Annotated in this window: 43 protein-coding genes, 10 tRNA genes, 3 rRNA genes and 2 pseudogenes (2 of these 58 running past the window's edge); 42 read left to right on the top strand and 16 right to left on the bottom strand. The window is 45.1% G+C overall.

The window, feature by feature from the left end:
- The 3 genes in view from dprA to OCV19_RS16050 are tightly spaced (at most 12 nt apart) and all read left to right on the top strand, a layout consistent with a single transcriptional unit that may run on beyond the window.
- Positions 1-107, top strand: the end of a protein-coding gene (gene dprA, locus OCV19_RS16060; protein ID WP_065676891.1) for a DNA-processing protein DprA. 1,006 nt of this gene lie to the left of the window's left edge; the window shows 107 of its 1,113 coding nt (coding positions 1,007-1,113); the start codon falls outside the window, past its left edge; it ends in the stop codon at positions 105-107.
- A gap of 2 nt (positions 108-109) precedes the next feature.
- Complete coding sequence (locus tag OCV19_RS16055; protein ID WP_029235873.1) at positions 110-586, top strand: DUF494 family protein; 477 nt, start codon at positions 110-112, stop codon at positions 584-586.
- A 12-nt stretch (positions 587-598) separates the two neighbouring features.
- Positions 599-1,168, top strand: coding sequence for a DNA topoisomerase family protein (locus OCV19_RS16050; protein ID WP_004735775.1), 570 nt, complete (start codon positions 599-601; stop codon positions 1,166-1,168).
- A 105-nt stretch (positions 1,169-1,273) separates the two neighbouring features.
- Here the strand turns inward: OCV19_RS16050 and OCV19_RS16045 are convergent, their stop codons facing one another.
- Both OCV19_RS16045 and purE read right to left on the bottom strand, forming a co-directional pair.
- Positions 1,274-2,404 carry a 5-(carboxyamino)imidazole ribonucleotide synthase gene (locus OCV19_RS16045; protein ID WP_065676890.1) on the bottom strand — a complete coding sequence of 377 codons (1,131 nt, stop codon included), beginning with the start codon at positions 2,402-2,404 and terminating at the stop codon, positions 1,274-1,276.
- Between the two features lie 5 nt (positions 2,405-2,409).
- Complete coding sequence (purE, locus tag OCV19_RS16040) at positions 2,410-2,895, bottom strand: 5-(carboxyamino)imidazole ribonucleotide mutase (protein ID WP_004735777.1); 486 nt, start codon at positions 2,893-2,895, stop codon at positions 2,410-2,412.
- Between the two features lie 195 nt (positions 2,896-3,090).
- Here purE and OCV19_RS16035 point away from each other — a divergent pair, with 195 nt between their 5' ends.
- The 4 genes from OCV19_RS16035 to OCV19_RS16020 all read left to right on the top strand — a co-directional run bounded on the left by OCV19_RS16035 (position 3,091) and on the right by OCV19_RS16020 (position 5,778).
- On the top strand, positions 3,091-3,648 hold the full coding sequence (locus OCV19_RS16035; protein WP_065676889.1) for an L-threonylcarbamoyladenylate synthase: 558 nt from the start codon (positions 3,091-3,093) through the stop codon (positions 3,646-3,648).
- Positions 3,649-3,667: 19 nt separating this feature from the next.
- Positions 3,668-4,585, top strand: coding sequence for an oxygen-dependent coproporphyrinogen oxidase (hemF, locus tag OCV19_RS16030; RefSeq protein ID WP_065676888.1), 918 nt, complete (start codon positions 3,668-3,670; stop codon positions 4,583-4,585).
- A gap of 75 nt (positions 4,586-4,660) precedes the next feature.
- Positions 4,661-5,491: a shikimate dehydrogenase gene (gene aroE / locus OCV19_RS16025; protein WP_065676887.1), complete on the top strand. Its 831-nt coding sequence runs from the start codon at positions 4,661-4,663 to the stop codon at positions 5,489-5,491.
- A 17-nt stretch (positions 5,492-5,508) separates the two neighbouring features.
- Entirely contained in the window at positions 5,509-5,778 is a 270-nt protein-coding gene (locus OCV19_RS16020) for a DUF1488 family protein (RefSeq protein WP_065676886.1), read from the top strand.
- Here the strand turns inward: OCV19_RS16020 and OCV19_RS16015 are convergent.
- The gene (locus OCV19_RS16015; RefSeq protein WP_065676885.1) at positions 5,775-6,320 is read right to left on the bottom strand and encodes a gamma carbonic anhydrase family protein; all 546 of its coding nucleotides are present in this window, start codon (positions 6,318-6,320) and stop codon (positions 5,775-5,777) included. The two genes, OCV19_RS16020 and OCV19_RS16015, sit on opposite strands and share 4 nt — an antisense overlap.
- Before the next feature lie 567 nt (positions 6,321-6,887).
- Here OCV19_RS16015 and OCV19_RS16010 point away from each other — a divergent pair.
- From OCV19_RS16010 to OCV19_RS15975, 8 genes are all read left to right on the top strand, one after another.
- Positions 6,888-8,439 (top strand): 16S ribosomal RNA (locus OCV19_RS16010).
- Positions 8,440-8,561: 122 nt separating this feature from the next.
- A tRNA-Glu gene (locus OCV19_RS16005) sits at positions 8,562-8,637 on the top strand.
- Between the two features lie 2 nt (positions 8,638-8,639).
- Positions 8,640-8,715: transfer RNA gene (locus tag OCV19_RS16000), tRNA-Lys, on the top strand.
- 25 nt (positions 8,716-8,740) lie between these two features.
- Positions 8,741-8,816 (top strand) — tRNA-Ala (locus OCV19_RS15995).
- A gap of 29 nt (positions 8,817-8,845) precedes the next feature.
- Positions 8,846-8,921, top strand: a tRNA-Val gene (locus OCV19_RS15990).
- A gap of 360 nt (positions 8,922-9,281) precedes the next feature.
- Positions 9,282-12,172: ribosomal RNA gene (locus OCV19_RS15985) — 23S ribosomal RNA — on the top strand.
- Between the two features lie 128 nt (positions 12,173-12,300).
- Positions 12,301-12,416, top strand: a 5S ribosomal RNA gene (rrf, locus tag OCV19_RS15980).
- Together the 16S, 23S and 5S rRNA genes with 5 tRNA genes alongside form the textbook arrangement of a ribosomal RNA operon.
- A gap of 69 nt (positions 12,417-12,485) precedes the next feature.
- Positions 12,486-12,576 (top strand) — tRNA-Ser (locus OCV19_RS15975).
- Positions 12,577-12,683: 107 nt separating this feature from the next.
- On the opposite strand, the gene ilvY is transcribed toward OCV19_RS15975, so the two are convergent.
- The gene (gene ilvY, locus OCV19_RS15970; RefSeq protein WP_065677332.1) at positions 12,684-13,574 is read right to left on the bottom strand and encodes an HTH-type transcriptional activator IlvY; all 891 of its coding nucleotides are present in this window, start codon (positions 13,572-13,574) and stop codon (positions 12,684-12,686) included.
- A 146-nt stretch (positions 13,575-13,720) separates the two neighbouring features.
- Here ilvY and ilvC point away from each other — a divergent pair, with 146 nt between their 5' ends.
- Positions 13,721-15,205, top strand: a complete 1,485-nt coding sequence (gene ilvC, locus OCV19_RS15965) for a ketol-acid reductoisomerase (protein ID WP_065677333.1) — start codon at positions 13,721-13,723, stop codon at positions 15,203-15,205.
- A 274-nt stretch (positions 15,206-15,479) separates the two neighbouring features.
- Here ilvC and ubiK read toward each other — a convergent pair whose 3' ends face one another.
- The 4 genes from ubiK to OCV19_RS15945 form a co-directional block, all read right to left on the bottom strand.
- The gene (gene ubiK, locus OCV19_RS15960) at positions 15,480-15,731 is read right to left on the bottom strand and encodes a ubiquinone biosynthesis accessory factor UbiK (protein ID WP_004735787.1); all 252 of its coding nucleotides are present in this window, start codon (positions 15,729-15,731) and stop codon (positions 15,480-15,482) included.
- A gap of 119 nt (positions 15,732-15,850) precedes the next feature.
- Positions 15,851-18,973, bottom strand: a complete 3,123-nt coding sequence (locus OCV19_RS15955) for a multidrug efflux RND transporter permease subunit (RefSeq protein ID WP_017112133.1) — start codon at positions 18,971-18,973, stop codon at positions 15,851-15,853.
- Positions 18,974-18,984: 11 nt separating this feature from the next.
- Positions 18,985-20,091: an efflux RND transporter periplasmic adaptor subunit gene (locus OCV19_RS15950; RefSeq protein WP_065677334.1), complete on the bottom strand. Its 1,107-nt coding sequence runs from the start codon at positions 20,089-20,091 to the stop codon at positions 18,985-18,987.
- An 18-nt stretch (positions 20,092-20,109) separates the two neighbouring features.
- Positions 20,110-20,691 (bottom strand): TetR/AcrR family transcriptional regulator, encoded by a 582-nt coding sequence (locus tag OCV19_RS15945; RefSeq protein WP_017629442.1) that lies wholly within the window; start codon positions 20,689-20,691, stop codon positions 20,110-20,112.
- Between the two features lie 180 nt (positions 20,692-20,871).
- Between OCV19_RS15945 and rep the strand changes: the two genes are divergently transcribed.
- Positions 20,872-22,890, top strand: a complete 2,019-nt coding sequence (rep, locus tag OCV19_RS15940; protein WP_065677335.1) for a DNA helicase Rep — start codon at positions 20,872-20,874, stop codon at positions 22,888-22,890.
- A gap of 88 nt (positions 22,891-22,978) precedes the next feature.
- On the opposite strand, the gene OCV19_RS15935 is transcribed toward rep, so the two are convergent.
- On the bottom strand, positions 22,979-23,392 hold the full coding sequence (locus tag OCV19_RS15935) for a c-type cytochrome (protein WP_017063036.1): 414 nt from the start codon (positions 23,390-23,392) through the stop codon (positions 22,979-22,981).
- 298 nt (positions 23,393-23,690) lie between these two features.
- On the opposite strand from OCV19_RS15935, the gene OCV19_RS15930 reads away from it, so the two are divergent.
- From OCV19_RS15930 to OCV19_RS15880, 11 genes are all read left to right on the top strand, one after another.
- Positions 23,691-23,767, top strand: a tRNA-Arg gene (locus tag OCV19_RS15930).
- 48 nt (positions 23,768-23,815) lie between these two features.
- Positions 23,816-23,891: transfer RNA gene (locus OCV19_RS15925), tRNA-His, on the top strand.
- A gap of 77 nt (positions 23,892-23,968) precedes the next feature.
- Positions 23,969-24,045: transfer RNA gene (locus OCV19_RS15920), tRNA-Pro, on the top strand.
- A gap of 44 nt (positions 24,046-24,089) precedes the next feature.
- A tRNA-His gene (locus tag OCV19_RS15915) sits at positions 24,090-24,165 on the top strand.
- 55 nt (positions 24,166-24,220) lie between these two features.
- A tRNA-Pro gene (locus OCV19_RS15910) sits at positions 24,221-24,297 on the top strand.
- Between the two features lie 874 nt (positions 24,298-25,171).
- Positions 25,172-26,899: a dipeptide ABC transporter ATP-binding protein gene (locus OCV19_RS15905; protein ID WP_048607507.1), complete on the top strand. Its 1,728-nt coding sequence runs from the start codon at positions 25,172-25,174 to the stop codon at positions 26,897-26,899.
- Between the two features lie 94 nt (positions 26,900-26,993).
- Entirely contained in the window at positions 26,994-28,547 is a 1,554-nt protein-coding gene (locus OCV19_RS15900) for an ABC transporter substrate-binding protein (protein ID WP_065677336.1), read from the top strand.
- A 178-nt stretch (positions 28,548-28,725) separates the two neighbouring features.
- The gene (locus tag OCV19_RS15895) at positions 28,726-29,703 is read left to right on the top strand and encodes an ABC transporter permease (RefSeq protein ID WP_048612413.1); all 978 of its coding nucleotides are present in this window, start codon (positions 28,726-28,728) and stop codon (positions 29,701-29,703) included.
- Between the two features lie 2 nt (positions 29,704-29,705).
- Positions 29,706-30,644 carry an ABC transporter permease gene (locus OCV19_RS15890; protein WP_048607511.1) on the top strand — a complete coding sequence of 313 codons (939 nt, stop codon included), beginning with the start codon at positions 29,706-29,708 and terminating at the stop codon, positions 30,642-30,644.
- 187 nt (positions 30,645-30,831) lie between these two features.
- Positions 30,832-31,800: an SPOR domain-containing protein gene (locus OCV19_RS15885; protein WP_065677337.1), complete on the top strand. Its 969-nt coding sequence runs from the start codon at positions 30,832-30,834 to the stop codon at positions 31,798-31,800.
- A gap of 198 nt (positions 31,801-31,998) precedes the next feature.
- Entirely contained in the window at positions 31,999-33,240 is a 1,242-nt protein-coding gene (locus tag OCV19_RS15880) for an NADH:ubiquinone reductase (Na(+)-transporting) subunit B (protein ID WP_065677338.1), read from the top strand.
- Positions 33,241-33,332: 92 nt separating this feature from the next.
- On the opposite strand, the gene OCV19_RS15875 is transcribed toward OCV19_RS15880, so the two are convergent.
- The 3 genes from OCV19_RS15875 to OCV19_RS15865 all read right to left on the bottom strand — a co-directional run bounded on the left by OCV19_RS15875 (position 33,333) and on the right by OCV19_RS15865 (position 36,100).
- A complete protein-coding gene (locus OCV19_RS15875; protein WP_017067233.1) occupies positions 33,333-33,584 on the bottom strand; it encodes a DUF6482 family protein in 252 nt (83 codons plus the stop codon).
- A 132-nt stretch (positions 33,585-33,716) separates the two neighbouring features.
- Positions 33,717-35,072, bottom strand: coding sequence for a glutathione-disulfide reductase (gene gorA / locus OCV19_RS15870; RefSeq protein WP_048612423.1), 1,356 nt, complete (start codon positions 35,070-35,072; stop codon positions 33,717-33,719).
- A 188-nt stretch (positions 35,073-35,260) separates the two neighbouring features.
- Positions 35,261-36,100 carry a 23S rRNA (adenine(2030)-N(6))-methyltransferase RlmJ gene (locus tag OCV19_RS15865; RefSeq protein ID WP_065677339.1) on the bottom strand — a complete coding sequence of 280 codons (840 nt, stop codon included), beginning with the start codon at positions 36,098-36,100 and terminating at the stop codon, positions 35,261-35,263.
- 280 nt (positions 36,101-36,380) lie between these two features.
- Between OCV19_RS15865 and prlC the strand changes: the two genes are divergently transcribed.
- Positions 36,381-38,423 (top strand): oligopeptidase A, encoded by a 2,043-nt coding sequence (gene prlC, locus OCV19_RS15860; protein ID WP_065677340.1) that lies wholly within the window; start codon positions 36,381-36,383, stop codon positions 38,421-38,423.
- 105 nt (positions 38,424-38,528) lie between these two features.
- A pseudogene (locus OCV19_RS15855) lies at positions 38,529-39,288 on the top strand (IS5 family transposase).
- A gap of 120 nt (positions 39,289-39,408) precedes the next feature.
- On the opposite strand, the gene asnC reads toward OCV19_RS15855, so the two are convergent.
- Positions 39,409-39,873 (bottom strand): transcriptional regulator AsnC, encoded by a 465-nt coding sequence (asnC, locus tag OCV19_RS15850; RefSeq protein ID WP_008218581.1) that lies wholly within the window; start codon positions 39,871-39,873, stop codon positions 39,409-39,411.
- A gap of 126 nt (positions 39,874-39,999) precedes the next feature.
- Between asnC and OCV19_RS15845 the strand changes: the two genes are divergently transcribed.
- The 3 genes from OCV19_RS15845 to OCV19_RS15835 all read left to right on the top strand — a co-directional run bounded on the left by OCV19_RS15845 (position 40,000) and on the right by OCV19_RS15835 (position 44,746).
- Positions 40,000-43,122: an EAL domain-containing protein gene (locus OCV19_RS15845; protein WP_065677342.1), complete on the top strand. Its 3,123-nt coding sequence runs from the start codon at positions 40,000-40,002 to the stop codon at positions 43,120-43,122.
- A 112-nt stretch (positions 43,123-43,234) separates the two neighbouring features.
- A complete protein-coding gene (locus tag OCV19_RS15840) occupies positions 43,235-44,014 on the top strand; it encodes a class I SAM-dependent methyltransferase (RefSeq protein ID WP_065677343.1) in 780 nt (259 codons plus the stop codon).
- Between the two features lie 141 nt (positions 44,015-44,155).
- Positions 44,156-44,746 (top strand): hypothetical protein, encoded by a 591-nt coding sequence (locus OCV19_RS15835; protein WP_065677344.1) that lies wholly within the window; start codon positions 44,156-44,158, stop codon positions 44,744-44,746.
- 112 nt (positions 44,747-44,858) lie between these two features.
- On the opposite strand, the gene OCV19_RS15830 is transcribed toward OCV19_RS15835, so the two are convergent.
- Both OCV19_RS15830 and uspA read right to left on the bottom strand, forming a co-directional pair.
- The gene (locus OCV19_RS15830; protein ID WP_065677345.1) at positions 44,859-45,737 is read right to left on the bottom strand and encodes a carboxylate/amino acid/amine transporter; all 879 of its coding nucleotides are present in this window, start codon (positions 45,735-45,737) and stop codon (positions 44,859-44,861) included.
- A gap of 52 nt (positions 45,738-45,789) precedes the next feature.
- The gene (gene uspA, locus OCV19_RS15825) at positions 45,790-46,224 is read right to left on the bottom strand and encodes a universal stress protein UspA (protein ID WP_017060149.1); all 435 of its coding nucleotides are present in this window, start codon (positions 46,222-46,224) and stop codon (positions 45,790-45,792) included.
- A 189-nt stretch (positions 46,225-46,413) separates the two neighbouring features.
- Between uspA and ftnA the strand changes: the two genes are divergently transcribed.
- The 6 genes from ftnA to OCV19_RS15795 all read left to right on the top strand — a co-directional run bounded on the left by ftnA (position 46,414) and on the right by OCV19_RS15795 (position 52,875).
- The gene (ftnA, locus tag OCV19_RS15820) at positions 46,414-46,941 is read left to right on the top strand and encodes a non-heme ferritin (protein ID WP_017066029.1); all 528 of its coding nucleotides are present in this window, start codon (positions 46,414-46,416) and stop codon (positions 46,939-46,941) included.
- A 68-nt stretch (positions 46,942-47,009) separates the two neighbouring features.
- On the top strand, positions 47,010-47,333 hold the full coding sequence (uspB, locus tag OCV19_RS15815) for a universal stress protein UspB (RefSeq protein ID WP_048661272.1): 324 nt from the start codon (positions 47,010-47,012) through the stop codon (positions 47,331-47,333).
- Between the two features lie 250 nt (positions 47,334-47,583).
- Positions 47,584-48,777: a BaiN/RdsA family NAD(P)/FAD-dependent oxidoreductase gene (locus tag OCV19_RS15810; RefSeq protein WP_065677346.1), complete on the top strand. Its 1,194-nt coding sequence runs from the start codon at positions 47,584-47,586 to the stop codon at positions 48,775-48,777.
- A 132-nt stretch (positions 48,778-48,909) separates the two neighbouring features.
- Complete coding sequence (locus tag OCV19_RS15805; protein ID WP_065677347.1) at positions 48,910-49,737, top strand: TnsA endonuclease N-terminal domain-containing protein; 828 nt, start codon at positions 48,910-48,912, stop codon at positions 49,735-49,737.
- On the top strand, positions 49,724-51,862 hold the full coding sequence (locus OCV19_RS15800; RefSeq protein WP_065677348.1) for a Mu transposase C-terminal domain-containing protein: 2,139 nt from the start codon (positions 49,724-49,726) through the stop codon (positions 51,860-51,862). Before OCV19_RS15805 ends, OCV19_RS15800 begins: the two co-directional genes overlap by 14 nt.
- A complete protein-coding gene (locus OCV19_RS15795) occupies positions 51,859-52,875 on the top strand; it encodes an ATP-binding protein (RefSeq protein ID WP_244499599.1) in 1,017 nt (338 codons plus the stop codon). The genes OCV19_RS15800 and OCV19_RS15795 overlap by 4 nt, the downstream gene beginning before the upstream one ends.
- On the opposite strand, the pseudogene OCV19_RS15790 reads toward OCV19_RS15795, so the two are convergent.
- Positions 52,817-54,349: pseudogene (locus OCV19_RS15790) on the bottom strand (IS3 family transposase). The gene OCV19_RS15795 and the pseudogene OCV19_RS15790 overlap by 59 nt on opposite strands.
- Before the next feature lie 156 nt (positions 54,350-54,505).
- On the opposite strand from OCV19_RS15790, the gene OCV19_RS15785 reads away from it, so the two are divergent.
- The 3 genes from OCV19_RS15785 to OCV19_RS15775 form a co-directional block, all read left to right on the top strand.
- Positions 54,506-54,922, top strand: a complete 417-nt coding sequence (locus OCV19_RS15785) for a hypothetical protein (protein WP_244499604.1) — start codon at positions 54,506-54,508, stop codon at positions 54,920-54,922.
- A 32-nt stretch (positions 54,923-54,954) separates the two neighbouring features.
- Positions 54,955-56,529 (top strand): TnsD family Tn7-like transposition protein, encoded by a 1,575-nt coding sequence (locus OCV19_RS15780; protein ID WP_065677644.1) that lies wholly within the window; start codon positions 54,955-54,957, stop codon positions 56,527-56,529.
- Between the two features lie 89 nt (positions 56,530-56,618).
- Positions 56,619-57,671, top strand: the 5' portion of a protein-coding gene (locus OCV19_RS15775) for a type I restriction-modification system subunit M (protein ID WP_065677643.1). It continues 582 nt past the right edge of the window; only the first 1,053 of its 1,635 coding nucleotides appear in the window; its start codon is at positions 56,619-56,621; its stop codon lies beyond the right edge, outside the window.

Below are 57,671 nucleotides of genomic sequence, written 5' to 3'. Positions count from 1 at the left end.
GAACCCATATACCTGTGCATGAGGTCATGATGCAGCTTTTAGAGCTTGAGCTCTCAGGGCATGTTGTTGCAGTTTCCGGTGGCTATATTCGAAAGGGGAGAGGCTAGCTATGATGATGGACATACTGATGTACTTGTTTGAAACCTACATCCATAGCGATTCTGAATTGCAGGTGGATCAAGACGAACTGGAAGATGAGCTTCTTCGAGCAGGGTTTCACCAAGATGATATTTATAAGGCCCTCCATTGGTTAGAAGATCTTGCTGCACTGCAAGATACCGACAACCAAGCGGCGATTACTATGTGCTCCAATACCTCGATGCGTGTTTATACCAGTCGAGAGATTTCACGTATTAATATGGAGTGTCGAGGTTTCTTACTGTTCCTAGAACAGATCAACGTACTCACGACAGAGATTCGTGAAATGGTGATTGATCGTGTGATGGGGCTTGAGACCAACGAATTTGAATTGGATGATCTGAAATGGATTATCTTAATGGTGCTATTTAATGTGCCGGGTAATGAAAGTGCTTACACGCAAATGGAAGAGCTGTTGTACACCAAAGAGCAAGGTATCTTGCATTAATACAGGCTTGTCATGAGTAGTAAGATTGATAATCAGCTTTTTTCAGCACATGAACATGCATTAGAGCATGAACCATGTCCACAGTGTGGTGGAGAGCTTCAGCTTCGCCATGGTAAGCACGGTCCATTTTTAGGCTGTAAACAGTATCCGAGCTGTGATTACATCAAGCCGTTGCATCAAAACGATGGCCACGTGGTGAAAGAGCTGGGGGTGCCGTGTCCTAAATGCCAAAACGAATTGGTATTAAGGCAAGGCCGCTTTGGGATGTTCATTGGTTGTAGCAGCTACCCAACGTGTAATCACATCGAATCTTTGGATCAACCAAAAGAACAACCTGAAGAGCAGCCACTCGTTGCTTGTCCTGAGTGCGGCAGAGGCCATTTGGTTGAGCGTAAATCTCGCTATGGCAAAACCTTCTATGCGTGTGATAACTACCCTAAGTGTAAGTTCGCAGTTAACCAACCACCAGTTATAGGTCGTTGTGAAGAGTGCCAGTTCCCGTTGTTACTTGAGAAGAAAACAGCCAGTGGTACCAAAAAACAATGTGCTGATCGCAAGTGTCATCACATTCAATCTCAGTAGTCATGTTAATCACAGTAAGTGAATGACCAGAAACAAAAAAACGGCGCTCAATGAGCGCCGTTTCTATATCCAATGAACTTTTTATATCAATAAACCAATGTAGGCTTACTTCATCTGCTCAGCAAACTTATGCACAGCAGGGTAGGCTTGCTTATCAAGAATGTCAGCCAATGAGCACAATGCTCTTTGTAGCTCTGCGTTGTAGTCAGCGCTCACGTTAATGTGGCCCATCTTACGACCTGCACGCTTCTCTTTGCCATACCAATGAACATGACAACCACCTTGAGCAAGAATTGCCTCAGGTAGGGTATCTTCACCAAGAATGTTGATCATTGCGGTTGGACGAATCAGTTTAGTGCTGCCTAGTGGCATACCACATACGGCACGTAGGTGGTTCTCAAACTGACAAGTTTCAGCGCCTTGCTGCGTCCAGTGGCCAGAGTTATGAACACGTGGTGCAATCTCATTCACCAGCAGTGAACCTTGAACATCAAAGAACTCTAGCGCGAGTACGCCAACGTAATCCAAACGCTCTGCAACTGCGGTGAACATGGTTTTTGCTTGCTCTTGCAGTTCAATGTCGTCAATGGCTGTTGATAAGCTCAACACGCCGTCGGTGTGAACATTCTCAGCCAGTGGATACACTTGAATCTCGCCATTGATACCACGGGCACCAACCAGTGATACTTCGCGGTCAAACGGAACAAACTCTTCAGCCACAATGGCTTGGTTGTCTGTTGCGGCAATGCACTCAGCCATTTCTGCCCAAGTCGCGTCAACATTGTCTAATGTCTTTAAGCGCCATTGGCCCTTGCCGTCGTAGCCGCCAAGTGTACTCTTCAACACCATTGGCAAGCCAACGTGAGCAATTGCAGCGTCAAAGTCTTCGCGAGAGTTGATCACGTAGTACTTAGCGTTTTTCACGTTTGCTTCGTCTAACAGAGCTTTTTCAAGGCGACGGTCACCGCCAGCTTTGATTGCTTCTGTTGTCGGTAAGAACTTACCGCTGCGTTCACACAACTCAAGTACATCGTGAGGAATATGTTCGAATTCAGCAGTAATGACGTCCGCACGCTCTATCGCATTTTCTAAGCCGTTACCTAGAATCGCTTGCGTAAATGGGTGAACAATATTTTTGCTGCCAACATCAAAAGCAGAAGTTTCAATATTCAGCGGTGCCCCAGCTAGGGACATCATGCGAGCAAGTTGGCCCGCGCCTAACACAAGAACATGCATGGGAATTAGTCCTCTGCAGGGTTTGGATTAGCAAGTACCGTTTCTGTTTGCTCAGAGCGGAACGCTTCTACTTTCGCCATTACTTCTTCATTGTGTGTACCAATGATTTGAGCCGCTAGGATGCCGGCATTGGCAGCGCCAGCTTCACCGATAGCCAAAGTACCTACCGCAATACCTTTTGGCATCTGCACGATAGAAAGCAGAGAGTCCATGCCTTTCAGTGCTTTAGACTGAACTGGAACACCCAGAACTGGTACGCTTGTGAAAGCAGCCGCCATGCCCGGAAGGTGCGCTGCACCGCCAGCACCAGCAATAATCACTTTAATACCGCGCTCTTTCGCACTGGTTGCGTAGTCTGCAAGCAACTGAGGTGTGCGGTGAGCAGAAACCACTTTTGTTTCGTACGCCACGCCAAACTGATCCAACATTTCTGCAGCTAGCTTCATTGTTGGCCAATCAGATTTAGAACCCATGATAATACCGACAGTCATCTCAAACTCCTTCAGGTACGATTTAATTAGTGATTAGATATTTTGCGCGCATTATACGGGTAAAATTGCTTAAGGAAAACGTTTGCGTCAGTCTAAGTTGTTAATTGATACATTTTATAAACAAATAGCTTTAGTCACAGTGAATGATAATTTGTACACTTAGTGAGTTAGATAACTGAATTAATGAGGCAACCCGTGGATAACTTTCAACATACTTTGCAGGCATTACAACAAGGTGAAGTCATTGCTTACCCGACCGAAGGCGTTTTTGGGGTCGGTTGTGATCCCGATAATCCACAAGCCATCAAGAAATTACTCGACCTAAAACAACGACCGATCGAGAAAGGGTTGATCTTAATTGCTGCGAGTTACGAGCAACTGTTACCTTACATTGATGAAAGCCAATTGACGGAAGAACAGTTGGCAACAGTGAAATCGACATGGCCAGGTCCTGTCACTTGGATCATGCCAACCAGCAGCAAAGTTACTGACTGGGTAAGTGGTCAGTTTGATTCCATCGCGGTACGAGTGACTGATCACCCTTTAGTTCAAAGAATGTGTAGTGAATTCGGTAAGCCGTTAACCTCGACCAGTGCTAACCTGACAGGTGAACCGCCTTGTATGACGACTGAAGAAGTTAAGCAGCAACTTGGCCAACATTTGGTGGCTATTTTAGAAGGCCAAACGGGTGGTCGTGAGAAGCCAAGCGAAATTAGAGATGCAAAAACGTCGAAAATATTAAGACAGGGTTAAACCCTGCAGAGGAAGAAAGATGTCAGCAATTGATAAAGAAGCAGTAAAACAGTTTTTACTGAGCCTACAAGATTCGATTTGCCAGCAGCTTGAGCAAGCTGATGGTACTGCACTGTTTGAAGAAGATGCATGGCAGCGTGAGCCTGGCGAGCGCCTTGGTGGCGGTGGTCGAACTCGTGTGATGACCAACGGTGCGGTATTTGAGCAAGGTGGGGTTAACTTCTCTCACGTAGCGGGTAAGGCTATGCCTGCCTCAGCTACAGCTCATCGCCCTGAATTGGCCGGACGTAAGTTTGAGGCTATGGGGGTTTCGTTAGTTATCCACCCTAAAAACCCATATATCCCAACCTCACACGCGAACGTTCGATTTTTCATAGCAGAAAAAGAAGGGGAAGACCCGATTTGGTGGTTTGGTGGTGGTTTTGACTTAACGCCATTTTATCCTGTCGACGAAGACTGCCAATCTTGGCATCAAACAGCCAAAGATCTTTGTGCGCCATTTGGTGACGATGTTTATCAAGAGCACAAAGAGTGGTGTGATAAGTACTTCTATCTTCCACATAGAGATGAAACACGTGGTGTGGGTGGTTTGTTCTTTGATGACTTAAATGAGTGGGGTTTCGATAAGAGCTTTGCTTACATGCAGGCGGTCGGTGAAGGCTTTGCTGCGGCGTACTTACCAATTGTAGAACGACGCAAAGAGACACCTTATGGCGAACGTGAGCGTGACTTCCAACTATACCGTCGTGGCCGCTATGTTGAATTTAACCTAGTGTATGACCGTGGCACCCTATTTGGTCTACAAAGCGGTGGTCGCACAGAGTCTATATTAATGTCGATGCCGCCATTGGCTCGTTGGGAATACCGCTACGAACCACAAGCGGGTTCACCAGAAGCTCGGCTTTATAGCGACTACCTAAAGCCTCGAGTTTGGTAGTTCTTCCTTCCTTATAGGGATAGTGATAGGGTCATCTATATAGATGACCCTTTTTTATTTCTGTTAGGTAAGGATATGACACAGCAAGTAGATCGTTATGCCGTTTTCGGTAACCCTATTGGGCAAAGCAAATCGCCATTCATTCACACATTATTTGCTCGCCAAACCAGCCAACAACTTACCTATACAGCACTCCAGCCAGAACAAGGTGAATTCATCACTGCTGCTCAAGCATTTTTTAGTGAAGGTGGGAGAGGGTGTAATGTCACTGCGCCATTTAAAGAAGATGCTTATCAGTTCGCTAATCGCCTGACTGAGAGAGCTGAACTAGCAGGTGCCGTAAACACACTTAAGAAGCTAGATGATGGAGAGATCATTGGTGATAACACCGATGGTGAAGGTTTAGTTCAAGACCTTCTTCAACATCAAGTTGCGTTAAAAGGAGCTCGCGTTCTTCTTCTTGGCGCTGGTGGTGCTGCGAGAGGAGTGATTCAACCTCTTCTCGATCAAAAGCCACAACAGCTGGTGGTCGCTAATCGAACCTGCTCCAAGGCTGAACTTCTGGCTGAGATGTTTTCGTCGCATGGAAATATCAAAGGTATAGGGTTAAGTGATGTTAATGAAGGTTTTGATGTCATTATTAACTCGACCTCATCTGGTCTAAGTGGGCAGCTTCCTGAAGTGTCTGATGCTATTTTCAATTCTACTAGCGCCGTTTATGACATGGTTTATGGATCGGGAACCACAGTATTCAATCAATGGGCATTAGATAATGGTGTTCATGCTGCTTATGATGGTTTGGGTATGTTGGTGGGGCAGGCAGCAGAAAGCTTTATGCTTTGGCGTGGTCTTCGTCCGGGAACAAAACAGATTTTAAGAGAATTACGTAAAAACCTAGAGATGTAATGAGGTGTTTATAAAAAATGAATCAATCAATTCTATTTTCTGATATCCAAGATTGGGATGAAGAGAATCAATCAATCACCTTCCCAGCACAGCAGTCGGGCGCACTGATTGAGTGTGTAATGTCTATTGAAGAGTTGTCTCGATTGGCAGGCAAAGATATAGAAGAAGGCGATCAAGCTTTAGTTATCTTTTCAGAGTTACGTTTCGATATTGAAGAGCTAGCTGAAGAGTTAATAGAAGAAGAGGAGTATGACTCCTCTAATCGGATCCAAATCAAAGCGCTTTAGACTGGAAGTACAGAGTCTAGATAGTCGTTTTTATTCTGAACATAGTTGTCAGCTGACTTCTGTAAAAAAGCACGCTCTTTATCGTTTAATGAGCGTGCTTGTTTTACCGGGCTTCCTACATAGAGATAACCGCTTTCAAGTACCTTGTTCGGTGGCACTAAGCTACCAGCACCAATCATCACTTCTTCTTTAATAATCACGCCATCAAGCACAATAGCTCCCATACCCACAAGTACACGATCTTCAATCGTGCAGCCATGCAGCATTACTTTATGACCGATAGTGACATCATTGCCTATTAATAGAGGGTAACCCTCAGGGTTTTCTGCATTCTTATGGGTGACGTGCAAGACACTACCATCTTGGATATTCGTTCTCTCTCCAATATGAATGTGGTTCACATCCCCTCGAGCTGCAACCAAAGGCCACACGCTAGAGTCGTTACCGATTTTGATATCACCAACCAGTACCGAACTTGTATCTATATAGACACCTTGCCCAATCTGAGGGGATATTCCTTTATAACTGCGTATTGAACTCATAAATCCTCCTTTATATAGGCACCTTAAGCTCTTAATTAAGGGGAATACTAGTGAAAATGGAGTGTTTTGAACAAAAAACGCTCGAACAATCAAAAAAGTAAGAAAAACTTCAAAAAGGGCTTGCCAGTGTGATCGAAATCTCTATAATGCCACCTCGCTGACACGGGATGGCTTCGTAAGAAACCAAAACGAATCAGCAGGTCAAATTAGCCAAGCTAAGCGCTTGAAAAAAGTTTTGAAAATAGTGGTTGACACTAAAACTTAAATCGCTAAAATGGCCGTCCGATTTGAGCGAAGCTCAAAAAGGAAAAGCTCTTTAACAATTTAAACCTATCAATCTGTGTGGGCACTCGTTGATGAATATCAAAACGTTTTATCGTTAGATAAAACAGATTCTTCGGAATCAAAATTGATTTCAATGAACTGAGTGACCAATACAAATAACTTCGGTTATTTGGCACAGTCAATTCATTATCATTCTGTTGGAATGGTAATAGCTTTAGAATTACATGTTTACTTCGGTAAATATTAGTTTTGAAGTCAGTATTCGTTGAGTCACAAAATCTTAAATTGAAGAGTTTGATCATGGCTCAGATTGAACGCTGGCGGCAGGCCTAACACATGCAAGTCGAGCGGAAACGACACTAACAATCCTTCGGGTGCGTTAATGGGCGTCGAGCGGCGGACGGGTGAGTAATGCCTAGGAAATTGCCTTGATGTGGGGGATAACCATTGGAAACGATGGCTAATACCGCATAATGCCTACGGGCCAAAGAGGGGGACCTTCGGGCCTCTCGCGTCAAGATATGCCTAGGTGGGATTAGCTAGTTGGTGAGGTAATGGCTCACCAAGGCGACGATCCCTAGCTGGTCTGAGAGGATGATCAGCCACACTGGAACTGAGACACGGTCCAGACTCCTACGGGAGGCAGCAGTGGGGAATATTGCACAATGGGCGAAAGCCTGATGCAGCCATGCCGCGTGTATGAAGAAGGCCTTCGGGTTGTAAAGTACTTTCAGTTGTGAGGAAGGGGGTAGTGTTAATAGCGCTATCTCTTGACGTTAGCAACAGAAGAAGCACCGGCTAACTCCGTGCCAGCAGCCGCGGTAATACGGAGGGTGCGAGCGTTAATCGGAATTACTGGGCGTAAAGCGCATGCAGGTGGTTCATTAAGTCAGATGTGAAAGCCCGGGGCTCAACCTCGGAACTGCATTTGAAACTGGTGAACTAGAGTACTGTAGAGGGGTAGAATTTCAGGTGTAGCGGTGAAATGCGTAGAGATCTGAAGGAATACCAGTGGCGAAGGCGGCCCCCTGGACAGATACTGACACTCAGATGCGAAAGCGTGGGGAGCAAACAGGATTAGATACCCTGGTAGTCCACGCCGTAAACGATGTCTACTTGGAGGTTGTGGCCTTGAGCCGTGGCTTTCGGAGCTAACGCGTTAAGTAGACCGCCTGGGGAGTACGGTCGCAAGATTAAAACTCAAATGAATTGACGGGGGCCCGCACAAGCGGTGGAGCATGTGGTTTAATTCGATGCAACGCGAAGAACCTTACCTACTCTTGACATCCAGAGAAGCCAGCGGAGACGCAGGTGTGCCTTCGGGAACTCTGAGACAGGTGCTGCATGGCTGTCGTCAGCTCGTGTTGTGAAATGTTGGGTTAAGTCCCGCAACGAGCGCAACCCTTATCCTTGTTTGCCAGCGAGTAATGTCGGGAACTCCAGGAGACTGCCGGTGATAAACCGGAGGAAGGTGGGGACGACGTCAAGTCATCATGGCCCTTACGAGTAGGGCTACACACGTGCTACAATGGCGCATACAGAGGGCAGCAAGCTAGCGATAGTGAGCGAATCCCAAAAAGTGCGTCGTAGTCCGGATTGGAGTCTGCAACTCGACTCCATGAAGTCGGAATCGCTAGTAATCGTGAATCAGAATGTCACGGTGAATACGTTCCCGGGCCTTGTACACACCGCCCGTCACACCATGGGAGTGGGCTGCAAAAGAAGTGGGTAGTTTAACCTTTCGGGGAGGACGCTCACCACTTTGTGGTTCATGACTGGGGTGAAGTCGTAACAAGGTAGCCCTAGGGGAACCTGGGGCTGGATCACCTCCTTATACGAAGATATACACGATGAGTACCCACACAGATTGATTAGGTTTAGAAAAGCAAAGAGATGAAGAACTCCCAAGTTCTTCGAAGTTTGTTTCTACTTTTTAAAGTAGAGATGAATTGCAGTGTCCCGTTCGTCTAGAGGCCTAGGACACCGCCCTTTCACGGCGGTAACAGGGGTTCGACTCCCCTACGGGATACCATTGGGTCGTTAGCTCAGTTGGTAGAGCAGTTGACTTTTAATCAATTGGTCGCAGGTTCGAATCCTGCACGACCCACCATTTCCTCCCAAGGAAATAAAAATATGGGGCTATAGCTCAGCTGGGAGAGCGCCTGCCTTGCACGCAGGAGGTCTGCGGTTCGATCCCGCATAGCTCCACCATTCCTTCCATAAGGAATTAAAACTTTTATGGGCGATTAGCTCAGTTGGGAGAGCACCTGCCTTACAAGCAGGGGGTCACTGGTTCGAGCCCGGTATCGCCCACCATCTTTAAGCATTCTCGTAAGAGAGTATTTAAAAATGGGTTTAAAAGTTTAACACTTAAAACTCTTGCTCTTTAACAATTTGGAAAGCTGACTGATTGATTACTTACGAGTAATTCAATCAAATTTAAAAGTTCTCAATGTTTATCTGCTCTTAGTTAATAAGAACGGTATAAACACAACAAACACATTCAAGTGTCTTGTATTCGAATCAATGTTTACATTGATTCACAATTGAGTCCGGCAAACAGTTATCAGGAATTAACCCTTCTTGATGACAACCAAAAACCTTGGTTAGTTGCCATACGCTTATTTGTCTTCACTTTTTAAAGTGAAAGCAAATAGAAACCCTTTCGGGTTGTATGGTTAAGTGACTAAGCGTACACGGTGGATGCCTTGGCAGTCAGAGGCGATGAAAGGCGTAATAACTTGCGATAAGCCCAGATTAGGTAGTAATAACCTTTTGAGTCTGGGATTCCTGAATGGGGAAACCCACTTACATAAGTAAGTATCCTGTTGTGAATACATAGCAACAGGAGGCAAACCGGGGGAACTGAAACATCTAAGTACCCCGAGGAAGAGAAATCAACCGAGATTCCGAAAGTAGCGGCGAGCGAAATTGGATTAGCCCTTAAGCTTTTAATGATGCAGGTGAAGAGTCTGGAAAGTCTCGCAATAAAGGGTGATAGCCCCGTAACCGACACATCATAATCAGTGAAAACGAGTAGGGCGGGACACGTGATATCCTGTCTGAATATGGGGGGACCATCCTCCAAGGCTAAATACTACTGACTGACCGATAGTGAACCAGTACCGTGAGGGAAAGGCGAAAAGAACCCCTGTGAGGGGAGTGAAATAGAACCTGAAACCGTGTACGTACAAGCAGTAGGAGCACCTTCGTGGTGTGACTGCGTACCTTTTGTATAATGGGTCAGCGACTTAATTTTAGTAGCAAGGTTAACCGTTTAGGGAGCCGTAGGAAACCGAGTCTTAACTGGGCGTACAGTTGCTAGGATTAGACCCGAAACCAGGTGATCTAGCCATGGGCAGGTTGAAGGTTGAGTAACATCAACTGGAGGACCGAACCGACTAATGTTGAAAAATTAGCGGATGACTTGTGGCTAGGGTGAAAGGCCAATCAAACCTGGAGATAGCTGGTTCTCCCGAAAGCTATTTAGGTAGCGCCTCGGACGAATACTACTGGGGGTAGAGCACTGTTAAGGCTAGGGGGTCATCCCGACTTACCAACCCTTTGCAAACTCCGAATACCAGTAAGTACTATCCGGGAGACACACGGCGGGTGCTAACGTCCGTCGTGGAGAGGGAAACAACCCAGACCGCCAGCTAAGGTCCCAAAGTATAGCTAAGTGGGAAACGATGTGGGAAGGCTCAGACAGCCAGGATGTTGGCTTAGAAGCAGCCATCATTTAAAGAAAGCGTAATAGCTCACTGGTCGAGTCGGCCTGCGCGGAAGATGTAACGGGGCTAAGCTATACACCGAAGCTGCGGCTACGTACCTTAGGGTATGTGGGGTAGGGGAGCGTTCTGTAAGCCGTTGAAGGTGGTCTGTAAGGGCTGCTGGAGGTATCAGAAGTGCGAATGCTGACATGAGTAACGATAAAGGGAGTGAAAAACTCCCTCGCCGGAAGACCAAGGGTTCCTGTCCAACGTTAATCGGGGGCAGGGTAAGTCGACTCCTAAGGCGAGGCCGAAAGGCGTAGTCGATGGGAAACGGGTTAATATTCCCGTACTTCTTACAATTGCGATGGGGGGGACGGAGAAGGCTAGGTGGGCCTGGCGACGGTTGTCCAGGTTCAAGTACGTAGGCGGGTGGTTTAGGTAAATCCGGACCGCTACTAACGCTGAGATACGATGTCGAGCTACTACGGTAGTGAAGTCATTGATGCCATGCTTCCAGGAAAAGCCTCTAAGCTTCAGATTGTAAGGAATCGTACCCCAAACCGACACAGGTGGTCGGGTAGAGAATACCAAGGCGCTTGAGAGAACTCGGGTGAAGGAACTAGGCAAAATGGTACCGTAACTTCGGGAGAAGGTACGCTCTTATCAGTGAAGTCCCTTGCGGATGGAGCAGACGAGAGTCGCAGATACCAGGTGGCTGCAACTGTTTATTAAAAACACAGCACTGTGCAAAATCGTAAGATGACGTATACGGTGTGACGCCTGCCCGGTGCCGGAAGGTTAATTGATGGGGTTAGACTTCGGTCGAAGCTCTTGATCGAAGCCCCGGTAAACGGCGGCCGTAACTATAACGGTCCTAAGGTAGCGAAATTCCTTGTCGGGTAAGTTCCGACCTGCACGAATGGCGTAATGATGGCCACGCTGTCTCCACCCGAGACTCAGTGAAATTGAAATCGCTGTGAAGATGCAGTGTACCCGCGGCTAGACGGAAAGACCCCGTGAACCTTTACTACAGCTTGGCACTGAACATTGAACCTACATGTGTAGGATAGGTGGGAGACTTTGAAACCGCGTCGCTAGATGTGGTGGAGTCGTCCTTGAAATACCACCCTTGTAGTTTTGATGTTCTAACGTTGGCCCCTGAATCGGGGTTACGGACAGTGCCTGGTGGGTAGTTTGACTGGGGCGGTCTCCTCCCAAAGAGTAACGGAGGAGCACGAAGGTGGGCTAAACACGGTTGGACATCGTGTGGTTAGTGCAATGGCATAAGCCCGCTTGACTGCGAGAATGACAATTCGAGCAGGTGCGAAAGCAGGTCATAGTGATCCGGTGGTTCTGAATGGAAGGGCCATCGCTCAACGGATAAAAGGTACTCCGGGGATAACAGGCTGATACCGCCCAAGAGTTCATATCGACGGCGGTGTTTGGCACCTCGATGTCGGCTCATCACATCCTGGGGCTGAAGTCGGTCCCAAGGGTATGGCTGTTCGCCATTTAAAGTGGTACGCGAGCTGGGTTTAGAACGTCGTGAGACAGTTCGGTCCCTATCTGCCGTGGGCGTTGGAAAATTGAAAGGGCTGCTCCTAGTACGAGAGGACCGGAGTGGACGAACCTCTGGTGTTCGGGTTGTCATGCCAATGGCATTGCCCGGTAGCTAAGTTCGGAATCGATAACCGCTGAAAGCATCTAAGCGGGAAGCGAGCCTTGAGATGAGTTTTCCCTGGCGCTATAAGCGTCCTAAAGGGTTGTCGTAGACTACGACGTTGATAGGCAGGGTGTGTAAGTGCTGCGAGGCATTGAGCTAACCTGTACTAATTGCCCGTGAGGCTTAACCATACAACACCCAAGGGGTTTTGTGGACTCAAAGACAGACCTTGAATGAGTTTGAAGAGAGACTTTTAAATCAGTTTTCCAGATTATTTTGCCTTCAGTTTTTAAAAAACTGAAAGTAAAAGCAAAATTTGCTTGGCGACCATAGCATTGTGGACCCACCTGATTCCATGCCGAACTCAGAAGTGAAACACAATAGCGCCGATGGTAGTGTGGGGCTTCCCCATGTGAGAGTAGGACATCGCCAGGCTTTAATTTCGTTATTTGCATAGCAAGTAACAACCTCAACAGTGCACAAATCTGTTGATGACAATTTGTTGGAGGGATGGCTGAGTGGTCGAAAGCACCGGTCTTGAAAACCGGCAACCGTTAATAGCGGTTCTAGGGTTCAAATCCCTATCCCTCCACCACCATTGAAAAGCCCGCTGAGAAATCAGCGGGCTTTTTCATATACATAAATGAAAAAGGGAAGAGCACTGACGTGCTCTTCCCTTTTTTGTATTGAAACCAAAGACTATTAGTCCGTTAAATACTTCCCTTCTGCAACTTGCCAGAATGCTCGAATTAGAGGGTTATCTAACTGTGCTCTCTTGCAGCAAACACCCAACTCAAAGGGTTTGATGGGTTCTATCTTTAAACGGTCGACTTTATCTCTTACAGGGCTATTGTTAATCACCACGTCAGGTGCAATTCCTACCCCACAACCTAGCGCCACCATACTCACTATCGCCTCATGGCCTGAAACTTGCGCGTATATGTTGGGTTTTATCTTCATCTTTTTGAACCATGCATTGGCACGTTCACGCGCCGTACCTGCTTCAGGGATGATAAAGGGCACTTCATTCCAGTTTGGCTTGTCAGACTGAAGTTGCTGGCTAAAGCTGCTGACACCTGATGGAATTATGACGGATAGTGGAATATCGCTGATGGTCTCGAATTCTAATCTTGAAGGAAGAATGTCTGGCTTTGCTGAAATCGCGATATCCGCCTCATCGTTTAAAATCTTGTCGATGGATTGAGCTGGATCGCCAGTAGAGAGCTTAAATTCAATATACGGATGAATAGCCCTAAATTCGGTTATGAGTTCAGGTAAGTGACTGTAGCTAGCTGTTACTGAACAAAATATACGGATCTCACCTTTAAGCTCTTGCTCTCCACCTTTCAAATGAAGATTGTATTGCTGCCACTCTCCAACGATGCTTAATGCTACAGGCAATAGGTGTTTTCCTGCTGGGGTGAGATCAACACTGCGGTTGTCTCTGATAAGCAGTTCTTGTCCTGTTTCTTCTTCAAGCTTTTGTATCTGACGGCTCAGCGCTGAAGGACTGACATGCATAGCAGCAGCGGTTTTGCTGAAACTCTTGCTATCACATAAATGTATAAATAATTGTAGAGATTTTATGTTCATGTTTTGCGATCGTTTCCATGTTGCATTTATTGCAATAACTAATTGTGAATATATCACTTTCAGCAATGGAGTGTCTGTTTTAGTATGAAGTCATTCGATAGAGAGATATCGACCTTACGGACTTATTTTTAAAGGAGTGCCCTAGAATGGCTAACTATTTCAATACATTAAACCTTCGTGAACAACTAGACCAACTAGGTCGTTGCCGCTTTATGGATCGTGAAGAATTCGCGACAGAAGCTGAATTTCTTGAAGGTAAGAAAATCGTAATTGTTGGTTGTGGTGCTCAAGGCCTAAACCAAGGTCTAAACATGCGTGATTCTGGTCTAGACGTATCTTACGCACTACGCCAAGCAGCAATTGATGAAAAGCGTCAATCATTCAAAAATGCTGATGAAAATGGCTTTGTTGTAGGTAGCTACGAAACGCTAATCCCTCAAGCAGACCTAGTAATCAACCTTACTCCAGACAAGCAACATACAAATGTTGTTGAAACTGTAATGCCTCTAATGAAAGAAGGTGCTGCACTTGGTTATTCTCACGGCTTTAACGTTGTTGAAGAAGGCATGCAGTTACGTTCTGACCTTACGGTTGTAATGGTTGCTCCTAAGTGTCCTGGTTCTGAAGTTCGCGAAGAGTACAAGCGTGGTTTCGGTGTACCAACACTGATTGCTGTTCACCCAGAGAATGACCCTAAAGGTGAAGGCTGGGATATCGCTAAAGCTTGGGCTGCAGGTACTGGTGGTCACCGTGCAGGTTGCCTAGAGTCTTCTTTCGTAGCGGAAGTTAAATCTGACCTTATGGGTGAGCAAACTATCCTTTGTGGCATGCTACAAGCGGGTTCTATCGTATCTTACGAGAAGATGATTGCTGACGGTATCGAACCTGGCTACGCAGGCAAACTTCTACAATACGGTTGGGAAACGATCACTGAAGCACTTAAGTTTGGTGGCGTAACTCACATGATGGATCGTTTATCTAACCCAGCTAAAGTTAAAGCGTTTGAGCTTTCTGAAGAGCTTAAAGATCTAATGCGTCCGCTTTACAACAAGCACATGGATGACATTATCTCTGGTCACTTCTCTAGCACAATGATGGCTGACTGGGCGAACGATGACGTGAACCTACTAGGCTGGCGTGAAGAGACAGGTGAAACTGCATTCGAAAACTACCCAACTTCTGACTTAGAAATCTCAGAGCAAGAGTACTTCGATAACGGTATCCTAATGGTTGCTATGGTTCGTGCCGGTGTTGAGCTAGCATTCGAAGCTATGACTGCATCTGGTATCATCGATGAGTCTGCTTACTACGAATCTCTACATGAGCTTCCACTAATCGCAAACACAGTTGCTCGTAAGCGTCTTTACGAAATGAACGTTGTAATCTCAGATACTGCTGAGTACGGTAACTACCTATTCGCTAACGTAGCCACACCGCTACTACGTGAGAAGTTCATGCCTTCAGTAGCAACTGACGTAATCGGCCGCGGTCTAGGTGAAACATCTAACCAAGTTGATAACGCTAAGCTAATTGAAGTAAACGAAGCTATCCGTAACCACCCTGTAGAGTACATTGGTGAAGAGCTACGTAGCTACATGAGTGACATGAAGCGTATCGCTGTAGGCGGTTAATTAGTCGCTTAGATACTGATAAATTTGCAGAAAAAGCGAAGCAGTATCACTAACTCCTTACAGGTTGGAGTTATAAATAAGCAACACAACATCTAATGAAAAGGCTTGGTCGCCGTTGACCAAGCCTTTTTGCTTTTAGTAACAAAGTCTTAAAAATCAATTAAATGAACATTGTTTGATCAGTCTTTGTCGACTTTCAGTTTTTGATTGATCTTCAGAAATACAAAAGGGTTGGTGCTTTCACACCAACCCTTTCAGTTTTCTTACTTTACGCTTACTTGTCGGCAATCTTTGCTTCTAAGTCCGTTAGCTTTTGTTCCATTTCAGTCAGCTTTTGGCGAGTGCGCAGTAGTACTTGTGTTTGAACATCAAATTCTTCACGGCTTACAACGTCTAGCTTGTTCAGTTGGCCTTGGATAACCTGACGAACTTTTTGATCTACGTCTGAACCAAGCTCTTTTACTGGTTGAGGCATAGAATCGTGGATCTGCTTAGCAATCTGCTCTAGTTTTTTTGGATCAAACATATCAATTAAAACTCCTGAATATTTACCACTATTCTATTTAATCACACTTGAGATGTCGCCTATGGCGTATAAAAAAAGGCCACCGAAGTAGCCTTTTTATTGTTAATACGACTTAGCGATTACTTATTATCAGCTAATTCTCTGTGTGCCGCTTTTGCTTCATCGACGCGAGCTAGCTTTTCTAGGTCTTTGTCTTCTACAAATACAGGTAGAGGTTTGTGTTTTTCAGCCAAGTAGCTGTAAATCACTGGCAGTACAAATAGCGTGAAGATAGTACCAATCGCTAGACCAGCAACGATTACGATACCAATACTAAAGCGCTGAGCTGCACCCGCACCACTTGCGTACATCAGTGGGATTAGACCCGCGATCATCGCAGCTGTTGTCATCAGGATTGGACGAAGACGAACCTTCGCAGCTTCCATTACCGCTTCGATACGAGTCTTGTGATGATGCAACTGTTCTTCTTTTGCAACTTCACAGATCAAGATACCGTGCTTGGTAATTAGGCCGACTAAGGTGATCAAACCCACTTGCGAGTAGATATTCATCGTTGCCGCACCCCAAGCCAGAGCGATTAGGGCACCACAGATCGCCAGTGGAACAGATACCATGATAACCAATGGATCTTTCAGAGATTCGAATTGAATCGCTAGTACCAAGAAGATGATAGCCAGTGCTAGACCAAAGGTCGCGTAAAGTGCGCTACCTTCAGTTACGTATTGACGTGCTTCACCCATGTAATCGTGGTTGTAGCCACTTGGAAGCTTATTCGCCGCCGTGTCTTCAAACCATGCAATTGCATCACCCATTGCAGCGCCTGGAGCAGGTACTGCACCAATCGTAGCTGAGTTCAATTGGTTGAAGTGAGGAAGAGAGCGAGGCTCTGCCACAACATCAATCGTAATCAAACTGCCTAGTGGTACAGCATTACCGTCCGCAGCACGTACGTAGTAGTTATTCATCGATTCTGGGTTCAAACGGAATTTACGTTCAACCTGAGGGATAACCTCGTAAGAACGACCATTCAAGTCGATACGGTTTACGTAGCCATCTGACATCATGGTACCTAGCGTGATACCGATATCTTGCATGGTTACGCCGTATGCGCCCGCTTTATCCTTGTCGATGTGTACTTTCATCGTTGCTGAGTCGTAGTTTAGATCGAGATCCGAGTATACGAATAGTGGGTTTGTCGCTACATCAGTCAAAATGTCAGTGGTGATTTGGAACAAGCTTTCAAAACTGTTTGGCGTTGTAATAACAAACTGAATTGGAAGGCCTGAACCTGCACCTGGTAGTTCTGGCATTTGGAAGGCTGTTACTGCCATTCCTGGAACATCTTTCACCAAACCACCAACGCGGTTTGCTACCTCAGATTGGCTTGCTTCACGCTCACTCCAAGGAACCATAGATGCAATACCAAACGCTTGGTTTGCATTAGGAACTCCTGTGAACACCTGCGCGTAAGCGACTTCTGGCTGGTCAGACAGAATCTTGTTTACGTCGTTCATGGTATTTTGCATGAAGTCTAAGTTCGCATTAGATGGTGCAGTACCCATTAGCATGATTACACCTTTATCTTCTGAAGGTGCTAATTCACTAGGGATGAACTTGAACAACATCGGCAAACTTGCAAATACGATGATAGCAAAGCCAATAAATACTGGACGATGTTGCATTACCGCCCCAAGCATACGCTCGTAACGGTTAGTCATACCATCCAAAACGCTATGAACCTTCTGTTCAAACTTGCTCGGCTCAGCGTGAGCTTTCAGCATTTTTGAACACATCATTGGCGACAGCGTTAGTGCCACGATACCTGATACAAATACAGAACCGGCTAGGGTTAATGCGAACTCTTTAAATAGTGAGCCCGTGATACCGCCCATCATTGCGATTGGAGCGTATACCGCACCTAGCGTGAGTGTCATTGCGATAACAGGGACCGCAATTTCACGAGTACCGATGATCGCAGCGCGGAAAGGGGACTCCCCGAGCTTGATATGCCTGTCGACGTTCTCAAGTACCACGATCGCATCATCTACCACCAGACCGATGGCGAGTACCATTGCCAGTAGTGTCATCAGGTTCCAAGAGAAGCCCATCGCCTGCATTACCATTGCCACACCAATCAGAGATAGTGGGATAGTAACGATAGGGATCAGTACCGCTCGGAATGAACCTAAGAACAAGGTGATTACGATTAATACGATTAATGCCGCTTCAAGAATTGTCTTGATAACTTCTTGAATTGACTCGTTAATCGCAATGGTTGAATCGTACATTACGTTCATTGAGATGTTGCTTGGAAGGTTCTTCTCTAGCTGAGGAAGAAGCTCAAGTACATCTGCAGCGATGTTGATTGGGTTCGCACTTGGTGCCGCATTAATTGCTGCAACAACCGCCTCCTGACCGTTCGCACTTGCACGATAAACGTCGTGGCTTTTTTCTAGAGAAACCTTAGCGATGTCAGACAGACGGATAATCTCACCTTCACCACTTCTAACGACTAAGTTCTCTAACTCTTCAGTGTTTGATACTTGTGTATCGGCACTGCCGTTATAAAGAACGAATTCGCCAGTAGCTTGACCTGTCGCTGACTGGTAGTTGTTGGCATTCAATACCGACATAACATCAGTAGCAGTTAGGTTAACAGCTGCCATTTTTGATGGATCTAGCCATACGCGCAGTGCGTATTTCATACCACCATAAAGGTCGACTTTAGATACACCATTTACCGTGAATAGTTGCGGGTTGATTACACGCTCTAGGTAGTCGGTAATTTGGCTCGACACCAACTCATCACTGGTAAAACCAATGTAGAGTACAGCTGTCGTTGAACCGGTAGACATGGTTACGGTTGGATCTTCGGCTTCTTTAGGAAGCTGAGAACGCACCGAGTTAGTCTTGGCCAGTATGTCAGACAGCGCCGCATTCGGGTCGGTGTTCAACTTCATGTTCACGGTAATAGTAGAACTACCGAGCACAGAAGAAGAAGTCATATAGTCGATGTTATCCGCTTGAGCCACAGCCTGTTCGAGGGGCTGGGTGATAAAGCCTTGGATAAGATCGGCACTTGCACCGTAGTAACTCGTGGTTACGGTTACGACGGTATTCGTCATTTCAGGGTATTCACGCACCTGCATTTTGAAGATTGCTTGTAAGCCAAGCAGCGCAATCAAAAAGCTGATGGATACCGCTAGAACTGGACGTTTAATAAAAACATCAGTAAAGCGCATTGTGCCTCCAGTTACAGCTTAGGTGTTTCAGATGGTGGAGTGATTGCATCACTTTCAACAACCTTAACTTTGGCGCCGTTACTTAGACGTACTTGGCCAGAAGTTACAACCGTATCGCCGGCTTTAACGCCTTCAAGGATGTGTGCAATATCAGCTGTACGTTCACCTACTTTTACAACATGTTGAGCAACACGTTGAACGCCGTCTTCTTCAGTCAGGATGTAAACATTGTCACCGTACAGAGTGAAAGTAATTGCTGTTTGAGGCAGAGTTACTTGGTTCTCTAGTTTAGGCAGAATGATGTTAGCGCGAGCGAACATACCGCTACGAAGCTTGCCATCATTGTTTGGAATGTCTGCTTGAACTTGGATAAGACCACTTTGGATGCTTACTGCGGGTTCAATTGCACTGATAGAGCCTTCAAACGGTGTCTCTGGGTAAGCATCAACAAAGATGTCGATAGCCTGACCAACATTGATACGAGAGATATCAGTTTGAGAAACCGTGAAGCGCAGGCGCATGACACTGGTATCTTCTAAACGAACGATATCGGTACCCGATTGTAGGTATTGGCCTAGATATACATTACGAATACCAACAGTACCGTCGAATGGCGCGCGAATTTCACGGCGTTCGATCGAGGCTTTTAGGCTTTCAATATCAGCAGATAGAGAGAAGTAGTTTGCTTCTGCTTCATCGTACGCTTCTTTAGAGATAGAACCTTTCTTGAATAGACCTTGGTAACGCTTGTATTTTGCTTTCGCAGCCGGCAAACGAGCTTCAGAACTCTTTAGGTTGGCTTTCTCTACGTCAGAATCAAGACGTACCAGTTGCTGACCACTCTTAACATCAGTACCCGATTCGAAAGAAATTTGGTCAATAACACCGCTGGTTTCGTTCGCTAGTGTCACACCTTGGTTAGGTTCGATGAAGCCGATAGCTTCAATCACTGGAACCCAATCGATCGGCTGAACTTCAGTTACCGTTACTGGAAACTCTGGTTCAGGGCGGTTGGCCATATACTCAGCAATTTTTTGTTGTTTGAACATGTTAAACCCAATAACGCTGCCGAAAAGTAGTACAGCGATGAGTAACATGAAGAAAGTCCACTTTTTCATTATGGTCAAAACTCCGATCTAGTGTTTAATTATTGCGTCCCAACTGGCTTCGATTGCAGATTCTAGTTCTGCCTCATCAAGTTGGTAAAATCCTAAAGAATGCTTGCGTGCTAGAGAAACACTAGCCGCCAAGCTCAATCCACCTAATACTTCATTGTTAAGTGGTTTAAACAATCCTTGTTCTTTCCCCTCATTAAATAGCAGCTCAACTTGGGCAAACATTTTACGTTCTAGTTCCCTGAAGTTTAGGCTATTTGTGATGGGTAGAGAGTCATACTGAACCCGATTTTTTATTGCGGCTAAATTCGTTCCTGCTAAGTTCCATATGTTCAACCACATAGTACGGTAGCGTTGTTTAATTGGATCCGAATCATTAACCCCTTCTTGAACAGCATCAGCTACTCTTTGAGTCACGAGCATTCGAACATCTTCTATCAAATGCTCTTTATCATCGAAGTAGCGATAGATAGTGCCTGCAGCCACTCCCGCTTCTTTGGCTAATTTTTGCATTGAAAGGCCTTGGAAACCGACCTCTGCAATTAGCTTTTCAGCTGCAGAAAGTATTTGCTGGCGTTTATCCCGAGGTGCATGAGTTGTCATATTTCAACCACCAATGAATGAACGTTCATTCATTGTAGCCTAATAACCATACATATGTGCAACAAAGTTTTACATATTCAGCGTAAAAATCTTGTATAAGAGAACGTAGCATTCGCGCTGTTGCAGCATTATTATAGGCGCGCAATTGAATTCGCCCCTCTAGACCAAACTGAGAATCAAATGAAACTGAACCCAAGACAAGATGAAGCCGTGAAATATGTTTCGGGCCCCTGCTTAGTATTAGCGGGCGCTGGATCCGGTAAAACACGTGTTATCACGAATAAGATCGCTTACTTGGTTCAAGAGTGTGGCTATAAGGCGCGCAATATTGCAGCGGTAACCTTTACCAATAAAGCGGCACGCGAGATGAAAGAGCGTGTTGGGCAAACTCTGGGTAAGGGCGAATCGAAAGGGCTGATTGTTTCGACCTTTCATACCATGGGTTTAACCATCATTCGTCGTGAATACAAAGCGCTGGGTTTGAAAGCGGGTTTCTCTCTGTTTGATGACCAAGACCAACTAGCTTTGTTAAAAGAGCTAACAGAGAGGCAGATCGATGGTGATAAGGATTTGCTGCGCGCTTTAATGAGCACCATTTCGAATTGGAAGAATGACATGCTGACGCCAGATCAGGCGAAAGCTCGAGCTCAAGGCGAACAAGATCAGTTGTTTGCATTCTGTTTTGAGATGTACCAGAAACAGATGAAGGCATACAACGCGCTTGATTTTGATGATCTGATCGCGATGCCGGTATTGTTACTGAAAACCAATCAAGAAGTGCGTGAGCGCTGGCAGTCGCGTATCCGCTATCTATTAGTGGATGAATACCAAGATACCAACACCAGCCAATATGAGTTGGTTCGTTTACTAGTAGGAGAGCGTGGTCGTTTGACGGTAGTAGGCGACGATGACCAATCTATCTATTCATGGCGTGGTGCAAAACCGCAAAACTTGGTGTTGCTGGGTGAGGACTATCCGAATCTTCGTTTGATCAAACTCGAGCAAAACTATCGTTCAACCAGTCGAATCTTACGTGCGGCGAACATCTTGATCGCCAACAACCCACACGTTTATGAAAAGTCACTGTTCTCAGAGATCCCAGACGGTGAAAAGCTCAAGGTACTGAATGCTAAGAATGAAGAGCATGAAGCAGAGCGTATTACCGGCGAGATCATTGCCCACAAGTTTTTGAACCGTACTGAATACAAAGATTACGCAGTGCTTTACCGTGGTAACCACCAATCGCGCTTGATTGAAAAAGCCTTGATGCAGAACCGTGTGCCTTACAAGATCTCTGGCGGTACCTCTTTCTTTGCGAGAGCCGAGATTAAAGACATCATGGCTTACCTGCGTGTGTTGGTGAACCCAGATGATGACAACGCCTTTCTACGTATTGTAAACACACCGCGTCGTGAGATTGGTCCGGTGACGCTTGAGAAGTTAGGCAGTTACGCCAATATGCGTGGTAAGAGCCTGTTTGAAGCCAGCTTTGAGATGGGCTTAGAGCAGACGCTGACGGGGCGTGGTTTAGAGAACCTGCGCCGTTTCGGTGACTGGATAGTTCGTATCTCAGACAATGCAGAGCGTGGTAATACGGTTGAAGCCGTTCGTTCTTTGGTTCGTGACATCAACTACGAAGATTGGTTGTACGAAACCTCAGCGAGCCCGAAAGCCGCTGAAATGCGAATGAAGAACGTCTCTGATCTCTATAGTTGGATTGTGGCCGATCTAGAGGGTGACAATTACGACAAAGAAGAGAAAACCCTGCGCGAGGTGGTTCAACGTTTAACGCTGCGCGACATGATGGAGCGTGGTGAGGATGATGACGATGCAGATCAAGTCCAATTAATGACATTGCATGCATCGAAAGGCCTAGAGTTCCCGTATGTATTCCTGATGGGAGCAGAAGAGGGCATCTTGCCGCACCAAACCAGTGTTGATGAAGGCAACGTAGAAGAAGAACGTCGTCTTATGTATGTGGGGATTACTCGAGCGCAGAAAGAGCTGACTTTTACGAAGTGTCGTGAACGTCGTCAATATGGTGAATTAATAAAGCCAACACAAAGCCGCTTCCTTGATGAGTTGCCGCACGATGATGTGGAGTGGGAAAGCGTTAAGAAGCCTCAATCTGCTGAAGAAAGAATGGAAAAAGGGCAGGCGCACATTGCGAATATTCGAGCGATGTTCAACAAGAAGTGATGCCCTACTCCCTACTTTAATCGCACTATATAGAAGCCAATAAAAAAGGTGACCAAGAGGTCACCTTTTTTGAATCTGGCATTTTTAATTACAGACCGGCAATCATGTGCTCGATAGCATCTTTGATTTCGTCGTCTGAACAATCCATACATGAACCTTTCGCTGGCATTGCATTGAAGCCGTTGATTGCGTGGTCAGCTAGGATATCGCGACCTTGAGCAATACGAGGACCCCAGTCACCAGCATCACCTGTTTTAGGTGCGCCACTTACGCCAGATGCGTGACAAGCGATACAAAAGGTACCGTAAACTGCTGCGCCATCACGAGGGCCTGTTGGTTCTGCGGCTACTGGCTCGCTGCCGACTAGGTAAACTTGGCCAACTGGTTTGATGCGTTCAGCAATTGCATCGTGCTCTGCTTCGCTTAGGCCAGCAGCCATTGCGCCAGTTGAAAAGGTTAAAACTGCGATGACAACGCTTAAAATTCGACGAGACATATCCATTAAACTCACTTTACATTCCCAAGGTAAGTACATGCTTACCAATTTATAGTGTTGGAAGGGTGTTTTGGCTTTAACCAGCAAAGAGCAACTGTTAAACCAATGTAAATAATGGGTGATTATATCCCGATAAGTTGTTGCAATAAACAACAACTTATAAGCTGTGGCGGGTTGTAGTACTCAAATAAGGGGTTTATCACATATTAACTGTCGAAAAAGAGACCAAACAGAAAAAAAAGTTAAAAAAGTACTAGACGGCATTGGGTGATATACGTATTATTCCACTCCGCCGACAGGGCATGCGCCTGTAGCTCAGCTGGATAGAGCGTTGGCCTCCGGAGCCAAAGGCCGAAGGTTCGAATCCTTTCAGGCGCGCCATCCGGTCTCTTACTTCGGTAAGTGAGAAATTGGCAAAAAGAAATAATGGTGGCTATAGCTCAGTTGGTAGAGCCCTGGATTGTGATTCCGGTGGTCGCGAGTTCGAATCTCGTTAGCCACCCCATTCTTCCTTTACAAAATATCGGTAGCTTCGGCTTCCAGTGTTGATTCATTATTCCCAAGAGTCGATACAAAACTAGTCGGTGAATAGCGCAGCTTGGTAGCGCATCTGGTTTGGGACCAGAGGGTCGGGGGTTCGAATCCCTCTTCACCGACCACTATTTCAATAATCGCTTTTAAGCGGTTATATAAAAAATTAGTGGTGGCTATAGCTCAGTTGGTAGAGCCCTGGATTGTGATTCCGGTGGTCGCGAGTTCGAATCTCGTTAGCCACCCCATTAATTTTGGTAGCTTCTTTGAAGTTCCCAGTTTGAGAAATCAAACGAAACGTCTCGGTGAATAGCGCAGCTTGGTAGCGCATCTGGTTTGGGACCAGAGGGTCGGGGGTTCGAATCCCTCTTCACCGACCACCTTAAGAAGCCCTAGTCGAAAGACTAGGGCTTTTTTACATCTGAAATTTAGATAACTTGAACAGAGTGGGGTTCGCCTGATGTTCAAAGAATGTCTCTTCACCGACCACCTTAAGAAGCCTCAACTAGCCGTCCGCGTCAGAAATGGCGGGGCTTTCTTACATCTGTCTCCCCCCTTCTTATATAAGACAGATTCCTATCGATCTGCTTGATTATGGTGCTGATACGGAGTTGCTTTCTTTATCAAATGTGCAGATCTATATCTAATTTTATATAAATGAAGCGCTCAATAATTCGACATATTGATGGGTTTGGTCTAAAGACTTTTATGAAAAGTGAAATCTAACCCTAAATTTGCTCACTAAGCCCTGAATTTGACAGCTTTCTACGCATTTGGTCGTTCAAAAACTCCTCTGATTTATTAGGCCTTTCGTTTATCTGTTTTGTATTTACCAAAATAATGCAAATGGTTAAATGTATGGTTAATTAACGTGTATCTGGTTGTTTTATTTGTTAAAGTTAACAAAATCAGCGTTTGTTTCTATATTGTTATTTGTTTTTAGTGACTGGCAGTGAGATCTGCTTTGAAGCACGGCTTTAACTCTACAAGTAAGTAGTGGTAAGGAGTTTGTGAGTATTTCTTGCCGATAATATAATGTTGATTTTTCTTACTATATGCTCTTTGGGTGAATAGTTATGTGGCACTTTTGCTTGCTAAGCGTTTAATGTCGACTTTTTATCCTATTTTTGTTGCTTTTCTGTGAATTATTTGCCAAATTGTCAACCGTATAAAATATCAGAACAATATTCTGGTAAGAATGGATTCAATTTTGCAGACAGGGCAGAAAGCTGCCAAAGCAGTAGAGGTCTGGTAATGTCACTTTTAGAAGTAAAAAATCTTCGTATCGAATACCCATCTCGTCATGGAGTTCACGCCGCCGTTAAATCACTTTCGTTCAACATTGAACGTGGTGAGATTGTTGGTGTTGTAGGCGAGTCTGGTGCAGGTAAATCAACAGTAGGTAATGCTGTGATCGATTTGTTGAGCCCTCCTGGCCGTATTGCTAGCGGCGAGGTATTTCTGGACGGCGAAAAAGTCTCTGGTTTATCTCCTGAACAGATGCGTTCTGTTCGCGGCTCAAAGATTGGTTTTATCTTCCAAGACCCAATGACTTCTCTTAACCCTCTATTCACAGTAGAACAGCAGTTAAAAGAGACGATTCATGCCAACATGAAGGTTTCGGATCAAGAAGCCTACCAGCGCTCATTAGACTTGATGAACCAAGTGGGTATCCCACAACCAGAAAACCGTTTAAAGCAATACCCTCACCAATTCTCTGGCGGTATGCGTCAGCGTGTGGTTATCGCGATCGCATTGGCAGGTGAACCTGATCTAATCATCGCAGATGAACCAACAACAGCACTGGATGTTTCTATCCAAGACCAGATCTTGGGGTTGATTCGCGACCTATGTATCAAGAAGAACGTAGGTTGTATGTTGGTCACGCACGACATGGGTGTGGTATCGAATGTTACTGATCGTGTAGCCGTGATGTATCGTGGTGATTTGGTTGAGTTTGGTCCGACGGCGAAAGTCCTTGGTACTCCTGAGCACCCATACACACACAGTCTTATCTCAGCGGTTCCACGTTCAGATCGCAAACTCGATCGCTTCCCTCTTGTTAGCTACATCGAAGAAGCACAAGAGATGGAACCTCTAGATGTGAAAAACCACTGGTTAGGTCAAAGCCAAGATCACCGTGATTACACTGGTCCACTGTTGAACGTTGAGAACGTAAACTTACGCTTTACCACCAAAGATTCTTTCTTTGAGAGCCGTCGTGAGTACGTTCAAGCATCAAACAACGTGAGCTTTGAAGTGCATGAAGGTGAGACGTTTGGTTTAGTAGGTGAATCAGGCTCAGGTAAATCAACGATTGCTCGTGTGATTGCTGGCTTGTACGCACCGAACTCAGGCAAGGTAACGTTTGAAGGCGTTGACCTGACTGGGCTTAAATCTGAAAAAGAGCGTCGCCCAATGCGCCGCCAAATGCAGATGGTTTTCCAAAACCCTTACACATCAATGAACCCTCGAATGAAGATATTCGACATCATTGCTGAGCCTATCCGATTCCATAAACTGACGCGCAACGAGAATGAAACTCGTCAGATCGTGAACGATCTGCTAGAGCACGTTGGTTTGGGCGTAATGGCCGGGGTTAAGTACCCACACGAATTCTCAGGTGGCCAACGTCAGCGTATTTCTATCGCTCGCGCCTTGGCAACTCGCCCTCGTCTTTTGATTTGTGATGAACCTACGTCGGCACTGGATGTGTCGGTACAGGCTCAGATCCTTAACCTACTAAAAGACTTACAAGACGAGCTAAACCTAACCATGCTGTTCATCAGTCACGATTTACCGGTTATTCGCCAAATGTGTGATCGTGTTGGTGTGATGCAAATGGGAGAACTATTGGAAGTAGCGCCAACCGAGCAGCTATTCCAATCGCCTCAGCATGAATACAGCAAACACCTGATTTCTTTAATGCCTGAATTTACAGGTTTAAGAGAAGAAAAAGCAGTGGCACAAGCCGCGGTATAAAAATCAGCAGGCTGGAGTTTAGCTTGCTAAAAACAATAAACAGACGCAAATACAACAACTAGGGATCTGGATTCCCGCATGAAGGAGTTATGCAATGAAAACCATGAAAAGCAAATTAGCAGTAGCTTTAATGGCAGCTGGCCTAAGCTTTAGTGCAGCAGCAGCAGATATTACCGTTGGCTACGCAGCTGACCCTGTATCACTTGACCCGCACGAGCAGCTGTCTGGTGGCACACTGCAAATGTCTCACATGGTGTTTGACCCTCTAGTACGTTTCACAAAAGAGATGGATTTTGAAGGCCGCCTAGCATCGAGCTGGGAGCGTGTTGATGAAACGACTTTCCGCTTCAACCTACGTAAAGGTGTGAAATTCCACTCTGGTAACGAACTGACTGCTGATGATGTTGTGTGGACTTTTGAACGTCTACAAGCTTCTCCAGACTTTAAGTCTATCTTCACGCCATACGAAAAAATGGTAAAAGTGGATGACTACACAGTTGAGCTAGTATCAAAAGCGGCTTACCCACTAGTACTACAAACAGCAACGTACATCTTCCCAATGGACAGCAAGTTCTACTCTGGCCAAACAGCGGAAGGTAAAGACAAGTCTGAGCTAGTTAAGCACGGTAACTCGTTTGCTTCGACTAACGTTTCAGGTACTGGTCCATTCATCGTAACGCAGCGCGAGCAAGGCGTTAAAGTAACGTTCGAGCGTTTCAACGATTACTGGGACACAGAAACTGAAGGCAACGTAGACAAGCTAACACTTGTGCCAATCAAAGAAGACGCAACACGTGTTGCAGCACTTCTTTCTGGCGACGTTGATATGATTCACCCAGTAGCACCAAACGATCACAAGCGTGTTAAAAACGCTAAGAACATCGATCTAGTAACGCTACCTGGTACTCGTATCATCACGTTCCAAATGAACCAAAACAGCAACGAAGCTCTTAAAGATGTTCGCGTTCGTCAGGCGATTGTTCACGCAATCAACAACGAAGGTATCGTTAAGAAGATCATGAAAGGCTTCGCAACAGCCGCTGGTCAGCAAAGCCCAACAGGCTACGCGGGTCACAACGAAGACCTAGTTCCTCGTTACGATCTGAAAAAAGCGAAAGAGCTGATGAAAGAAGCGGGCTACGAAGATGGCTTTACGCTAACTATGATGGCACCAAACAACCGTTACGTGAACGATGCGAAAGTAGCGCAAGCGTCTGCGGCAATGCTATCTAAGATTGGTATCAAAGTTGATCTTAAGACTATGCCTAAAGCACAGTACTGGCCTGAGTTTGACCTATGTTCAGCAGACATGATGATGATTGGTTGGCACTCAGATACAGAAGATTCAGCTAACTTCAACGAGTTCCTAACTATGACTCGTAACGAAGAGACTGGCCGTGGTCAATACAACTGTTCTGGTTACTCAAACCCAGAAATGGATGCGATCGTAGAAGCTTCTAACACTGAAACTGACCCAGTTAAGCGTTCTGAAATGCTGAAAGGCGTTGAAGCAACACTTTACAACGACGCAGCATTCGTACCGCTACACTGGCAAAGTGAAGCGTGGGGCGCGAAGTCTAATGTAGGTGCAGCAGACGTAGTAAACCCAATGGTTATGCCTTACTTCGGCGACCTAGTTGTAAAATAATCTAGCTTGCTAGAATCGAGAGCCTGAAGCTTTTCAGGCTCTCAAATTATTAAGAAATAGATTTAAGTTTCGGTATTTGGTCTTCCTTCAGTCTGGCTAAATACCTTTTTTAAGACTGAATTTTGTTATCTAGTCGCGGATTTCGACTAGATAGTCATGGATAGATAAGGGGCAAGGAATGGTTACGTTTCTGGTCAAGCGCCTGTTTCAGGCACTGATAGTGATGTTTGTGATCAGTTTGGTGGCGTTTGCCATTCAGGATAACCTGGGCGACCCGTTGCGTGAGTTAGTCGGTCAATCTGTTTCAGAATCGGAGCGTCAAGCGCTGCGTGATGAACTCGGCTTAAATGATCCCTTCATTACAAAATACACTCGCTTTGTGGGCGCTGCTCTGCAAGGTGATCTTGGTACTTCATATTTCTTTAAACGCCCTGCTGTGGACGTAATCTTAGATAAATTGGTCGCGACGCTTGAACTTGTGTTTGGCGCTTCTCTGATCATCGTTTGTCTGTCGATTCCACTCGGCGTTTATTCTGCAATACACCCAAAAAGTTTCTTCACCAAACTAGTGATGGCGGGCAGTAGTATCGGTATCTCGGTACCTGTTTTCTTAACCGCTATCATGTTGATGTATGTATTCTCTATTGAGCTCGGTTGGCTGCCGTCATTCGGACGTGGTGATACCGCAAACTGGTTTGGTTGGGAGTCTGGCTTCTTAACGCTCGATGGTCTTGCGCACTTAGTGCTGCCGAGTATTGCTCTGGCATCTATCATGCTGCCGCTATTCATTCGTCTAGTACGTTCTGAAATGCTCGAGGTTCTTAGCTCTGAATACATCAAGTTTGGTAAAGCAAAAGGCCTCGCGCTGAACAAGATTTACTACCAACACGCTTTGAAGAACACAATGCTACCTGTACTAACGGTAGGTGGTGTTCAAATCGGTACGATGGTGGCATACACCATTCTGACTGAAACTGTATTCCAGTGGCCGGGTACCGGCTTCCTATTCCTTGAAGCGATTAACCGAGTGGATACTCCACTGATAACCGCATACGTTATCTTCGTTGGCCTGATCTTCGTAGTAACGAACACCATTGTTGACCTGCTTTACGGCATCATTAACCCAACAGTGAACATTACAGGGAAAGGAGCATAATCATGGAACACACAACAACAGCTCCATCTCGTTGGGAGCGATTCAAGCAGTCAGACATTCTGTACTACTTCTTACGCGATAAAGTGGCAATGGTGAGCTTCGCTATCTTTGCAGCTTTCCTTGTTATGGCATTAGCGGCACCGATTCTAGCGCCAACAGACCCGTATGACGTGACGTCTATCGACATCATGGATTCTGAGTTGCCACCATCTTGGATGGAAGATGGCGAAGAACGCTTCCTACTGGGTACTGATGAGCAAGGTCGTGACATCTTATCTACGATGCTTTACGGCTCGCGTCTGTCGCTGACGATCGGTTTCCTAGCGGTAGGTCTTCAGTTGACTCTCGGTATCATCATTGGCTTGTCTGCAGGTTACTTCGGTGGTCGTATTGATAGCTTCCTGATGCGTTTTGCCGATGTTCAGCTTTCGTTCTCAACCATGATGGTTGCGATCATTGTCTCGGCCATCTTTAAGGCAAGTTTCGGTAGTGACTTCTACGCGCAATATGCCGTTGTTATGCTGGTGGTGATCATCGGTATTGCTGAATGGCCGCAGTATGCTCGTACGATTCGTGCATCGGTATTGGCAGAGAAGAAGAAAGAGTACGTAGAAGCGGCACGTGTGATGGGCTTTAGAGCACCTCGCATCATGTTCCGTCATATTCTGCCTAACTGTTTATCACCGATTTTGGTTATTTCTACGGTACAGGTGGCAAATGCCATCATGTCAGAAGCGGCACTTTCTTTCCTAGGTTTAGGTCTTCCGGTAGACCAACCGTCACTCGGTGCCCTGATCAGTACTGGTTTTAACTACATTTTCTCAGGAGCATGGTGGATCACAGCATTCCCAGGTGTGCTTTTGGTAACATTGGTTCTCGTTATTAACCTATTAGGCGACTGGTTACGTGACGTGTTTAACCCGAAAATTTATAAAGGGTGATAGCCCGGTTTGATTTTTAGTAAAAAAAGTCACTAAATTAAGAGCCGTAAGCAATTACGGCTCTTTTTTTGCTTAATGGATCTGGAACTTAGTATCATTGATAGTGTCAATAATACTTAAAATGGAATTCATGTTTTATCGACATAGATTCGGTAATAATTAGCCCGTAAGGGTTTAAGTGGTGGTTATGAAATTGACAATGAATGCTGTATGTCGTGCTGTGATGAGAAATTATCGTATGGGGCTTATCGCTGCATCCCTTTTGGTATCGAGCCAAGTTAGTGCAGAGTCGGTTCTATGTGATGCTACTCAGGCAAGCACCAATCAATTACCACAGCTAGAGCAGTCATGTCCGATTGGTAAAGGAGTTTGGGGTAGCAAGGCACCTAAACGTCATTCAGATAACGAACTGTTCTGGGTTCAATGTGGCCTGCTGAACAAGCCTTTGTCACTGAGCCGTGCAAAACCTCTATATGAAAAGATCTCGACTAATGTTTGGATGAAGCCTGAAGGTGGAGACTACCGTTGCTTAATCGGCCCTTACTCTACCTTCTCTGATGCAAGAAAAGACCTAGCTCAAGTACGTAAGGTTCCGGGCTATGGTGAAGCCTTTATTCGTATGGTCGATAAGTCGAAGACTTCATCGCAACCTATCGTTGCAAAAGCAGCAGCACCTAAAGCGGTTAAGCCTAAAGCTCCGGCAAAGCCAAAACCAGTCGCTAAGCCAGCACCGAAACCTGTGGCAACTAAGCAAGCGGCGGCGGTAACGAGCGCTGCAGCTATTCAGACTCTACCAAGCGGCAACTCGAGCTCAGATAATGATCTAGAGATCGAGATTCGCGTGAAAGCAGACGTTGCGGGTAGCCAATATGCGATTCCTTACCTTCTAGATCATCAACAACAGTTCTACATGGAGCAAGGTAAGCCTTGGAGCCGCCTAGATTACGATAGCGCTGAATTGGTGTGTAATCAGGTCAACATGAAGCTGATGAGTGAGAAGCAATGGCAAAGCATCTTGAGCTCAAAGGTTATGGAAAAACAGAACTGGCCAATGCATCTCCCTTATTGGGGCGCAGATAAGAAAGGTCTGTTTACCAACGGTAACGTCAACCAGTTGAAAGGTTCTTCATTGCTTAATGTGATGTGCGTTAAGTAACGACGATCGTTGTTATACTAAATAAGCCTCAGCCATTGCTGGGGCTTTGATGTTTATACACCCTTCTTTTTCAACATCGGTTCGACTTTTAGACACTCGTTCTTCAAGACGAATTTGATTAAAAATCGCTAAAAATTGTTCAAATAGTACGGTTGATGCGTAGAAAACCATAACTCAAGCAATAAGGTGATTGAGATTATGAGTTTAAAAAAACGATTAGAAGGCGTGGCTCCACGCTTTGAAGCCGGTGGTAAGTACGAAAAGCTCTACCCAGTGTATGAAGCTTTCGCGACAATATTCTATACACCCGGAAACGTAAACCGCGGCATAACCCATGTTCGTGACAGCATTGACCTAAAGCGCATTATGATTTTGGTGTGGTTGGCGACCTTCCCGGCAATGTTCTGGGGAATGTATAACGTCGGACACCAAAGCGTTCTCGCACTCACATCCAGTTATCAATTAAATGAACTTGCCTCGGTTATCGAGAGTAGCTGGCGTCTGTCGTGGGCATTTGGTGATGCGCAGTCATTGATGGCAAGTGGCTGGGCAAGTCAGATGTTGCTTGGTGCACTCTATTTCCTACCCGTTTATGCCACGGTGTTTGTAGTAGGTGGCGTCTGGGAGGTACTGTTTGCTGTCGTTCGTAAGCACGAAGTTAATGAAGGTTTTTTTGTTAGCTCTGTGCTGTTTGCACTCATCCTCCCGCCAACCATCCCGCTTTGGCAAGCCGCGTTAGGTATCACCTTTGGTATTGTTGTCGCCAAAGAGTTATTCGGCGGCACAGGGCGAAATTTCCTTAACCCAGCCCTTGCAGGACGCGCGTTCCTTTACTTTGCCTATCCCGCCAACATGTCCGGTGGGTTGGTATGGGTTGCTGCTGACGGCTATTCAGGCGCGACCCCACTGAGCCAATGGTATGAGGGGGGCAGCCCGTCACTAATCAATAATATGACTGGCGAGGCGATCACCTGGATGGATGCCTTTATCGGTAATATTCCAGGTTCGATGGGTGAGGTGTCGTCACTGCTTATCATGCTGACGGGGTTGATTTTGATTGTGATGAAGATAGCGTCTTGGCGCATTGTCGCCGGTGTGATTATTGGTCTCGTTGTGACATCTAGCCTGATGAATTGGATAGGGTCAGAAACCAACTCGATGTTTTCGATGCCGTTCTATTGGCACTTTGTGTTGGGTGGTGTTGCCTTTGGTACCTTCTTCATGGCAACAGACCCTGTATCTGCCGCGTTTACCAATCAGAGTAAATGGGCCTATGGGATTTTGATTGGTGTGATGACGGTTGGTATACGAGTGCTCAATCCAGCTTATCCAGAGGGGATCATGCTCGCTATCTTGTTCGCCAACCTGTTCGCTCCGCTGTTCGACTTTGTAGTGAAAGAGCAGAACATCAAACGAAGACTGAAACGGACATCGCGCTAATCTAAGTGGTTAAAAGTGAAAGTGACTCCCATAAGAAAGGCTTGCACTGATGCAAGCCTTTCAATTTTTATCGCGATTGATTTGAGGTTGATTTAACTCCACTTCAAATCAATCTCGAAAGGCTGTGTGCTACCACAATGCTCACCGCACATCTCGTCGTAGGCGCTGTTATGAACCAGCATTGCTGATGCTACGCCTTGGTCACTAAAATGATCGCGTGCTTGGTTTACACTCAAAAACTTCATAGGATGCTGGTGGTCATCTTTAATTAATTGCTTTTGCTCGCCAATAACTTGGTAAGCCAAGTAGATCCCGCCTTCAAAAGATTCAATTAGTAGATTCATAACAAACTCCATTTTTGTTCTAGATAGGTCAGTATCTGTGTTACGTGGAGTTGAGGGGTAAGGTTCAAGAGTGGACATAAAAAAAGCAGGCACAAGGCCTGCTTTTTAAGAGATATCAACAAATAGCGTTGATTATCTCATCGTTACAAACTCTTCGCTGCCAGTTGGGTGAATCGCCACAACAGAGTCGAAATCTGCTTTGGTTGCGCCCATCTTCATTGCTACGCCGAAGCCTTGAATCATTTCATCAACAGTGAAACCGATGCCGTGTAGGCCAACTACAGTCTCTTCTTCGCCAGCACATACTAGCTTCATCTTACAAGGTTGACGGTGCTTGGTTACTGCTGTGTACATAGCAGTGAAGCCAGACGTGTATACCTTGATGTTGTCTTTGCCGTATTGCTCTTCAGCTTCTTGAGTCGTTAGACCAATTGTGCCGATAGGTGGGTGGCTGAATACAACAGTAGGCACTAGCTTGTAGTCCATCTTCGCGTTGGTTTGACCGTTGAATAGACGCTCAGAAAGCTGACGACCGGCTTTAACAGCAACAGGAGTTAGCTCGATACCGCCTTCCATGATGTCGCCAACACAGTAGATGCCAGGAACATTAGTTGCTTGGAACTCGTCTACTTTGATGTAGCCACGGTCGTTAGTTGCAACGCCAGTTGATGCTAGGTTGATAGCGTCAGTTGCTGGGTGGCGACCGATAGCCCAGATTAGGTGGTCAACGTTTTGAGTGTTGCCGTTCTCTAGGTGTAGAGTCAGTGTGCCATCTGCTTCTTTCACGACTTCTTTAGGAACAGAGTGCGTGTGAAGTGTTGGGCCTTCCGCTTCCATTACTTCAACCAATGTCTCGATGATCATTGGGTCGAAGCTACGTAGTGGTGACTCTTTACGACAGAACAGGTGTGTTTCTGTGCCAAGTGCACTTAGTACGCCTGCGATTTCTACTGCGATGTAGCCTGCGCCGATAACAGCAACACGTTTAGGTTGCTCCATTAGGTCGAAGAAGCCATTTGAATCGATGCCGTATTCTGCGCCAGGGATGTTTGGAATGGTTGGACGACCACCAACTGCGATCAGGATGTGGTCAGCTGTATAGTGTTCACCGTTAACTTCAACAGTTTTCTCGTCAACGAACTTAGCAAAGCCTTTGATTACGTTTACTTTGTTGTTACCAAGAACGCGATCGTAAGATTGGTGGATACGACCAATGTACGCTTGGCGGTTTTCCACTAATTTGCTCCAGTTGAAGCCTTTTACGTCAACGTCGAAGCCGTAATCTTCAGAGTATAGGTTGATAGCTTCAGCAACTTGAGCACCGTGCCACATAACCTTTTTAGGAACACAACCAACGTTTACACAAGTACCACCAAGGTCTTGAGCTTCGATAAGTGCAACTTTTGCACCGTGCATTGCTGCGCGGTTAGCTGATGCGATGCCGCCTGAACCGCCGCCGATACAGATGTAATCAAAATGAGTCGCCATTACTTTCTCCATTTATTGAAGGTTGTGGGTACAGTGAGCGCACTGAACACCTACGTCCTATAGATTCTTAAATTGTCTAATTATTATATTGAGGGCAGATCGGTTGAACTCAATCTCCCTGTTTAAAATTTATTCGTGTACGTCACAGTCTGCTGAGTATTCGTCAGACGATGACGTTAAGTTCGAGATTACTCGGGTACGATCCACTCTACTTTGAAGTGACCGGTTGCCGGCGCAATTGCTTCCTTCAAGAATGGAAGAATTTCGTTCATTTGGCTTTCTAGCTTCCAAGGTGGGTTGATAACAATCATGCCTGATGCCGTCATACCACGCTCGTTGGTGTCTGGTGATACGCCAAGTTCGATTTGTAGAATCTTGTTGATGCCTAAGCCTTCAAGGCCTTCGATCATATCTTCGATATCACAGCGGTTTACTACCGGGTACCAAATTGCGTAGATACCGGTTGCCCAGCGCTTGTGGCTTTGAGCGATTGCTGTCACGACATCACGATACTCTTTTGCCAGCTCGTAAGGCGGGTCGATCAGTACTAAACCACGACGTTCTTTTGGTGGCAGGCTGCCCTTTAAGCGCTTAAAACCATCTTCTTTGTAGATAGATACCTGACGATCACGGTGGAACTCTTGCTCAAGCAGCGGGTGATCGGCTGGGTGAAGCTCAGTCAGTACCATGCGATCTTGGTCACGCAGGTGTGCACGTGCAACACGTGGAGAACCCGGGTAGTAACGCAGTTTCTCGCCATTATTGAGAATGGAAATAGACTCAAGGTAGCTTTGAATGTCTTCAGGAAGGTCTGTTTGCTCCCACACACGAGCAATACCTTGCTTGTATTCACCGGTTTTTTCAGACCATTCATGCGTTAAGTCGTAACGACCTACACCAGAGTGAGTGTCATGATAAACAAAAGGCTTATCCTTCTGTTTCAAAGAATTAAGAATAAGGCTCTGTACGATATGCTTTACTACGTCGGCATGGTTACCTGCGTGGAAGCTGTGGCGATAACTTAACAAATTAAACTCTCGTAACACTCTCGAATTAGAGTGTGGTTAGTGTAGGTGGGGTTAATCAGACTATTATAACCCTCAATGGACCATAAATTCTCGAACAATTCAGGAACAGTCGTTCGCAATATGTGGTTAGTTATTGGTTCTACTATTGAAATTTGCCTTATTGGGCACTATTTAATAACTATTCGCAGGTGATTTTTTTAGGGCGTACCTGAGCCTGATGACTGTAAGACGACCTCATTACAAAAAAGACGAAAGTCTCTAAAGCCAAAGGAATGTTTATATGTCTAATCCGCTATTAACCTTCACGGACTTACCTCCGTTTTCACAGATCAAGCCAGAGCACGTAAAGCCTGCAGTTGAGCAAGTGATTGAAGCGTGTCGCAACAAGATAGAACAAGTACTTGAAGGTAATACTTCACCAAGCTGGGACAACCTCGTTGCTCCGATTGAAGAAGTGGATGATCGTTTAGGCCGCATTTGGTCACCTGTGAGCCATATGAATTCTGTGATGAACAGCGACGAACTGCGTGATGCTTATGAGAGCTGTCTGCCTGTGCTTTCTGAGTACGGCACGTGGGTTGGCCAACACAAAGGCTTGTTCGAAGCGTATAAAGCGATCAAGGCGAGTGAAGCATTCTCGGCACTGAACCAAGCTCAACAAAAAACCATTACCGACGCTTTGCGTGACTTCGAATTGTCGGGCATTGGCTTACCTGCAGATGAACAGCATCGTTACGGCGAGATCAGCAAGCGCCAGTCTGAGCTAGGCTCTCAATTCTCAAATAATGTACTTGATGCAACCATGGGTTGGAGCAAGAAGATCACAGATGTCGCTGAACTGGCAGGTATGCCTGAATCAGCACTGGCGGCAGCACAAGCGGCGGCTGAGTCTAAAGAACAACAAGGTTACTTACTAACTCTGGATATCCCATCATACCTACCTGTGATGACTTACTGTGATAACCAAGAACTGCGTAAAGAGCTTTATGAAGCATACGTAACGCGCGCTTCAGATCGCGGTCCAAACGCAGGTAAGTGGGACAACACTGAGATCATCACTGAGCAACTTAAACTGCGTCACGAGATCGCGCGCATGCTTGGTTTCAGTACTTACAGCGAAAAATCACTGTCGACTAAGATGGCAGAAACGCCAGACCAAGTGCTTGGTTTCCTAAACGACCTAGCAGTAAAAGCCAAACCGCAAGGTGAGCGCGAAGTTGAAGAGCTACGCCAGTTTGCTGAGAAAGAATTTGGTGTTTCTGAATTGAATCTTTGGGACATCGCTTACTACAGTGAGAAACAAAAACAGAAGCTGTTCGAGATCTCTGACGAAGAGCTTCGCCCTTACTTCCCAGAATCTAATGTGGTTTCAGGTCTGTTTGAGGTACTGAACCGCGTGTTTGGTATGTCGGTAACAGAGCGTGAAGGTGTAGACACTTGGCATGAGTCTGTGCGTTTCTTTGATATCTTTGATGCGACCGGAACACTGCGTGGTAGCTTCTACCTAGACCTATACGCACGTGAACACAAACGTGGTGGCGCTTGGATGGATGACTGTCGTGGTCGTCGTATTACTGAATCTGGTGAGCTGCAAACGCCAGTTGCTTACCTAACGTGTAACTTCAACAAGCCTGTTGGTGATAAGCCAGCACTGTTTACTCACGATGAAGTGGTAACCTTATTCCACGAATTCGGTCACGGCATTCACCACATGCTGACGCAAGTAGAAGCGGGCGCAGTTGCGGGTATTAATGGCGTGCCTTGGGATGCGGTTGAATTGCCAAGTCAGTTCCTAGAAAACTGGTGTTGGGAAGAGGAAGCGCTGTCGTTCATCTCTGGTCACTTCGAAACGGGTGAAGCGCTACCAAAAGAGATGCTAGAGAAGATGCTAGCGGCGAAGAACTTCCAATCTGCGATGTTTATCCTGCGTCAGCTAGAGCTTGGCTTGTTCGATTTCACGTTACACACAGAGTACGACCCTGAAGTGGGTGCTCGCGTACTAGAAACGCTAGCGGATGTTAAGTCTAAGGTATCGGTACTGCCAAGCCTAGATTGGAACCGTTTCTCACACAGCTTTGGTCACATCTTTGCTGGTGGTTACAGTGCTGGTTACTACAGCTACCTGTGGGCAGAAGTGCTATCGGCAGATGCGTTCTCAGCATTTGAAGAAGAGGGTATATTCAACACTGAAACGGGTAATCGCTTCCTGAACAATATCCTTGAAATGGGTGGCAGTGAAGAGCCAATGGAGCTGTTCAAACGCTTCCGTGGTCGTGAGCCACAAATCGACGCAATGCTGCGCCACGCGGGAATCAACGCATAATCACGGTAACTATCTAGGGCGTGTTGATCTTTCGTGAGTGTTTTTTGAACAGCATGGTAAAGAGTTATAATTTGCTTCGCCAAAAGTAAAACCATAACCAATACCATGCCAAGAACAATGCTAACTGATATTCGCTGGGAACTGCTACTCCAAGTTATGAAAAGTACAGGTCGTATTTACGATAAAACTGAACATCGAATGACATTTGAAGGAATACTTTATCGAATGAGAACAGGTATTCCTTGGCGAGATCTACCCTCTGAGTTCGGAGAGTGGAGTACCGTTTACAGACGATTTAATCTTTGGTCAAAGAAAGGGATTTTAGATAATCTTTTCAAAAGCTTATCTAACATTGCTGATTTTGAATGGTATTTCTTGATGGCTCTATAGTTAGAGCACATCAGCATAGTACAGGTGCAGCTACTGAAAGTTCAGAGCAAATAGGAAAAAGTCGCGGGGGCAACTCAACCAAAATTCACTTAGCCGTAGATAGTGGTGGCCTGCCGATTTGCTTTGATTTATCAGAGGGACAACGCCACGATATAGTGCATGCCGAAAGCTTAGTTGAGCAACTCGATGAAGTTAATACCATCGTTTGTGATAAAGGATATGACAGCGAACCTTTCCGTATTTTGTTAAGGAACGTGGCGGAGAAACGGTAATTGCTAAACGCAATTACGGACAAGATATAGACAAAGACAGTATGGATTGGTGTTTATACAAGTATCGTCACTTGGTCGAAAATGCCTTTGGGAGAATTAAGCATTATCGAGCTATTTCAAGTAGATATGACAAGCTAGAAAGGAATTATGCCAGCATGTTATCGCTGGCATTCATGTTAATGTGGCTACCGATGTATTGTTGAACGCGAAATGTACAGCAAAGATCAACACGCCCTAGTTTATTGCGAGATAATTGCAAAAAGAGCCTCTAGTTAGAGGCTCTTTTTTTGTCTGTGCGTTATGCCAAGCAAGGCGAATCAATGTTATGGGTTAACGTTGCGGTTGATAGGGTTCTGCAATGAAATCAGTGTCTCTGTCGACTGAACTTCATCGATCGCTTGCAGCTTATCGATCAATACAAACTGCAGCTCTTCTATCGACTTACACATCAGCTTTACAAAGATATTGTAAGCACCAGTGGTGTAGTACGCCTCAACCACTTCGTCTAAGGCATTCAGCTTAGCTATCGCCGAGTGGTAATCTTTGGCAGCATTAAGATTGATGCCAATAAAACAACACACGTCGTAACCTAGCTTTTTGGTGTTTACCACCACTTCCGTTCGCTCAATAATGTCTGCCGATCTCATCTTTTCGATGCGAACGTGAATCGTCGCAGGGCTGACATCGAACTGCTTTGCCATTTCAGCATAAGGAGTACGTGCATCTTCCATCAAGGTTTTGAGAATGGCACGGTCTAGATCATCTAGACGAGCTGTGGTTGTGGACATGCATAATCCTTAGGTTGAATGAAAAACATACCGGCTTGAGTACACATCATAGCCAAGGGTGATAATATTAGCAGTAACTATAGGGTTAGGGTGAATTCAGTGCGATTTTCGTTATTTTTTATTGTGATGTGTTGGAGTGTTTTTGCTTCAGCTCAGGCAAAAGATGTGTTGGTTATTCACTCTTATCATCAAGGCTTTTTCTGGACAGATGATTTCCATAAAGGACTATCTGATGAGCTCGATCGCGATGGTTTGTCTTACCGGGTTGTTTATCTCGATACCAAGCGAACTCAAAACGCTGAATACTTAGAGCGAATTTATCAGCTATACCGCACTAAGCTGTCGCATGAAGAGTTTGCCGCTGTAGTCGTCAGTGATAATAACGCCCTCAATCTGATGAAACGCTTAGCGCCCGAACTCAATGGCACGCCCGTTATTTTTGGTGGCATCAACAATTTTTCTCCGCAAATGATTGAAGGCTTGCACGCAACCGGTATCACTGAAGATATTGATATGGCGAGCAATATTGAGCTGATCAATCGACTTCAATCGACGGTTAAAAAAGTTTACGTGGTTACCGATCACTCGGTAACGGGTGAAGCTATTCGCGCTCAAGTGGATTTATTTCTACACAAACGCCCTGAGTTTTCTGGGCTGGTGGAGCAATATACGCCTGATTCTTATCAAGAACTGATGACGTTCGCGCAACGCGCTGATCTAACTAAAAGCTTGTTGTTCTGGGCCTACTACCGCGACATCAATGGTCGTGTCAGCAGCAAAGAAGACTGGCGTCAGCTCAACAAAAAAACTCAGATGCCATTGTATATCGTGCATGATTTAAGACTTGGGTTTGGTGCGATTGGTGGCGTGATCCACAGTGGAGAAACACAAGGACGAGACACTGGGCGAGTGCTACTGAATGTGCTCGCTAATCCGGATAAACCGCTGCCCCAAGTGGTTGCTGGCGCGCCAGAAATCAAACTCGATTACCAACAGATCTCACGTTGGGATTTGGGTGCAGAGAATGAAGCCTCAGTAACCTTCCTCAATAAGCCGAAGTCATTTCTAGTACGCTACCGCGATGAAATTCGCACCATAGGTTTGCTGTTTTTGGTGATGTCGTGTGTCATCGCGACCTTGGTGTATTACCTTAATCGCCTTAAAAAAAGTGAACGTGCCAGCCGAAAAAGTCAGCTGCTGCTTGAGTCGATATTCGACCAAAGCCTGCAGTTCATGGGCATCATTGATAAGGGTGGCGTGCTGCTGTCGAGTAACAGCAAGTTACATGAGCTGCTTTATAATCAAGGCTATAAACTGGGAACGCCGCTGCAACAACACCAACATTGGGAAAGTTCTGCGAGAGAAGTGCTAGCCGAATATTTCATCGCAAAAAGTGAGCACCCAGCCTTACGATTTGAAGCCGAGGTGTGGTGTCGAGATCGCGGTGCGATGGTGTTGGATATTTCATTGAAGCCGATGCCGGGCAGTGAAGACGAAGACATTCAGTTTCTCTTTGAGGCGCGCGACGTGACCTCACGTAAGCTTGCTGAGAATAAGCTGTTCCAACGTGAAGCAAACTTGAAGCTGTATTACGACAAACAGCCGGTGATGATGATTACGCTCGATGGTAATAATCGCATTCAACAAGTGAACCAGTTTGTCGAAGAGCTTTTGGGATACCCACTCGATCAGTTGTTGGGTCATCGCCCTAGAGAATTTTATGTTGATGAGAACGCGATGATTCCTCGCCATATCTTGCTGCAACCACAGCATAAGATTCGTGGTGTGTGGCGTCGTGATATCGAATATCGTCATGCCGACGGCAGCAAGATCTGGATTCGTGAAAATATCCGCCCGTTGGTGGAGTCTGATCAGCTGTTGATTGTGGGTGAAGACATCACCGAAACGCACGAGCTTTCTGAAAAATTAGAGTATCAGGCTCGCTATGACCTGCTGACTGACACCTTTAACCGCAACCACTTTGAACAAGAGCTGCAAAAAGCGCTCAAAGAGGTTGAGAGTCACATGCGAACTCACGCAATGTTGTTCTTAGATTTGGATCAGCTGAAAGTATTGAACGACACCGCAGGACATGAAGCGGGTGATGCTGCGATCTTGTTTAGCGCCAAGTTGCTAGAAGACGTGCTTCCGTACAATGCGGTATTAGCGCGAATGGGTGGTGATGAGTTTGCTGTATTAATGAAAGACTGTACTGAGCGAGACGCGGTTAATGTGTGTCGCAGTATTATCTCGATGATGAGTGAGAATCCATTCTTGTGGGATGATATTCGACTCAACCTGACGTGCTCTATCGGTATTCGATTGATTGACCATACTGCGGCTTCACCGCAGATGGTGCACGCTCAGGCGGATGCAGCTTGTCATGCCGCTAAAGAAGAAGGTCGCAATCGCTATCATCTTTACCATCAAGATGATGAAGACCTGCGTCGTCGTCATCTAGAGATGGAGTGCGTCAACCTCGTGCATGAGGCTTTGGCGAATGACCGCTTAGAGTTGTTTGCTCAGCGCATTCTTGGTCTAGATGAAAATAGTGAAAAAATGCATTTTGAGATCTTGGTACGTATCAAGAATATCAAAGGTGAGTACATCTCTCCGGGGATCTTCATGCCGGCCTCAGAGCGTTATAACATCGCGCACTTGATTGACCGCCAAGTCGTCAGTCAAACCTTAGGTTGGTTGGAGCAACGCCCTGAGGTTATTGAGGAGTTGGGGATGTGTTCAATCAACCTTTCCGGTCACTCGATGGGGAATCGTGACTTTGTCGAGTTCTTGATCGATAGCCTGAGCGATTCATCGATACCGTGTCATAAGATTTGTTTAGAGATCACCGAAACGGCCGCCATGAGTAACATGAAGCAGGCGATCAAGTTCTTCACTCGTATTAAAGAGCTTGGTTGCATGATTGCATTGGATGATTTTGGCTCAGGGCTATCGTCATTTGGTTATCTGAAAAAACTGCCCGTCGATATTGTGAAGATCGATGGCCTGTTTGTGCGTGATATTGATGTCAATGAGATGGACCATGTGATGGTTCGCTCGATCAATGATCTTGCCAAGCAGATGGGCAAGCACACCGTGGCTGAGTTCGTTGAAAATACCCAGATCATCGACAAGCTGATTGAGTTGGGTGTGAACTACGCGCAGGGCTACATCATAGGCCGACCTAAACCACTCGCAGAGCTCGTTGAAGAGTTAAGACAAGAACGAGAGACAGAGTCATTGGTTTAGGTAAGCCGACTTTAGCTGGGAATACTTTTCACCGCTAATATGTATTGTTGAGGCAATCAGGTAAACTGGTTGCCTCTTTTGTTTTGAATACTACTGTCTGTTGGAGACGACCTTGCAACTACAACTGATTTGCGAAGATGCTACCCAAATCGCTCATTTGAATGACTTAGCGACCCGCTGGAACTTATCTCATGATGAAAGCAGTGATTTTGCTTTGGTACTGACCAGTGAGCGACTTGAGTTACGTAAAGTCGATGAGCCTAAGCTTGGCGCTATCTTTGTTGATTTAGTGGGAGGCGCAGTCGGTCACAGACGTAAGTTTGGCGGTGGTAAAGGTCAGGCGATTGCCAAAGCAGCGGGTTTAAACAAAGGCGCAACGCCAACTATTCTTGATGGTACTGCAGGCTTAGGGCGCGATGCGTTTGTGTTGGCTTCTCTAGGTTGTAAGGTGCAAATGGTCGAGCGTCACCCCGTTGTTGCTGCACTGCTTGATGATGGCTTACAACGAGCGCAACAAGACCCAGACATCGGTGGTTGGGTAAGTGAGCGTATGAAGTTGATTCACGCATCCAGTCACGATGCATTGGACAAGCTCAGTAATGATCCTGATTTCGAACAGCCAGACGTGGTGTACCTCGACCCAATGTACCCACACCCAGAGAACAAAAAGAAATCGGCTTTGGTCAAAAAAGAGATGCGCGTATTCCAATCTTTGGTGGGTGCCGATCTCGATGCTGATGGTCTATTTGAGCCAGCGATGAAATTGGCATCGAAGCGAGTTGTGGTTAAAAGACCGGATTACGCTGCTTGGTTAGACGAGCAAAAACCGAGCATGGCGATCGAAACCAAAAAGAACCGTTTTGACGTCTATGTGAAAGCATCAATGACTTAGCGGAAGCATCAATAACTTAGCAACACGCTAAGAAAATTTCCCGTCATAAATACGATAAATTGTCATTTAACACTTGCGATAGTCGCGTTACGGATGTATATCTAACTAAGAATCATTATTATTCTTATCTGGAGTTGTAGCATGGCTAAACGCTTTTGTAAGTTAAACCGTCGAGATATTACCGAACACTTGGGCGAGATCCACAGCTTAGTGACTGAACCTAAGTTCGTGTGTCGTTCTTGCGCACGTTCTTCGGCGGATCAAGCGAATCTATGCAAACCAACCGCAATTCCACCTCTTGGTTGTCAAAACAAACCCGTTGAAGAGAAAGTCGCATGCGGTCTGCTAGCGGAAACACTGCCTGCACCAGAGCTATCGCTTGCAGAAATCAACGAGACAATTGAACCTAGCGTACAAATGTTCGATCCAGCCGCAACTGATATTGTCCCTGAGCTTGCCAAAAAAGAAGCCGCACAGAAAAAAGCCAAGTTGAAAAAACTGATGGCGAAGGCGAGCGGTGATGAGAAAGCTGAACTCAAACAAGCGAAGAAAGCTGTTAAGAAACAAGAAAAGTACAACAAAAAGCTCGCGAAGATGATTAAGAAGCAGCAAAAGCTGTTTAAGAAAAGCCAGAAACTGGAAAGTGACCTTGAACGCATCAACCTACAACTTGATGATGTTGCCTTCACTGAAACCAAGACTCAAGTAGTGAGCCATAATCACATCCATTGATGCTGATTCGAATGGTTTATCGCTACAGCGATGATTTAAAAAGAGCGACCTTAGGTCGCTCTTTCGCTTTTTTGGGTTATCTGAGCTAGCTTATGCAGCTCGTTCAAATCAGCTAAGCGTTGCTTGCGGATCTTGCTACGCGCTTCTTCACCCAGGTCTCATTGACGAATAGAGAGAACAAGATAACAGCGCCACCAATAGACAAACGAACCAAATCGACATCTCTGTTCCAAATTAGGATATTCACCACTAGGCCAGCAGGAACCAAGGCATTGTTCATCACTGCCAGCGCGCCAGCATTTACCATGCACGCACCTTTATTCCACATAAAGTAACCCAGCCCCGAAGCAACCAAGCCAAGGTAGATCAGGATTCCCCATTGAAGTGTGGTGGTGGGTAGTTTCTCTGGGTTGCCTAGAAGCATGAAAGCAACCGAAGCGACACATAGCGCCCCTAAGTAGAAGTAACCAAATACGGTTCGCTGAGGTAACTCGGTCGATTCCTTCTCCATCACTACCTTGTAGCCCACCTGACCGATAGCAAAGCACAGGTTCGCGCCTTGCACGACGAGGAAGCCAACCAAAAAGTTTTCGTTGATGCCTGCGAATTTAATGAATACCGCGCCCAATACCGCAATTGCCGCCGTCACTAGGTACCACGGAGAGAATTGCCCTTTGAGAAAGTCATAAATCAGCGTGACGTAAATTGGCGTGAAAACGGTAAACAAAAGGACTTCAGGAACAGATAGCAGTAAGAAAGACTGATAGTAGAAGCAGTACATCAGGCCAAGCTGGATACCACCAATAGTCATCAATTTAGCGATCAGCTTACGTGATACGCCGCGAAACTTTAGGAAAGGAAGAAATACGACGCCAGCAAGGGCAACACGCATTAAAACAGAAAACCAAGAATCAACCTGACCCGCAAGGTAAACGCCGATCAGGCTAAAGGAGAAGGCCCATAGGAGGGTAACACCAGCTAAATAGCTCATAGTAAAACTTCGTTAATAAGATATGAGCTGTATGTTACCTAACCTTAAATCATTAGTCTTCTGAATCTCTTAGAGGCACGACCAGCATATCAACCGGAGAGGCGTTGATCAGTTGTCGTGTTGAAGAGAGCAGTTTGCTCCAAAAGTCTTGATGGTGACCGCAAACCACGAGATCAACATTGAACTCGTTGATGGTGTCACACAGCTCATGACTCAAATCGCCACTGCCCACCAGGGTATGGGTGATCGGGTATTGAGCGTGCTCCGCAAAATTTTGCAGCTGAATACGAGATGCTTCCATCGCGTTATGTTGTGTTTCGGCCATGTTGATATCAATCAGGCCAGTGTAGAGTTCCGCGTAGTTAATATCGATATGGATAAAAGAGACTTTGGCTTCCAATGGCTTTGCCAATGCTACCGCTTTATCCACAATTAATTTGCTGTCTTCTGATAAATCGACCGCGACCAAAATATGTTTGTAACTCATATCTCTACCTCCTTTATTCATTGTCTGTTTAAAGATTAGCACTATGCGGTGGCTTTTTTTGCTGAAGTGATCTCATATCCACTGTCTTGCGTAATGACGGCTCGAAATATTGGTTAACTAATGGCCTGCGAGATATTCATTAAAAAGTGATATAGTAGAGAAAATTGAGGATGTAATTAGGAGTCTTAAATGCTGTCAAAAACTATGGTTGAGCAACTGAATGATCAAATTAACCTAGAATTTTTCTCATCCAATCTATACTTACAAATGAGTGCTTGGTGTGAAGACAAAGGATTTGAAGGTGCAGCAGAGTTTCTGCGTGTTCATGCAGTAGAAGAAATGGAACATATGCAGCGTCTTTTCACTTACGTAAGCGAAACAGGTGCAATGCCAATTCTGGGTGCAATTGAAGCACCAAAACACGAATTCGAAAGCCTTGGCGCAGTGTTCCGTGAAACTTATGAACATGAGCAGATGATTACTGAAAAGATCAACAAACTGGCTCACGTTGCTTTCAGCACACAAGACTACTCAACCTTTAACTTCCTGCAATGGTACGTTGCAGAGCAACACGAAGAAGAGAAGTTGTTTAAAGGTGTATTGGATAAGCTAGAACTTGTTGGCGAAGACGGTAAAGCACTGTTCTTTATTGATAAAGACCTAGCGCAATTGGCAAAAGATGGTTCATCTTCAATTATGGAAGCTCCTGCCGTTTAGGTAGTACGAGAAAGACACTGATTATCTTTTTCTTTTGAGTTTTCTTATGAAGATGTAGGGAGGAAAGGATGATCAGCGGCGACACTATTCTATTTGCACTAATGGTTGTGACTTGCGTGAACTGGGCGCGTTATTTTACTGCGCTAAGAACACTCATTTATATTATGCGAGAAGCGCATCCTCTACTTTATCAACAAGTAGACGGAGGCGGTTTTTTCACAACTCATGGCAATATGACCAAACAGGTTCGCCTGTTCAGTTACATCAAAAGCAAAGAGTATCACCATCACCATGATGAAGTGTTCACTTCCAAGTGTGATCGTGTGAGACAGTTATTTATACTCTCTTCCGCTCTGCTAGGTGTAACCTTGCTGGCTTCTTTCATCGTCTAAGTTATTTAGTGCGTGTGAAGTAGAACTTAGTTTTTGGTGTGAAGCTTCGGTTGTTGGTTCGCTAAGCCAAGTAGTGGTTTTGCTGCTGTCTGCAAATTGTACAATTGAACATCAATTGCAAAGTTTAAAATTGCCGCTAAAATAGCGAGCAATTAGTAAGGATGTGCTGTTTATGCACATCCTTTTTTATTGATGGCATTTCGAGAACAGGGCGTACTCGGGCTGCAAAAGTGAAGAAAAGCAGAACCACATGAGTGAAAAATTTGATGTAATCGTAATTGGTGCGGGCGCCGCGGGCTTAATGTGTGCTGCGGAAGCTGGTAAACGCGGCCGACGAGTGCTGGTGGTTGATCATGCAAAGAAACCAGGCAGAAAAATTTTAATCTCAGGTGGCGGCCGTTGTAACTTCACTAACTATGATGTTTCAGCCAACAACTTCCTGTGTAACAACCCTCACTTCGTGAAGTCAGCTTTATCTCAATACACCAACTGGGATTTTATCTCGATGGTGAGCAAGTACGGTATAGAGTTCGAAGAGCGAGACCACGGCCAGTTGTTCTGTGTGAATGACCATAACTCAAAAGATATCGTCACCATGTTGCTAGCAGAGTGTAAGCAAGCAAAGGTTGAAGAGCGTTACCGTTGTGATGTTCATTCTATTGAGAAAACAGACGCTGGCTTCAAGATGCATCTCAACACCGATGAAGTAGAGTGTGATTCATTGGTGATTGCAACCGGTGGCCTTTCAATGCCAAAACTAGGCGCGACGCCATTTGGTTATAAAGTGGCAGAACAGTTTGGTTTATCTGTGGTACCAACAACCGCAGGTTTGGTGCCATTTACTTTGCACAAAGAAGACAAAGAAGCCTTTGCTGAGCTTTCTGGCATCGCGATTCCTGCCGAGATCACCGCGCAAGACGGCACTTTATTCAAAGAAGCGCTGCTGTTTACTCACCGCGGCCTATCAGGCCCTTCGGTACTGCAAATCTCTTCATTCTGGAAAGCGGGTCAATCGGTTTCGATTAATCTAGTACCAGAAGTGGATGTGGCGGAGTTACTTGAAAACTCTCGCGAGAAGCACCCAAATCAGAGCCTGAAAAATACCTTAGCGAAAGCATTACCAAAGCGTTTTGTTGAGGTGTTGATTGACCGTAAAGAGCTTGAAGACAAGCCGCTCAAACAGTTCAACGAAAAGCAGCTAAATGAAATTGTAGAGCATCTAGAGAACTGGAAAATTGCACCCAACGGCACCGAAGGCTACCGAACGGCCGAAGTAACTCTAGGCGGTGTGGACACCAATCACCTATCGTCAAAAACCATGGAATGTAAGAGTGTCTCTGGCCTCTACTTCATCGGTGAAGTAATGGACGTAACCGGTTGGTTAGGCGGCTATAACTTCCAATGGTGTTGGAGTTCTGGCTTTGCAGCAGGTCAGTGGGTTTAAGCTTGTGTAGAGACAATAAAGTTTGTCTCTTAGACAAATAGTTTGTCCCTTAAGGTGTTTTGGGACAATAGAGTTTGTCTGTAGTGAGTTTGGTTACTATGATGAAAGTAGGTGATTTTTACTGGATTTAGCATGGGACGTGGCCGAAAAATCGAGTCGTTGGATGATTATCAACGGCACTTAAAGAACAAATACGGTATAGGTCAAGGCGCTAACTATAAACCTTGGCTTAGGATTCAGGATGTAAAATCTAAAGGAATACGCTCTCTGATTTATGGTAGGAAATCTCAAAGAGACCACCATATGATGTCCTCAATAGAAAGTGAGCACTTTTATCTTGCTGAATTTTCGAGCCGTGTAGTTGATATCAGAGAACAATTTCCTCTCTTCCCTCTAAATTTTACGCAGAAAGTTGCTAAAACTCTTGGGGTTAAACACCCTACCCACCCTCATACGAAAGAACCGATTATCATGACAACGGATCAGTTGCTCACGATAGACTCCCCTCAAGGTATTATATATCACGCTGTTTCTGCAAAATCAGAAGAAGATTCTAGTGATCTACGTGTACTGGAAAAAAATGACATCGAGAGGGTTTGTTGGGAGTTGCTTGGGGTTAAATTCAGTTACTTTACTGGGAATGAATTAACAAGAGTCCAAAGCAGCAATCTTCAATGGGCTACCTCACCTTTCCGTAAGAACCCTGCGATCTTTTCATCCGATCTGGTTAATTGCGCGCTCTCAATCTTAACTGTTCGCCAGTACTTTATTGAAGATCTTTGCAATCAACTAATCTCATTGAATGTCACTACTCATGAAGATGCTATGTTACTAATTCGTTTCTTAATCGCTGATAGACACATTGAAGTGGATATTTCTACAAATATTGTTGAATCAGGGCTTATTGACGTAACGTATGTGGCTGAACAACAAGGAGGAATTCTATATGGAGCTTCCTAGAAATAGCGTTTGGAGTGTGAATGACTCGGAGTTGCTCGAAGATGGTCTCTATCGTTTGTTGGATATTATGTTGGAGGTTGAGTCTATTGTTCTATACCCACTTTCAGATACATCAACAACAGCTAAGCCGGTAGCAATTTCTCTGGATGGATTTATAGAACTTGCTTCAAATCACCAAGCTAAAATATCGCAGTATGCATTACCAAGCTATCTCTTAGTTGATGAAGACAATGTTCCAGAGAATTACATTGTTAAACGTGACAAGAACTTTGAGTTGATTAAAGGGTTGATTGTCGATAGAGAGTTTCTCTTCGATTATGCGACAAGACAACGCTCTAGCTATTTGACACCGCATGCAAAGAAAGTCGGTACATACAGTAAAGCTCTAGCTAGATTACTGAGCTTATACTGGCGAAATGGGCAGGACAAAATGGCTCTCTTGCCCGCCTTTTCGAAAAGTGGAGGTTCTGGGCGAGAGCGAGCTCCAACAACGACACCCTTGGGCTCACCAAAACAACCAAGAACTATAGCTATTGATAGAGCAGACAAGTTTATTGTTCGTGATGGCGACAAGAAAAAATTCAAAAAAGCGTTAAAGAAATATTACCTCAAAGAATTAGGGCTGACGCTGGCAAAAACTTATGACAACTTGCTTAAAGATAGCTATTCAAAAGAGATAAAATTAGCTGAAACTTGTGGTAGGCCTCCTTTAGTCCCAACCAAAAAACAGTTTAGTTATTGGCGAACAAAGCTATTTAGTAAAGATCAAACAATCAAACAACGAACCTCAGAAAACGATTACCTCAGAAACAAAAGAGCTGCGCTAGGGAGTATAACTGATCGAAGTTACTTGCCTGGAGCTCACTTCGAAATTGATGCAACCGTTGCAGATGTGCATATCGTATCTGAGCTTGGGTCTCAGTATATCTTAGGGCGTCCGACGATTTATATCGTTGCAGACAGAGCGAGCCGAATGATAGTTGGTATGCATGTATCGCTCTATCATGCTTCATGGCGATCTGCTCGTCAGGCTTTAACAAATAGTTTCTTACCTAAATCTACTTACTGTAAAAGCTTTGGCGTAGATATTGAAGATTCAGAATGGCCTTGTGCTCATATCCCCAATGAGCTGGTCTGTGACAATGGTGAAATGATTGGGGTGCAGCCCAACAAAGTACTGACGCCAATGACGAAACTATCATTTACTCCACCATATAGGCCAGACTGTAAAGGTGTGGTAGAGAAGCGATTTGATATTATAAACAAAGAGGTACTTCATGAGCTACTGGGTACAACACGAGGTGGGCAGGTTGTACGAGGTAGTCGAGATCCTAGAAAAGATGCGATTTATACGCTTAAGGAAGTTACGGTTGAAATAATTAAGGCTGTACTGGAGCATAATCGCTCGATTCTTGATGGCTTAGCTTTTTCTAGCCCTTTGCTCATTGAGAATGATTTATCTCCGACACCTCTTAACTATTGGAAAATACATCTCGCAAAACATAGGCATGAACTTCAATCCTCTAACCGTGATGAAGTTATAGCTCGATTACTGCCCTCAGCAGAAGTCAGCATGACTCGAAGCGGAATTTACTTTAATGGTATGTATTACTCGTGTTCAGAAGTTGAAGAACTTAATTTAGCATCTGTCGCTAGGTCATCAGGACGTTGGAGACTAGAGGCGCGTATTGATGAAAATACAACGAATTACATCTATGTTCGCTTAGATAAAAACAGGGAATTCATTAGGTGTGACTTGTTACCTCGAAGTCGAATGTTGGGTGATAAGTCTATGTATGAGTCTAACTTTATTCAGGACTGGCTTGATACGAAGAAAGAATTAACACCAATATCAACGACTTCAATTGATGATCACAAGCATCGCCAGGAAGTAACCCGACAAGCGAAGAAAAGAAGCAAAGATGCAGAGAAAGCCTCTTTTAGGGATAAAACTGCTAATACCCGTCAACGTCGAAAAGAAGAGCTAGAAGCAACCACAAATATGATTGTATCAACCCCTGAACTTTCAGCCACTAATGAAATGTCTGCTCCCCTATCTACCGGTAACAAAGTTATTCCGTTGCCAAAAGGAAGAAAAAGAAGAACTAGTAGAGGTGAGTCATGAGAATTGAACCTGCTATATATCAAGATGCAATTCTGCCGGAGCATCAAGGGAACCCTCTCATAGAAGCACTTCCAGCTAAGAAAACGTGGGAAAGTGTCATGGAGGTCTTTAGCAATTATCCTGACTATTCAGAAGAAATTTCTGAACACCCAGATCCATTGGTTCGCGATGAATACCTAAACCGCATTGAAGAAATTAGACAACCACTAACTGACTATGAAGCGTGCTTTAGAGCCGTAGAGAGAGCCATCAAAAAGGGTTACTCCGCAAAGAACCCGCTAAGTCCTACCACAGAACAGTATTTGCATTATATTGTTGATGAAAAACCTGATATAGAGCCTCGAACGGGCTTCTTTCAGCCTAAAGGTGACGGACTTACTCTGATTGGTGAAAGTGGTGTTGGTAAAACTTCAATGGTGGAGCAAGTTTTAAATTACTTCCCGAATGTTATTGAGCATGAGTTATATCAAGGGCAACTATTAGAGTTAAGGGAACAAGTTGTTTGGATAAAAGTTGACTGCCCTAGTAGTTCAAGCGTTAGGGACTTATGTGAAGAGATTTTATCGACATTAGATCTGACCCTTGATAGGGAAAAAACTAAGCCAGCAGGAACGATAGGTGCTTTAGTTCGCCAGTTAGAGCAGTGTATGAAATCATGCTTTATTGGCATGCTCGTTATTGATGAAATGCAGAACCTAAAGTTCACGCGAACAGGTGGAGAAAATAACTTATTAAGATTTTTACACAGATTGATGAATAAACTAGGTGTTCCACTCTTTTTCGTAGCAAATCCTCCATTTGATGAATCATTATTTAAAGAACTTAAGGCGGCTCGTCGCGCTGAAAGTTGCTATCACCACACTATGTCTGTATTGGAACGGAACAGTGCTTCGTGGAATGCTTTTGTGGAGCAGCCGGTGTTTTTCAAGGTAGTTGTCATCATTTGCTTACTTATTAAGCAGCTTCTCTTTCTGGATTTAGGTGAACGTCACCAACAGGCGCACAGTTCCTGATATCACCAGACCACCGCTCAGGCTTTCGCTGTTTTGCAGCGAGCAATACCTCTACACGACGCTTCAAGATCTCTTTATCTTTTCCATTGTGACGCTCTGAAGGCGTGACGTAATTTAGCTGACTGTGCTTGTGCTCGGTGTTGTACCAGCGTACGAAGGCTTCAACCCAACTTCGGCTACTATCGATTGTTTCAAAGCCCTTTGTTGGCCAGCTTGGCATGTACTTTACCGTGCGGAACAATGACTCAACATACGGGTTATCATCACTGACTCTTGGGCGACTATACGATGAAGTAATACCTAACTCTTCCATTTTGGCTTTGAACGTCAACGACTTCATCGGCGCACCATTATCGGAGTGAAGAACCAGCGCTTGATTGAAGCACTGCTCTCGCATCAACGTTCGTTGCAGAAGTTGTGACGCCAGCTCACCGCATTCATGCTCATACACTTCATAACCAACAATTTTTCGACTGTAGATGTCCTCAATGACATACAGGTAATAATGTTGGCCTCGAACTTTTGAAGGTAAGTAAGTGATATCCCACGTATAGACTTGGTTCGAGTCCGTCGCTGTGTAACTGGTTGGCTTCGCTTGCTTCTGTCTGCTCCGCTGACGACCTCGTTTGTGAAGTTGCCCCTGCGTACTCAACACTCGGTAGTAGCTCGACTCAGAGGCGATATACTCACCTCTATCAAGCAGTGTCGGGACGATTTGAGTTGGAGGCAAGCTTGCGAACTCAGAGCGGTTACACACCTCGATTATCGCATCACGCTCTTCCTGCGACAGCTTGTTAGCAGGCTCAGGTCTGAGGCATATTGGCCTTTTGTCAGCTTGAACTTCACCTTGCTGATACCAGCGACGATACGTTCTCAAGTCGATTTGAACTTCATGGCAAGCTGGCTCTAAACGACATCCGCATTGCTTCGCTTCAAGGATAAGAGTCACTATGGTCTGCCTTTCATCGGTTGAGGTTAGTCGTCCTCTGGCTCTTCCCCGTAAAAGGCTCTCAGCTTTTTTCTTAGTACCAAGAGAGCGGCCGTTTCAGCGAGTGCTTTTTCTTTGAGTCGTAAATCTTTCTTCAACTCTTTGATTTCAAGTTTGTCAGCTTTAGCCTGCTTCTTTGCTTCAGCTTCCTGCTCTTTACTCGACTTAAACCCTTGCATACAATCGCTGCGCCAGCTTTGATTTGCTCTGGAAAAAGACCTTTTCACGACAATATTGGCTGAGTTCACTTTCTGTCATTGAGTAGGTTTCAGCGACGATGGCGAGTTTAGTTTGAGCAGACCACTGCTCTGATGAAGTGTTGCTATTTGGCACTGCGGCTCCTGAACGTCTGAGTTGCTTGCGCCAATGATACAGGGTCGCAGTGCTAATTCCTTCCTCTTCCGACACTTCTTTAACTGACATTGAATATGGAGGCAACAGCTTCTTCAATATAGCTTCTTTTCTTTCTACTGAGATACGAGACACAATTACTCTTTATCGCCCAAACTGGTTAAATTTTAACAGTGACAACTACCCTGCCAGATAGGGCAGCTATGGAATTACCAATGGACAAACGTTTATACAGAGCTTACAGAAGAGCTTAATGCTGCACTCCATACACTTTCGGTTGGCAATATAGATATGGCGAGTCGTACTTACCGAGAAGCACAACGGTTAGTTATTGGTGCTGATGATGAGCGTATTACTCCTGCAGCATTAGAGGCCGGCTATGCTGCGGCATGCGGTCTATCAAGACAAACCAGCGAAGTAAATATTCTAAAAGGTGCAACATCGTTACCTAAAGGGAAACAACGCAACGTACAAAGAACAAAGAAGCTAGCGGTAAAGACTGTCGATAAAACCGGTGATATCACTAAACCTCAGCACCCAGAGTTTGCATCTAAGCTTATTGAGTTAGTAGGCGCAGTTGATCTAAAAAGCCGAATTGATGACCCTGACCTGTTCCAGCAAGCTGCAGGATTAGAGGACCCTATGCGTTACCTAAGATCTCGAAACATCGTTCTTGACGATCCACTCTCAGAACTCGCCTATAGTTAATTAATAGGTCTTATCTAAACAGGAGGTTCATCATGCAGCTACCTAAAGCACTAGCTGATGAGTCTCTCTTTAGCCGTATATGCCGTTATTTGACTATTTGTGAATGTACCCTTGAACAAGCTCTGCAACAACTTGTAGATGATGGGAGAGCTTCTATTCATCCTTACCTAACATCAAACATACATATCATTGCTCAGTTCACAGCAGACTCGCCCAAGGTACTTTTATCACGTCAAACTCTCCGCCCTCTATTTGCTTATTATTTACCACAATACTGTACCGTTATTGAGGATGTCACTGCTGCTTCAAATGACATTATAAGAGCGAGTCAACTCTCTACATTTCGTGATAAAGAACCTTTATCTGTAAAGCACTGCCCTTTATGCGCTAAAGATGAGGTATACAATTTTGGTGTTGCTTATTGGCACCTTACTCATCAGGTTCCTGGTGTCGAGGCGTGCCCAAAACATGGCACTTGGTTAGTTCACAATGAGCTCTCAGATCGTAGCCATGCTAATGGTCATTTACTTCCTGATACCGGAATACAACCTATTAGTAGTAATGAGCTAGCGAGGGTGTTCTCACTGTTTGTATTCAACAAATTAAAAAGTATTCAACGTGAGAAACGAAGCGATGAGGTTTGGTCTGATACTTACCTTCGACAGCTGCATACCAATGGTGGTTTAACACAAAGTGGTCGAGTCAAAAGGAAAAAGATAGCAAAAGAGTTATTTGAATTATCAGAAGAGTTGTTCCCCACTTATTTCGATCTCTCCCCCAAGTCTTCAGAAGACTATCGTTTTGTTTCATCTCTGCTTTCTGCGCAGTACCCTCAGCATCCATTTAAGCATCTATTGTTCGAGTTCTATTTATCTCGCTGTCAGTCCGAAGATGAATCTGAAGCTAGTATCTTGAACGTTCAGGAAGTTCAAACAAACAAAGAGGAACAATGTTGTGATTTGTTGAAGTCTGGATTATCAATGGCAGCAGTAAGTCGAGAGATTGATAAAAGTAGGTGTTATGTGAAAAGCACCGCTTTGAAGAACAACATTCCGGTCAACTTGAAACCTAAAGTAATCACCCCAAGCCTTAAAGCTGCTGTAGTTAAGTTAGCTAAGAAAGGTTTTCATCGTGATGTATTGGCTAAACGTCATGGTATTTCAACAGGTAGTATAGAGTTGATTATCTCTACGACAGCAGGGCTAGTTGAATATCGGAAAAAGTGTAAGGCTGAATCTTTGCGGCGTAGATACCGTTGTCAAATATTGCGATTTATTGCTGCAAATCCAAATGTTTGCCGACAAGAAGTTAAACGTGCTCTTGAAGCTGCATTTTATTGGTTGTATACCCATGAGCGCGACTGGCTTGAAAGTGTACTTCCCGCTGCTATTCAAACTCAACATGTAGACCGAGTAGATTGGCATCTGCGAGATGAGGAACTTGTTGAAGCGGTTCGAGATTTGATAATTTCTTCAAATTCTAAATTGTCCCGTACCGAATTGGATCTATGCTTGGGTGGGCACGGTTGGCTCACCTCCAAAATTGCAAAGCTGCCTAAGACAAGAGACTTCCTACGAGATAAAGGTCTATTCCCTTCGAATTCATAACATGTCTTATTTGTTGATAAAGCTATGCTTCTTGCCTTATTAAGTTTGATAGAATACCACTCAGTTAATTTCATATTGAGTATGCGTAAATGTCAGATTTTAAGAAGATTGAGCAATTAGAAAAACAGCTTTGGAGTGCCGCCGATAGCTTGCGAGCAAATACAGGCTTAACAGCCCAAGAGTACTCCCGCCCAATCCTAGGTCTGATTTTTTTGAGATACGCGGAATTTCGCTTTACTCAGGCTAAAAACAATATTGAAAGTAAAGGTAGCTCTCGCCGTCGTGGTAGTAGTGATATCAAATCGAAGATACAAGCTGAAGGTGCAATGTATGTACCTGATGCTGCGTTGTATTCAAACCTTTTAGCATTACCTGAGGGTTCTAATATTGGCGTTAATGTCAATAATGCGATGAAGGCTCTTGAAGCGGAAAACGAGGCTATTAAAGATGCCCTACCGAAAACATACACTCGCTTTGATAACGATATTCTAAAAGGGTTGTTGAAAAACTTCTCCTCAATCGACTTCAGTATGGGGTCAGATGTCTTTGGTCGTATCTATGAATACTTCCTCAACGAGTTCGCTAAAACAGAAGGTCAAGGCGGAGGCGAGTTCTTCACACCTTCAGCATTGGTTCGTCTAATCACAGAGATTATTGAACCTTACCATGGCAAGGTGTTTGATCCTGCTTGTGGTAGCGGTGGCATGTTTGTCAGTTCGGCTGATTTTGTATCTAGTCATAATAAAAACGCCTCTGATCAGCTATCCATTTTTGGTCAAGAAAAGACGGGTGATACGGTTCGGTTGTCGAAAATGAACTTGGCTGTACATGGATTACAAGGTGACGTTCGAGAAGGTAACTCTTATTACGAAAACCCATTTGAATTGGCAGAAGGTGAGGTTGTAGATGGTAAGCTGCATGGTCAGTTTGATTATGTAATGGCTAACCCTCCGTTTAACGTTAATGAAATTCAAAAAGACAGATTAGAAGACGACAAAAAGCGTTTTCCATTTGGTATGCCACGTAATGACAACGGCAACTACCTTTGGATTCAGATGTTCTATTCTGCCTTGAACGAGACGGGGCGAGCTGGCTTTGTGATGGCTAACTCTGCCAGCGATGCTCGTGGGTCTGAACTAGAA

It is taken from the genome of Vibrio celticus (genome assembly GCF_024347335.1).
Lineage (GTDB): Bacteria > Pseudomonadota > Gammaproteobacteria > Enterobacterales > Vibrionaceae > Vibrio > Vibrio celticus.
This window is presented reverse-complemented; position numbering and strand designations above follow the sequence as displayed.

What these genes read in the sequence shown, in the direction of transcription:
- OCV19_RS15875 (WP_017067233.1), bottom strand. Translation starts at nt 33,584, where the DNA reads ATGAATCTACTAATTGAATCTTTTGAAGGCGGGATCTACTTGGCTTAC.
- OCV19_RS15890 (WP_048607511.1), top strand. Translation starts at nt 29,706, where the DNA reads ATGGAACACACAACAACAGCTCCATCTCGTTGGGAGCGATTCAAGCAG.
- OCV19_RS15950 (WP_065677334.1), bottom strand. Translation starts at nt 20,091, where the DNA reads ATGAAAAAGTGGACTTTCTTCATGTTACTCATCGCTGTACTACTTTTC.
- uspA (WP_017060149.1), bottom strand. Translation starts at nt 46,224, where the DNA reads ATGAGTTACAAACATATTTTGGTCGCGGTCGATTTATCAGAAGACAGC.
- hemF (WP_065676888.1), top strand. Translation starts at nt 3,668, where the DNA reads ATGTCAGCAATTGATAAAGAAGCAGTAAAACAGTTTTTACTGAGCCTA.
- OCV19_RS15810 (WP_065677346.1), top strand. Translation starts at nt 47,584, where the DNA reads ATGAGTGAAAAATTTGATGTAATCGTAATTGGTGCGGGCGCCGCGGGC.
- OCV19_RS15805 (WP_065677347.1), top strand. Translation starts at nt 48,910, where the DNA reads ATGGGACGTGGCCGAAAAATCGAGTCGTTGGATGATTATCAACGGCAC.
- OCV19_RS15880 (WP_065677338.1), top strand. Translation starts at nt 31,999, where the DNA reads ATGAGTTTAAAAAAACGATTAGAAGGCGTGGCTCCACGCTTTGAAGCC.
- OCV19_RS16015 (WP_065676885.1), bottom strand. Translation starts at nt 6,320, where the DNA reads ATGAGTTCAATACGCAGTTATAAAGGAATATCCCCTCAGATTGGGCAA.
- ubiK (WP_004735787.1), bottom strand. Translation starts at nt 15,731, where the DNA reads ATGTTTGATCCAAAAAAACTAGAGCAGATTGCTAAGCAGATCCACGAT.
- rep (WP_065677335.1), top strand. Translation starts at nt 20,872, where the DNA reads ATGAAACTGAACCCAAGACAAGATGAAGCCGTGAAATATGTTTCGGGC.
- OCV19_RS15800 (WP_065677348.1), top strand. Translation starts at nt 49,724, where the DNA reads ATGGAGCTTCCTAGAAATAGCGTTTGGAGTGTGAATGACTCGGAGTTG.
- uspB (WP_048661272.1), top strand. Translation starts at nt 47,010, where the DNA reads ATGATCAGCGGCGACACTATTCTATTTGCACTAATGGTTGTGACTTGC.
- asnC (WP_008218581.1), bottom strand. Translation starts at nt 39,873, where the DNA reads ATGTCCACAACCACAGCTCGTCTAGATGATCTAGACCGTGCCATTCTC.
- ilvC (WP_065677333.1), top strand. Translation starts at nt 13,721, where the DNA reads ATGGCTAACTATTTCAATACATTAAACCTTCGTGAACAACTAGACCAA.
- OCV19_RS15955 (WP_017112133.1), bottom strand. Translation starts at nt 18,973, where the DNA reads ATGCGCTTTACTGATGTTTTTATTAAACGTCCAGTTCTAGCGGTATCC.
- ilvY (WP_065677332.1), bottom strand. Translation starts at nt 13,574, where the DNA reads ATGAACATAAAATCTCTACAATTATTTATACATTTATGTGATAGCAAG.
- OCV19_RS15845 (WP_065677342.1), top strand. Translation starts at nt 40,000, where the DNA reads ATGTGTTGGAGTGTTTTTGCTTCAGCTCAGGCAAAAGATGTGTTGGTT.
- OCV19_RS15780 (WP_065677644.1), top strand. Translation starts at nt 54,955, where the DNA reads ATGCAGCTACCTAAAGCACTAGCTGATGAGTCTCTCTTTAGCCGTATA.
- OCV19_RS15895 (WP_048612413.1), top strand. Translation starts at nt 28,726, where the DNA reads ATGGTTACGTTTCTGGTCAAGCGCCTGTTTCAGGCACTGATAGTGATG.
- ftnA (WP_017066029.1), top strand. Translation starts at nt 46,414, where the DNA reads ATGCTGTCAAAAACTATGGTTGAGCAACTGAATGATCAAATTAACCTA.
- OCV19_RS15785 (WP_244499604.1), top strand. Translation starts at nt 54,506, where the DNA reads ATGGCGAGTCGTACTTACCGAGAAGCACAACGGTTAGTTATTGGTGCT.
- OCV19_RS16045 (WP_065676890.1), bottom strand. Translation starts at nt 2,404, where the DNA reads ATGCATGTTCTTGTGTTAGGCGCGGGCCAACTTGCTCGCATGATGTCC.
- OCV19_RS15905 (WP_048607507.1), top strand. Translation starts at nt 25,172, where the DNA reads ATGTCACTTTTAGAAGTAAAAAATCTTCGTATCGAATACCCATCTCGT.
- OCV19_RS15935 (WP_017063036.1), bottom strand. Translation starts at nt 23,392, where the DNA reads ATGGATATGTCTCGTCGAATTTTAAGCGTTGTCATCGCAGTTTTAACC.
- OCV19_RS16050 (WP_004735775.1), top strand. Translation starts at nt 599, where the DNA reads ATGAGTAGTAAGATTGATAATCAGCTTTTTTCAGCACATGAACATGCA.
- purE (WP_004735777.1), bottom strand. Translation starts at nt 2,895, where the DNA reads ATGACTGTCGGTATTATCATGGGTTCTAAATCTGATTGGCCAACAATG.
- OCV19_RS16020 (WP_065676886.1), top strand. Translation starts at nt 5,509, where the DNA reads ATGAATCAATCAATTCTATTTTCTGATATCCAAGATTGGGATGAAGAG.
- OCV19_RS15900 (WP_065677336.1), top strand. Translation starts at nt 26,994, where the DNA reads ATGAAAACCATGAAAAGCAAATTAGCAGTAGCTTTAATGGCAGCTGGC.
- OCV19_RS15795 (WP_244499599.1), top strand. Translation starts at nt 51,859, where the DNA reads ATGAGAATTGAACCTGCTATATATCAAGATGCAATTCTGCCGGAGCAT.
- aroE (WP_065676887.1), top strand. Translation starts at nt 4,661, where the DNA reads ATGACACAGCAAGTAGATCGTTATGCCGTTTTCGGTAACCCTATTGGG.
- gorA (WP_048612423.1), bottom strand. Translation starts at nt 35,072, where the DNA reads ATGGCGACTCATTTTGATTACATCTGTATCGGCGGCGGTTCAGGCGGC.
- prlC (WP_065677340.1), top strand. Translation starts at nt 36,381, where the DNA reads ATGTCTAATCCGCTATTAACCTTCACGGACTTACCTCCGTTTTCACAG.
- OCV19_RS15835 (WP_065677344.1), top strand. Translation starts at nt 44,156, where the DNA reads ATGGCTAAACGCTTTTGTAAGTTAAACCGTCGAGATATTACCGAACAC.
- OCV19_RS15830 (WP_065677345.1), bottom strand. Translation starts at nt 45,737, where the DNA reads ATGAGCTATTTAGCTGGTGTTACCCTCCTATGGGCCTTCTCCTTTAGC.
- OCV19_RS15885 (WP_065677337.1), top strand. Translation starts at nt 30,832, where the DNA reads ATGAAATTGACAATGAATGCTGTATGTCGTGCTGTGATGAGAAATTAT.
- OCV19_RS15945 (WP_017629442.1), bottom strand. Translation starts at nt 20,691, where the DNA reads ATGACAACTCATGCACCTCGGGATAAACGCCAGCAAATACTTTCTGCA.
- OCV19_RS16055 (WP_029235873.1), top strand. Translation starts at nt 110, where the DNA reads ATGATGATGGACATACTGATGTACTTGTTTGAAACCTACATCCATAGC.